At 38.8% G+C, this 57,127-nt stretch carries 59 protein-coding genes, 5 tRNA genes, 3 rRNA genes and 1 riboswitch (1 of these 68 cut by a window edge); of the genes, 39 read left to right on the plus strand and 28 right to left on the minus strand.

Annotation, left to right across the window (positions count from 1 at the left end):
- The 7 genes from DV417_RS00005 to murQ form a co-directional block, all read left to right on the plus strand.
- Positions 1–238 (plus strand): 23S ribosomal RNA (locus tag DV417_RS00005); the annotation flags it as partial.
- A 151-nt stretch (positions 239–389) separates the two neighbouring features.
- Positions 390–505, plus strand: a 5S ribosomal RNA gene (gene rrf, locus DV417_RS00010).
- 46 nt (positions 506–551) lie between these two features.
- A 5S ribosomal RNA gene (gene rrf, locus DV417_RS00015) occupies positions 552–667 on the plus strand.
- Positions 668–679: 12 nt separating this feature from the next.
- Positions 680–756, plus strand: a tRNA-Asp gene (locus DV417_RS00020).
- Between the two features lie 16 nt (positions 757–772).
- A tRNA-Trp gene (locus DV417_RS00025) sits at positions 773–848 on the plus strand.
- A 134-nt stretch (positions 849–982) separates the two neighbouring features.
- Positions 983–2,122 carry an anhydro-N-acetylmuramic acid kinase gene (locus DV417_RS00030; protein WP_192878514.1) on the plus strand — a complete coding sequence of 380 codons (1,140 nt, stop codon included), beginning with the start codon at positions 983–985 and terminating at the stop codon, positions 2,120–2,122.
- Between the two features lie 9 nt (positions 2,123–2,131).
- Complete coding sequence (gene murQ, locus DV417_RS00035) at positions 2,132–3,043, plus strand: N-acetylmuramic acid 6-phosphate etherase (RefSeq protein ID WP_065245602.1); 912 nt, start codon at positions 2,132–2,134, stop codon at positions 3,041–3,043.
- Positions 3,044–3,072: 29 nt separating this feature from the next.
- Here the strand turns inward: murQ and DV417_RS00040 are convergent, their stop codons facing one another.
- Positions 3,073–3,915: a divergent polysaccharide deacetylase family protein gene (locus DV417_RS00040; protein WP_118877868.1), complete on the minus strand. Its 843-nt coding sequence runs from the start codon at positions 3,913–3,915 to the stop codon at positions 3,073–3,075.
- Positions 3,915–5,147, minus strand: a complete 1,233-nt coding sequence (gene envC / locus DV417_RS00045; protein ID WP_118877869.1) for a murein hydrolase activator EnvC — start codon at positions 5,145–5,147, stop codon at positions 3,915–3,917. The genes DV417_RS00040 and envC overlap by 1 nt, the downstream gene beginning before the upstream one ends.
- Before the next feature lie 175 nt (positions 5,148–5,322).
- Between envC and DV417_RS00050 the strand changes: the two genes are divergently transcribed.
- Both DV417_RS00050 and DV417_RS00055 read left to right on the plus strand, forming a co-directional pair.
- Positions 5,323–6,006 (plus strand): 2,3-diphosphoglycerate-dependent phosphoglycerate mutase, encoded by a 684-nt coding sequence (locus DV417_RS00050; RefSeq protein ID WP_005625827.1) that lies wholly within the window; start codon positions 5,323–5,325, stop codon positions 6,004–6,006.
- A 77-nt stretch (positions 6,007–6,083) separates the two neighbouring features.
- Positions 6,084–6,686, plus strand: a complete 603-nt coding sequence (locus tag DV417_RS00055; RefSeq protein ID WP_118877870.1) for a hypothetical protein — start codon at positions 6,084–6,086, stop codon at positions 6,684–6,686.
- An 85-nt stretch (positions 6,687–6,771) separates the two neighbouring features.
- On the opposite strand, the gene rpmE is transcribed toward DV417_RS00055, so the two are convergent.
- Entirely contained in the window at positions 6,772–6,984 is a 213-nt protein-coding gene (gene rpmE, locus DV417_RS00060; RefSeq protein WP_005625828.1) for a 50S ribosomal protein L31, read from the minus strand.
- Between the two features lie 174 nt (positions 6,985–7,158).
- Between rpmE and mutY the strand changes: the two genes are divergently transcribed.
- From mutY to DV417_RS00085, 5 genes are all read left to right on the plus strand, one after another.
- A complete protein-coding gene (gene mutY / locus DV417_RS00065) occupies positions 7,159–8,295 on the plus strand; it encodes an A/G-specific adenine glycosylase (protein WP_118877871.1) in 1,137 nt (378 codons plus the stop codon).
- Positions 8,273–8,545, plus strand: a complete 273-nt coding sequence (locus DV417_RS00070) for an oxidative damage protection protein (protein ID WP_005625838.1) — start codon at positions 8,273–8,275, stop codon at positions 8,543–8,545. Before mutY ends, DV417_RS00070 begins: the two co-directional genes overlap by 23 nt.
- A gap of 14 nt (positions 8,546–8,559) precedes the next feature.
- Positions 8,560–9,636, plus strand: a complete 1,077-nt coding sequence (gene mltC, locus DV417_RS00075; protein WP_032826606.1) for a membrane-bound lytic murein transglycosylase MltC — start codon at positions 8,560–8,562, stop codon at positions 9,634–9,636.
- 235 nt (positions 9,637–9,871) lie between these two features.
- Positions 9,872–9,947, plus strand: a tRNA-Phe gene (locus DV417_RS00080).
- Between the two features lie 2 nt (positions 9,948–9,949).
- Positions 9,950–10,025, plus strand: a tRNA-Asn gene (locus DV417_RS00085).
- Between the two features lie 419 nt (positions 10,026–10,444).
- Here DV417_RS00085 and DV417_RS00090 read toward each other — a convergent pair.
- From DV417_RS00090 to DV417_RS00120, 7 genes are all read right to left on the minus strand, one after another.
- Positions 10,445–10,530: transfer RNA gene (locus DV417_RS00090), tRNA-Leu, on the minus strand.
- 27 nt (positions 10,531–10,557) lie between these two features.
- Positions 10,558–10,896: a preprotein translocase subunit SecG gene (gene secG / locus DV417_RS00095; protein WP_105896694.1), complete on the minus strand. Its 339-nt coding sequence runs from the start codon at positions 10,894–10,896 to the stop codon at positions 10,558–10,560.
- A 108-nt stretch (positions 10,897–11,004) separates the two neighbouring features.
- The gene (locus tag DV417_RS00100; protein WP_118877872.1) at positions 11,005–12,960 is read right to left on the minus strand and encodes a DNA topoisomerase III; all 1,956 of its coding nucleotides are present in this window, start codon (positions 12,958–12,960) and stop codon (positions 11,005–11,007) included.
- Between the two features lie 15 nt (positions 12,961–12,975).
- Positions 12,976–13,578 (minus strand): recombination mediator RecR, encoded by a 603-nt coding sequence (gene recR / locus DV417_RS00105; protein ID WP_118877873.1) that lies wholly within the window; start codon positions 13,576–13,578, stop codon positions 12,976–12,978.
- Positions 13,579–13,708: 130 nt separating this feature from the next.
- Positions 13,709–14,038 carry a YbaB/EbfC family nucleoid-associated protein gene (locus DV417_RS00110; protein WP_005629464.1) on the minus strand — a complete coding sequence of 110 codons (330 nt, stop codon included), beginning with the start codon at positions 14,036–14,038 and terminating at the stop codon, positions 13,709–13,711.
- Positions 14,039–14,206: 168 nt separating this feature from the next.
- The gene (locus DV417_RS00115) at positions 14,207–15,052 is read right to left on the minus strand and encodes a 23S rRNA (adenine(2030)-N(6))-methyltransferase RlmJ (protein ID WP_105896692.1); all 846 of its coding nucleotides are present in this window, start codon (positions 15,050–15,052) and stop codon (positions 14,207–14,209) included.
- A gap of 72 nt (positions 15,053–15,124) precedes the next feature.
- Positions 15,125–17,725 (minus strand): penicillin-binding protein 1A, encoded by a 2,601-nt coding sequence (locus DV417_RS00120; RefSeq protein WP_118877874.1) that lies wholly within the window; start codon positions 17,723–17,725, stop codon positions 15,125–15,127.
- A gap of 98 nt (positions 17,726–17,823) precedes the next feature.
- Between DV417_RS00120 and DV417_RS00125 the strand changes: the two genes are divergently transcribed.
- From DV417_RS00125 to glmS, 12 genes are all read left to right on the plus strand, one after another.
- Positions 17,824–18,621, plus strand: a complete 798-nt coding sequence (locus DV417_RS00125) for a type IV pilus biogenesis protein PilM (protein ID WP_118877875.1) — start codon at positions 17,824–17,826, stop codon at positions 18,619–18,621.
- The gene (locus DV417_RS00130; RefSeq protein WP_118877876.1) at positions 18,622–19,128 is read left to right on the plus strand and encodes a competence protein B; all 507 of its coding nucleotides are present in this window, start codon (positions 18,622–18,624) and stop codon (positions 19,126–19,128) included. It abuts the gene before it with no gap.
- Positions 19,125–19,646: a competence protein ComC gene (gene comC, locus DV417_RS00135; protein ID WP_118877877.1), complete on the plus strand. Its 522-nt coding sequence runs from the start codon at positions 19,125–19,127 to the stop codon at positions 19,644–19,646. Before DV417_RS00130 ends, comC begins: the two co-directional genes overlap by 4 nt.
- On the plus strand, positions 19,643–20,056 hold the full coding sequence (locus tag DV417_RS00140; RefSeq protein ID WP_118877878.1) for a competence protein: 414 nt from the start codon (positions 19,643–19,645) through the stop codon (positions 20,054–20,056). The genes comC and DV417_RS00140 overlap by 4 nt, the downstream gene beginning before the upstream one ends.
- 9 nt (positions 20,057–20,065) lie before the next feature.
- On the plus strand, positions 20,066–21,403 hold the full coding sequence (locus DV417_RS00145; protein WP_118877879.1) for a type IV pilus secretin PilQ family protein: 1,338 nt from the start codon (positions 20,066–20,068) through the stop codon (positions 21,401–21,403).
- 12 nt (positions 21,404–21,415) lie between these two features.
- Positions 21,416–22,102: a ComF family protein gene (locus tag DV417_RS00150; protein WP_192878530.1), complete on the plus strand. Its 687-nt coding sequence runs from the start codon at positions 21,416–21,418 to the stop codon at positions 22,100–22,102.
- 76 nt (positions 22,103–22,178) lie between these two features.
- Positions 22,179–22,775: a Fe-S biogenesis protein NfuA gene (gene nfuA / locus DV417_RS00155; protein WP_005634545.1), complete on the plus strand. Its 597-nt coding sequence runs from the start codon at positions 22,179–22,181 to the stop codon at positions 22,773–22,775.
- A gap of 67 nt (positions 22,776–22,842) precedes the next feature.
- The gene (gene nudC / locus DV417_RS00160; RefSeq protein ID WP_118877881.1) at positions 22,843–23,637 is read left to right on the plus strand and encodes an NAD(+) diphosphatase; all 795 of its coding nucleotides are present in this window, start codon (positions 22,843–22,845) and stop codon (positions 23,635–23,637) included.
- A 35-nt stretch (positions 23,638–23,672) separates the two neighbouring features.
- The gene (locus DV417_RS00165; RefSeq protein WP_118877882.1) at positions 23,673–24,263 is read left to right on the plus strand and encodes a YjaG family protein; all 591 of its coding nucleotides are present in this window, start codon (positions 23,673–23,675) and stop codon (positions 24,261–24,263) included.
- A 137-nt stretch (positions 24,264–24,400) separates the two neighbouring features.
- Positions 24,401–24,673 carry an HU family DNA-binding protein gene (locus DV417_RS00170; protein ID WP_005634530.1) on the plus strand — a complete coding sequence of 91 codons (273 nt, stop codon included), beginning with the start codon at positions 24,401–24,403 and terminating at the stop codon, positions 24,671–24,673.
- Positions 24,674–24,800: 127 nt separating this feature from the next.
- Positions 24,801–25,574, plus strand: coding sequence for a DeoR/GlpR family DNA-binding transcription regulator (locus DV417_RS00175; protein ID WP_118877883.1), 774 nt, complete (start codon positions 24,801–24,803; stop codon positions 25,572–25,574).
- Between the two features lie 55 nt (positions 25,575–25,629).
- Positions 25,630–27,462 (plus strand): glutamine--fructose-6-phosphate transaminase (isomerizing), encoded by a 1,833-nt coding sequence (gene glmS, locus DV417_RS00180; protein WP_118877884.1) that lies wholly within the window; start codon positions 25,630–25,632, stop codon positions 27,460–27,462.
- 118 nt (positions 27,463–27,580) lie between these two features.
- Here the strand turns inward: glmS and fis are convergent, their stop codons facing one another.
- From fis to menB, 11 genes are all read right to left on the minus strand, one after another.
- The gene (gene fis / locus DV417_RS00185; RefSeq protein ID WP_009500196.1) at positions 27,581–27,880 is read right to left on the minus strand and encodes a DNA-binding transcriptional regulator Fis; all 300 of its coding nucleotides are present in this window, start codon (positions 27,878–27,880) and stop codon (positions 27,581–27,583) included.
- A complete protein-coding gene (dusB, locus tag DV417_RS00190) occupies positions 27,874–28,854 on the minus strand; it encodes a tRNA dihydrouridine synthase DusB (RefSeq protein WP_118877885.1) in 981 nt (326 codons plus the stop codon). The genes fis and dusB overlap by 7 nt, the downstream gene beginning before the upstream one ends.
- Positions 28,855–29,000: 146 nt before the next feature.
- Positions 29,001–29,888 (minus strand): 50S ribosomal protein L11 methyltransferase, encoded by an 888-nt coding sequence (gene prmA, locus DV417_RS00195; protein ID WP_118877886.1) that lies wholly within the window; start codon positions 29,886–29,888, stop codon positions 29,001–29,003.
- 34 nt (positions 29,889–29,922) lie between these two features.
- Positions 29,923–30,795, minus strand: coding sequence for a DMT family transporter (locus tag DV417_RS00200; RefSeq protein WP_118877887.1), 873 nt, complete (start codon positions 30,793–30,795; stop codon positions 29,923–29,925).
- A gap of 138 nt (positions 30,796–30,933) precedes the next feature.
- Positions 30,934–32,370, minus strand: coding sequence for a sodium/pantothenate symporter (gene panF / locus DV417_RS00205; protein WP_118877888.1), 1,437 nt, complete (start codon positions 32,368–32,370; stop codon positions 30,934–30,936).
- Positions 32,367–32,624, minus strand: coding sequence for a YhdT family protein (locus DV417_RS00210; RefSeq protein ID WP_118877889.1), 258 nt, complete (start codon positions 32,622–32,624; stop codon positions 32,367–32,369). Before DV417_RS00210 ends, panF begins: the two co-directional genes overlap by 4 nt.
- A gap of 204 nt (positions 32,625–32,828) precedes the next feature.
- Positions 32,829–34,175 (minus strand): acetyl-CoA carboxylase biotin carboxylase subunit, encoded by a 1,347-nt coding sequence (gene accC / locus DV417_RS00215; RefSeq protein ID WP_118877890.1) that lies wholly within the window; start codon positions 34,173–34,175, stop codon positions 32,829–32,831.
- Between the two features lie 176 nt (positions 34,176–34,351).
- Complete coding sequence (gene accB / locus DV417_RS00220) at positions 34,352–34,813, minus strand: acetyl-CoA carboxylase biotin carboxyl carrier protein (protein WP_118877891.1); 462 nt, start codon at positions 34,811–34,813, stop codon at positions 34,352–34,354.
- A gap of 152 nt (positions 34,814–34,965) precedes the next feature.
- Positions 34,966–35,415, minus strand: a complete 450-nt coding sequence (gene aroQ, locus DV417_RS00225) for a type II 3-dehydroquinate dehydratase (RefSeq protein WP_118877892.1) — start codon at positions 35,413–35,415, stop codon at positions 34,966–34,968.
- Positions 35,416–35,471: 56 nt separating this feature from the next.
- The gene (menC, locus tag DV417_RS00230; RefSeq protein WP_192878515.1) at positions 35,472–36,461 is read right to left on the minus strand and encodes an o-succinylbenzoate synthase; all 990 of its coding nucleotides are present in this window, start codon (positions 36,459–36,461) and stop codon (positions 35,472–35,474) included.
- A 68-nt stretch (positions 36,462–36,529) separates the two neighbouring features.
- Positions 36,530–37,387, minus strand: a complete 858-nt coding sequence (gene menB, locus DV417_RS00235) for a 1,4-dihydroxy-2-naphthoyl-CoA synthase (RefSeq protein ID WP_005630980.1) — start codon at positions 37,385–37,387, stop codon at positions 36,530–36,532.
- 145 nt (positions 37,388–37,532) lie between these two features.
- Between menB and DV417_RS00245 the strand changes: the two genes are divergently transcribed.
- On the plus strand, positions 37,533–38,099 hold the full coding sequence (locus DV417_RS00245; protein WP_118809052.1) for a DUF5358 domain-containing protein: 567 nt from the start codon (positions 37,533–37,535) through the stop codon (positions 38,097–38,099).
- A gap of 71 nt (positions 38,100–38,170) precedes the next feature.
- On the opposite strand, the gene rpsT is transcribed toward DV417_RS00245, so the two are convergent.
- Positions 38,171–38,434, minus strand: a complete 264-nt coding sequence (gene rpsT / locus DV417_RS00250; protein ID WP_005548279.1) for a 30S ribosomal protein S20 — start codon at positions 38,432–38,434, stop codon at positions 38,171–38,173.
- Positions 38,435–38,700: 266 nt separating this feature from the next.
- On the opposite strand from rpsT, the gene murJ reads away from it, so the two are divergent.
- The 7 genes from murJ to DV417_RS00290 all read left to right on the plus strand — a co-directional run bounded on the left by murJ (position 38,701) and on the right by DV417_RS00290 (position 47,783).
- A complete protein-coding gene (gene murJ, locus DV417_RS00260; protein ID WP_118877894.1) occupies positions 38,701–40,275 on the plus strand; it encodes a murein biosynthesis integral membrane protein MurJ in 1,575 nt (524 codons plus the stop codon).
- A gap of 46 nt (positions 40,276–40,321) precedes the next feature.
- Entirely contained in the window at positions 40,322–41,245 is a 924-nt protein-coding gene (gene ribF / locus DV417_RS00265; protein WP_192878516.1) for a bifunctional riboflavin kinase/FAD synthetase, read from the plus strand.
- Positions 41,246–41,277: 32 nt separating this feature from the next.
- Entirely contained in the window at positions 41,278–44,103 is a 2,826-nt protein-coding gene (ileS, locus tag DV417_RS00270) for an isoleucine--tRNA ligase (protein ID WP_118877896.1), read from the plus strand.
- Positions 44,104–44,179: 76 nt separating this feature from the next.
- A complete protein-coding gene (locus tag DV417_RS00275; protein WP_118877897.1) occupies positions 44,180–45,739 on the plus strand; it encodes a phosphoethanolamine transferase in 1,560 nt (519 codons plus the stop codon).
- Positions 45,740–45,808: 69 nt separating this feature from the next.
- Positions 45,809–46,324, plus strand: coding sequence for a signal peptidase II (gene lspA, locus DV417_RS00280; protein ID WP_005641315.1), 516 nt, complete (start codon positions 45,809–45,811; stop codon positions 46,322–46,324).
- Positions 46,321–47,265 carry a 4-hydroxy-3-methylbut-2-enyl diphosphate reductase gene (gene ispH / locus DV417_RS00285; protein WP_118877898.1) on the plus strand — a complete coding sequence of 315 codons (945 nt, stop codon included), beginning with the start codon at positions 46,321–46,323 and terminating at the stop codon, positions 47,263–47,265. Before lspA ends, ispH begins: the two co-directional genes overlap by 4 nt.
- Positions 47,266–47,435: 170 nt before the next feature.
- Positions 47,436–47,783, plus strand: coding sequence for a ComEA family DNA-binding protein (locus DV417_RS00290; RefSeq protein WP_162790464.1), 348 nt, complete (start codon positions 47,436–47,438; stop codon positions 47,781–47,783).
- A 41-nt stretch (positions 47,784–47,824) separates the two neighbouring features.
- Here DV417_RS00290 and copM read toward each other — a convergent pair whose 3' ends face one another.
- On the minus strand, positions 47,825–48,196 hold the full coding sequence (gene copM, locus DV417_RS00295) for a CopM family metallochaperone (protein WP_118877899.1): 372 nt from the start codon (positions 48,194–48,196) through the stop codon (positions 47,825–47,827).
- Between the two features lie 107 nt (positions 48,197–48,303).
- On the opposite strand from copM, the gene DV417_RS00300 reads away from it, so the two are divergent.
- The 5 genes from DV417_RS00300 to bioB all read left to right on the plus strand — a co-directional run bounded on the left by DV417_RS00300 (position 48,304) and on the right by bioB (position 53,102).
- Positions 48,304–48,549 carry a hypothetical protein gene (locus DV417_RS00300; protein WP_009500179.1) on the plus strand — a complete coding sequence of 82 codons (246 nt, stop codon included), beginning with the start codon at positions 48,304–48,306 and terminating at the stop codon, positions 48,547–48,549.
- 38 nt (positions 48,550–48,587) lie between these two features.
- Positions 48,588–48,675: riboswitch (TPP riboswitch) on the plus strand.
- A 51-nt stretch (positions 48,676–48,726) separates the two neighbouring features.
- The gene (thiB, locus tag DV417_RS00305; protein ID WP_118877900.1) at positions 48,727–49,725 is read left to right on the plus strand and encodes a thiamine ABC transporter substrate binding subunit; all 999 of its coding nucleotides are present in this window, start codon (positions 48,727–48,729) and stop codon (positions 49,723–49,725) included.
- Positions 49,726–49,729: 4 nt separating this feature from the next.
- The gene (thiP, locus tag DV417_RS00310) at positions 49,730–51,346 is read left to right on the plus strand and encodes a thiamine/thiamine pyrophosphate ABC transporter permease (RefSeq protein ID WP_118877901.1); all 1,617 of its coding nucleotides are present in this window, start codon (positions 49,730–49,732) and stop codon (positions 51,344–51,346) included.
- Positions 51,330–51,977: a thiamine ABC transporter ATP-binding protein gene (thiQ, locus tag DV417_RS00315; protein ID WP_118877902.1), complete on the plus strand. Its 648-nt coding sequence runs from the start codon at positions 51,330–51,332 to the stop codon at positions 51,975–51,977. The genes thiP and thiQ overlap by 17 nt, the downstream gene beginning before the upstream one ends.
- 120 nt (positions 51,978–52,097) lie before the next feature.
- The gene (bioB, locus tag DV417_RS00320) at positions 52,098–53,102 is read left to right on the plus strand and encodes a biotin synthase BioB (RefSeq protein WP_118877903.1); all 1,005 of its coding nucleotides are present in this window, start codon (positions 52,098–52,100) and stop codon (positions 53,100–53,102) included.
- Between the two features lie 53 nt (positions 53,103–53,155).
- On the opposite strand, the gene DV417_RS00325 is transcribed toward bioB, so the two are convergent.
- The 5 genes from DV417_RS00325 to DV417_RS00345 form a co-directional block, all read right to left on the minus strand.
- Positions 53,156–53,833, minus strand: a complete 678-nt coding sequence (locus DV417_RS00325) for a DUF799 domain-containing protein (RefSeq protein WP_114908627.1) — start codon at positions 53,831–53,833, stop codon at positions 53,156–53,158.
- Positions 53,830–54,240 carry a DUF4810 domain-containing protein gene (locus DV417_RS00330; protein ID WP_065245643.1) on the minus strand — a complete coding sequence of 137 codons (411 nt, stop codon included), beginning with the start codon at positions 54,238–54,240 and terminating at the stop codon, positions 53,830–53,832. The genes DV417_RS00325 and DV417_RS00330 overlap by 4 nt, the downstream gene beginning before the upstream one ends.
- A gap of 10 nt (positions 54,241–54,250) precedes the next feature.
- Positions 54,251–54,919, minus strand: a complete 669-nt coding sequence (locus tag DV417_RS00335) for a CsgG/HfaB family protein (RefSeq protein ID WP_046939142.1) — start codon at positions 54,917–54,919, stop codon at positions 54,251–54,253.
- A gap of 62 nt (positions 54,920–54,981) precedes the next feature.
- Positions 54,982–56,979, minus strand: coding sequence for a transketolase (gene tkt / locus DV417_RS00340; protein ID WP_118877904.1), 1,998 nt, complete (start codon positions 56,977–56,979; stop codon positions 54,982–54,984).
- Positions 56,980–57,090: 111 nt separating this feature from the next.
- On the minus strand, positions 57,091–57,127 hold the final stretch of the coding sequence (locus DV417_RS00345) for a YtjB family periplasmic protein (RefSeq protein WP_118877905.1). Its footprint extends 602 nt past the window's final position; the window shows 37 of its 639 coding nt (coding positions 603–639); the start codon falls outside the window, past its right edge; it ends in the stop codon at positions 57,091–57,093.

Raw genomic sequence — 57,127 nt, forward strand, 5'->3', positions numbered from 1 at the left:
GGACCGGAGTGGACGCACCACTGGTGTTCCGGTTGTGTCGCCAGACGCATTGCCGGGTAGCTAAGTGCGGAAGAGATAAGTGCTGAAAGCATCTAAGCACGAAACTTGCCAAGAGATGAGTTCTCCCACACATCAAGTGTGTAAGGGTTGTTTAAGACTAAGACGTGGATAGGCAGGGTGTGTAAGTGATGTGAGTCATTGAGCTAACCTGTACTAATTGCCCGAGAGGCTTAACTATACAACGCTCAAGTGTTTTTGGAAAAGCGCGAAAGAGAAGACTAAACAAAGAAAAGTAGATATAGAAGACTCAATAAAAAGAAAATCAGATTCAGCTTGTGGCCAATGAAGAACATAGATAGAAGTAAGAATACAAGTTATCAAAGAATTATCCTGGCGGCGATAGTGCGGTGGAACCACCTGACACCATACCGAACTCAGAAGTGAAACGCTGTAATGCCAATGGTAGTGTGGGGTATCCCCATGTGAGAGTAGGGCACCGCCAGGTTTATTTTTTTAGTTTATTCATTGAGTAAATTAAAAAAATAAAAATTTTTGGCAGAGATAGTGCAATAGATCCACCTGATACCATACCGAACTCAGAAGTGAAATGTTGTAACGCTGATGGTAGTGTGGGGTATCCCCATGTGAGAGTAAGGCACTGCCAATTACCACATTTAGCGGAGTGGTAGTTCAGCTGGTTAGAATACCTGCCTGTCACGCAGGGGGTCGCGGGTTCGAGTCCCGTCCATTCCGCCAATTTATTCATACCAATAGGGGCGTAGTTCAATTGGTAGAGCACCGGTCTCCAAAACCGGGTGTTGGGAGTTCGAGCCTCTCCGCCCCTGCCATTAAAATATTCTTTTCAATTAATTATAAAATATCTTTATATTCATACCTTTTTCATATTATTTAATGATTCTTTTTATTTTTCTTTTTGAATTAGATATATAATTATCAAATTTTAAATATAAAAATAATTAGTATGAAACCTCAATATTATCTTGGCATGATGTCTGGAACTAGTCTAGATGGAGTGGATGTTGCTCTTGTTGATTTTTCTCTAGAGCCTCGACTTATTTTATCTAATTTTTTTCTTATGCCAGAAAATTTACGTCAGAAATTAACCAAACTCATTCAAGCTGGTGAAACAACTCTACAAAATTTAGGTGAGCTCGATCATGAGCTTGCTTTACTGTATTGTGATTGTGTACATGGCTTTCTACAAAAATATAATCTTATTCCAAGTCAAATTGAAGCTATTGGTTGTCATGGACAGACAGTATGGCATTCTCCTGCTTCTGCATTTCCTTTCACAATGCAACTAGGCGATATGAATTTATTGGCAGCTAAAACAGGAATATCGGTTATTGGTGATTTTCGTCGTAAAGATATGGCATTAGGCGGACAGGGGGCTCCTCTTGTACCCGCTTTCCATAAAGCTGTATTCTCAAATGCTAATTTTGCTACAGTGGTTTTAAATATTGGTGGGATTAGTAATGTTTCTATATTGTTTCCTAATCAACCTGTAATTGGCTTTGATACGGGGCCAGGTAATACATTATTAGATCAATGGATAGAAAAACACCAAGGTCTTCGCTATGACAAAAATGGTGAGTGGGCTTCAAAAGGCAACGTGAATCAAGTTCTGCTTAATGAATTATTAAATGAACCTTTTTTCTCTTTACCCACTCCAAAAAGTACAGGGAGAGAGTTATTTAATCTTGATTGGTTAATTGGCAAAGTAGAAAAAACATCTGAAAAACTTACCGCGCTTTGCTCTAAAATAACGTTATCCCCAGAAGATGTGCAAGCGACTCTTGTTGAATTAACGGTAACAAGCATTGTTAATACATTAAATCAATTCAAAACAGATTTACCAAAACGTTTACTAGTATGTGGCGGCGGTGCCAAGAATAGCTTAATTATGCGTGGATTGCATGATAATTTACTCGATTGGCAGGTCAGCACAACGACGGAGCAAGGTTTTGATATTGATTATGTAGAAGCCGCTGCTTTTGCTTGGTTAGCTTATTGTCGAATGAACAATTTGCCAGCAAACCTGCCTGGCGTAACTGGTGCAAAAAGAGCGGTTAGTTTGGGGGCTATTTTTCCTAAAGACTAAGGCCAAAATATGAATGACATTATATTAAAAAGTTTATCCACGTTAATTACAGAACAGAGAAATCCGAATTCAGTTGATATTGATTGTCAAAGTGCTTTAGATATTGTTCGATTAATGAATAAGGAAGATAAACAAGTTCCTTTAGCTATTGAAGCATGTTTGCCTGAGATTTCGTTAGCTGTAGATAAAATCGTTCATGCTTTTCAACAGGGTGGGCGTCTAGTATATATTGGGGCAGGGACGAGCGGTCGTCTCGGCGTATTAGATGCGTCAGAATGTCCCCCTACATTTGGTGTATCTTCGGAAATGGTCAAAGGTATTATTGCGGGGGGAGAACATGCTATCCGTCATCCCATTGAAGGTGCTGAGGATAATATTAAAGCTGTACTTGAGGATCTACAAAGCATAAATTTTTCAAAAAATGATGTATTAGTAGGAATCGCAGCAAGTGGCCGCACACCTTATGTTATTGCAGGTCTTCAGTTCGCTAAATCTCTTGGTGCTTTGACAATTTCTATTGCGAGTAATCCAAAATCTTCGATGGCTGAGATGGCCGATATTGCGATAGAGACTATTGTTGGCCCTGAAATATTGACAGGTTCTAGCCGCTTAAAATCTGGTACCGCACAAAAAATGGTACTAAATATGCTGACTACGGCAAGTATGATTTTATTGGGTAAATGTTACGAAAATTTGATGGTCGATGTACAAGCCAGTAATGAAAAGCTTAAAGCACGCGCTGTACGCATTGTGATGCAAGCAACGGATTGTGATAAAGTGCTCGCTGAGCAGATATTAATTGAAGCAGAGCAAAATTCCAAACTTGCAATTATGATGATTTTGAGTAATTTATCGAAATTAGAGGCGAAGGCATTATTAGAAAGACATCAAGGTAAATTAAGAAATGCACTTTCTAAATAAGACAAAAAACTGATTGTAAAATCAGGTTTTTATTTTGGAATTCCACGTAGTAATCCTACGGGTTCAAAAGGTTCCATTGAGGTTGGAGAAGGCATTTCTGTAAATAATAAAATAAATGGTTTAGGTGGAATTACTTTTTCATTACGCCATAAGTTGCCAATTCCGACAAGTTGGATATCTGCTGGTAAATTGTTAAGACCTGCTTGTAACACAGCTATTGTATTTGGACGAGGATGTCCTATCGCAATCGCTGTACCATGTTTCCTTGCATATTGAATAGCAGCTTGAAACTGATATTGAACGTCAGCTAGTTCGTTACTGTCATCTAAAAATATATGACGATCTAATGAACGAATCCCTTGTTCTTTTGCTATTTTTCCTGCTACAGATTTTCCTATTGTTCGACTATCTAAAAAGAACAAATGTTTTTCTTTAAGTGCTGTCATTAAATAAGTCATTAATTGGGGATCGACCGTAGCCGCACTACCCATGTGATTATTCATGCCAATGGCATAATTCACTATATTTTTGGCTGTATTTACCCGATCATTGACCTGTGTTGAAGACATTCCTAAATGTAGTCCTCCATCCTCTATTTTCACCGCACTCACCGGTTGCATCGGCATATGAATTAAAATGTCTCGACCTTGAGATTTTGCTTCTTGATTTCGAGCTCGAGCATGAGGCGCAGCAGGAATAATTGCTACGGAAATTTCTCGTGGCATTGCAAAAATAGCCGCATCTTCTTTGAGATGATAGCCTACATCATCAATAACAATAGCAAGTTTATTTTGCGCAAGGGAGATAGAAGTATAAAGTGCGGTAGAAAAAATGATGAAATTTTTCACCGCACTTTTTATGAGAAGTTTCATTAACGGATCCATCCAGCTGGATTTACTGGTGTGCCTTTTCGGCTAATTCCAAAATAGAGTGCAGAACGCGAAATTTCACCAGTATTACCGACTTGAGCAATAGTTTGTCCAGCAGAAACAAGTTGACCAACTTTTACCAATACGGCTTGATTGAAACCATATAAACTTAAGTCTGTTTCTCCATGTTTGACGATGACCATATAACCGTAGCCATTCAAATACCCAGCTAAAATTACACGTCCAGCCGCAATCGCTTTGACTGCAGTTCCAGCTGAGGCACCAATAACCATACCTTTCCAACGAACTTCACCTGCCTGAATCGTTCCAAAATTATGTAAAGTCGGTCCTGAAACTGGAGTTGAATATTGTTTTTTTGCAATCCCTAAACCACTTGTGCTGTTAAGTAATTGACGTTCTTGTGCTGTCGGTTGATAAGGTTTTGAAGTCCGTTTTTCTTCAGCTTTTTGTCGTTGTGAAAGCGCTTCTCGCTCTCTTTTTTCTTGTTCTAAAGCCGCTTTTTCTGCACGTTGAATTTCTTGACGGAGCGTTTGTTCATTAGCCTTTAGGCTATCCAATTTATTTTGATCTCTCGCCAAGTTTTTATTAAGTTCATTTAGTGTAGATTGGCGTTCTTGTTGTGATTTTTGTAATTCTTGTTGCTGTTTTTTTTGCGTTAAAAGTTGATCTCGATGATTTTTTTGCTGACCTAAAATTGATTCTTTTTGGGATACAATTTGAGCTTGCGTTGCTTTTAAATTATCAATTATTTCTATTCGAACTTGGTTTAAATGTTGATAGTACACTTTCATGCGTTCTGCTTTTTCCGCATTTTTAGAAAACATTCTTTCAATGACAGAAGGATTTAAACCTGAGCGATAAATCATATCCATTTGTTTCGCTAAGCGTGATTTTTGTTCAGATTCTTGTTTTTCCAATTGTTTGAGTTGTTTATCTGAATCAGAAATTTGCTTACGAATTTCTTTCAAGCTCATTTCTGTTTCATGTAACTCACCCACGACAGCATTAATTTTACTTTCATGGTTTTTCAAATTAGCTTGTAGCTTAGCTTGCTCGCGTTTTTGTTCAGCAATTTTAGATTCTTGTTGCTTAATTTGCTTTTGAATCTGGTTAAGATCGGAAGTATGGCTTATTGGGGAAAAAATCAACAAACCGCAGCTAAAAAGTGCGGTGAAAAATGGCGATATTTTTTTGTTTAATCCCGAAGACAGCATAATTTTTCCTAAATTCTTAAAATCGCACAAATCTTATCACATTTGTTAAAAGGCGAAAAAGTTTAGCCCCTATTTTTTGCTAAAGATCAGGAAAACTCGCCTTTTTGCTTTTAAACATACTCAATTTTTGCTATAAAGTGTTGGTTATCTTTTACTTAAATTTTAGGAGATTCTTATGGAATTAGTATTTATCCGTCACGGTTTTAGTGAATGGAATGCGAAAAACTTGTTCACTGGCTGGCGTGATGTAAATTTAACAGAACGCGGCGTAGAAGAAGCAAAAGCAGCGGGCAAAAAATTATTAGATGCTGGCTATGAGTTTGATATCGCATTTACATCTGTGCTAACTCGTGCAATCAAAACTTGTAACATCGTGTTAGAAGAATCCCATCAATTATGGATTCCTCAAGTGAAAAACTGGCGTTTAAATGAACGTCATTATGGTGCTTTACAAGGTTTAGATAAAAAAGCAACTGCGGAACAATACGGTGACGAACAAGTTCATATTTGGCGTCGTTCTTATGACATTTCTCCACCAGATCTAGATCCTCAAGATCCAAATTCTGCACACAATGACCGTCGTTACGCAAATATTCCGTCTGACGTTGTACCAAATGCAGAAAACTTAAAAATTACTTTAGAGCGTGCACTTCCATTCTGGGAAGATCAAATTGCACCAGCAATGCTTTCTGGTAAACGAGTTTTAGTTGTTGCTCACGGTAACTCACTCCGTGCATTAGCAAAACATATTATCGGTATTTCTGATGCTGAAATTATGGATTTTGAAATTCCAACAGGCCAACCTTTAGTATTAAAACTAGATGATAAATTAAATTATGTAGAACACTACTACCTTTAATTTATCGCTTTACTTTTTTAATTTAACATTCAAAGTGCGGTTAATTTTAACCGCACTTTATGTTTAAGGAGACATGAATGAGAAAATTGATAACGTTCATTTTGGTGGTGTTGCCATTTTTTACAACATCAGTTACTGCAGCACCAGTACATAAAAATCAAATAAATAAAAAAATTGTAGTAATCAAATCTTTAGATAAAAAACAACAAACTAAAAAAACGAAAGAAACTAAATCAGTTCTAACCAAGAAAACTAGTACTAAGAATAAAAAACGAGTTGAGAAATTGACAGACAAAAAGCCCAAAGTTTTGGTAAAGGAAATTAGTTCGAAACCTAAGGCATCTATTGAGAAAAAAACGACAACAGTTGTTTCAACAAAACATGAAAAAACAGCAAAGGAGAAATCAGTTTATAAGCCAGTGATTGTGCCACAGTGTAATGATTTTTCTGTGTCAAAAGTGCTATCTGATGCATTTAAGCAGCAAGGAGATTCAACCAAAACCAGCATGATGGTGAAACAAATTATTCAAGTAAGAGAAACGCAATTTTATCCACAAAAAGGCATTCGAGGCTGCCATGCTTTAGTGGTGACGGATGGAAAAAGTTATCAAACAGATTACAGCATTATTTTGAATGATAAAGGATTTTTCGTTCAGGTTGAGAATGCGATGAGTTTGTAAACTAGTTTGTTGAAATGAGCAAAATTTTATTTTCTTGATAAAACAAAACCCCGCAGATTGGCGGGGTTTTTTAAACAAGTCCAAATTATTTTGTGCTTGGAATTTTGAAACGGCTGTTGAAACGCTCAACACGACCACCAGTATCAACAACACGTTGTTTACCAGTGTAGAATGGGTGGCAGTTACCACATACATCAAGATTGATGTCTTTACCTAAAGTTGAACGAGTTTTGATCACATTACCACAAGAACAGGTTGCTGTGATTTCTTTATATTCAGGATGAATACCTTGTTTCATAGAAAACCTCAAAATGAAGCCACGCCGCTATAAGAACTTTCTCCCCACACCGCGTGAGTTAATAATACGCCATAATTGGCACCAAATAGATCGCGGATTATACTGAAAAAATACAGATAAACAAGCCTTATTTTCGTGTAAAATCATTCGGATTTTTAACCGCACTTTTCTTTTATGTTAGCAAAATCTTCAAGTAACGCACCTTTTGCACAATCAGTGCTGAAATGGTATGACAAATTTGGCCGCAAACATTTGCCGTGGCAACAAGATAAAACGCTTTATGGTGTGTGGCTTTCTGAGGTGATGTTGCAACAAACACAAGTCGCGACAGTCATTCCTTATTTTGAGCGATTTATTAAAACATTTCCAAATATCACCGCACTTGCCAATGCTTCGCAAGACGAAGTTTTGCATTTATGGTCTGGTTTAGGCTATTACGCTCGGGCGCGTAATTTGCATAAAGCGGCCCAAAAAGTGCGGGATGAATTTAATGGAAATTTTCCGATAGATTTTATGCATGTTTGGGCGTTACCAGGCGTGGGGCGCTCGACAGCTGGAGCTATTTTATCTTCTGTATTAAATCAGCCTTATCCGATTTTAGACGGTAATGTAAAACGAGTGTTAGCTCGTTATTTTGCCGTTGAGGGGTGGTCTGGTGAGAAAAAAGTAGAAAATCATTTGTGGACGTTGACGGAACAGGTTACCCCCACAGATCGTGTCGCGGATTTTAATCAAGCTATGATGGATATCGGTGCGATGGTATGTACGCGAACTAAACCAAAATGTGAGCTTTGCCCATTAAATTTGGAGTGCTTAGCTTATCAAAATCATACTTGGGAAAAGTTTCCTGCCAAAAAGCCTAAAAAAGATATGCCTGAAAAAGACACTTATTTGTTGATTTTATCTAAGAATGGCAAAGTGTGCTTGGAGCAGCGAGAAAACTCGGGATTATGGGGCGGATTGTTTTGTTTTCCACAATTTGAAGATAAAGCTTCGTTGCTTCATTTTTTAGCGCAAGAAAAAGTCAGCTATTATCAAGAATGGCCAGCTTTTCGTCATACCTTTAGCCATTTCCATTTAGATATCCATCCTATTTATGCAGAAATGGACGGTGGAATTAATATTGAGCAAGCTAATTTAGATTGGCGCAAAGTTGTGGAAAGTCCAAAAGAATATCAATCAAATCTATCAAGTGCGGTCAAATATTGGTATGATCCGAAAAATCCTGAACAGATCGGGCTGGCTCAGCCTGTGAAGAATCTTTTAATACAATTTGCAAGGAATTATTATGGCAAGAATGGTATTTTGTGAGTATCTCAAACAAGAAGCGGAAGGTTTAGATTTCCAACTTTATCCTGGAGAATTAGGTAAACGAATTTTTGATTCGGTGAGTAAGAAAGCTTGGGGTGAATGGATTAAGAAACAGACGATGTTAGTGAATGAGAAAAAACTCAATATGATGAATGCGGAACACCGTAAATTGTTAGAACAAGAAATGGTAAATTTTTTGTTTGAAGGTAAAGATGTTCATATTGAAGGTTACGTTCCTCCATCAAACTAATTGGCTGTTATACAATGAAAAAGTATTTAGTATTAGCGTTATTACCGCTTTTGTATGCTTGTAGCGATTCGTTGAATCGTGGGGGCATGAATTATGATGAATCCTTTGCAAAAGACACGCAAGGGTTAGATATCCTTACAGGGCAATTCTCGCATAATATTGACCGCATTTGGGGCGTCAATGAATTGTTAGTGGCTAGTCGAAAAGATTACGTGAAATATACAGATTCTTTTTATACGCGTAGCCACGTGAGTTTTGATGAAGGTAATATCGTTATTGAAACCCAGCAAGATCTTAATCGACTACACAATGCTATTGTCCATACCTTGTTAATGGGAGCTGATGCAAAAGGTATTGATTTATTTGCATCTGGCGATGTGCCGATTAGCTCTCGTCCATTCCTTTTAGGACAGGTTGTGGATCATCAAGGGCAACAAATTGCTAATCAAGTTATCGCAAGTAATTTCGCCACTTACTTGATTCAAAATAAATTACAAACTCGTCGATTACAAAACGGGCATACTGTGCAATTTGTTGCGATTCCAATGATTGCAAATCACGTAGAAGTGCGAGCACAGAAATATCTACCATTGGTTCGTAAAGCGGCAGAACGTTATGGCATTGATGAAAGTTTGATCTTAGGTATCATGCAAACAGAATCTAGTTTTAACCCATATGCGATTAGCTATGCAAATGCAATTGGATTAATGCAAGTCGTGCCTCATACAGCAGGCCGAGATGTGTTTGCAATGAAAGGAAAGGGCGGTCAACCATCAACGCGTTATTTATATGATCCTGCGAATAATATTGATGCTGGAGTATCTTATTTGTGGATTTTACAAAATCAATATTTAGATGGGATTACGAATCCAACCTCAAAACGTTTTGCAATGATTTCTGCTTATAATAGTGGTGCAGGTGCTGTATTGCGTGTTTTTGATAATGATAAGGATATGGCGATTTACAAAATTAACCAAATGTATCCAGAGCAAGTTTATCGCATTCTAACGACGGCTCACCCATCATCACAGGCTCGCAATTATTTGTTGAAAGTAGATAAAGCACAGAAAAAATTCCGTGTAAGACGATAATTGAATTTTTTCAGATAATCAAAAATGCTCGTTGGGAAATGCCATCGAGCATTTTTTATAATAAGTGCGGTTTATTTTGAAATAATTTTATTATTTCGTTGTTTTAATAAACATATTGATGATTAACTATTCAAACGCAACGTTTTTTTGTATTTTTTTAAATTTAGGTGTTGACCGAATCCCGAAAAAATAGTTTAATACGCTCCGTTGTCAGGCAGTAGCCAATAACGATAACGCCTCGATAGCTCAGTCGGTAGAGCAGGGGATTGAAAATCCCCGTGTCGGTGGTTCGATTCCGCCTCGAGGCACCATTTCCTCCTTAGTTCAGTCGGTAGAACGGTGGACTGTTAATCCATATGTCGCAGGTTCGAGTCCCGCAGGAGGAGCCAAATTCAGAAAAGCCGCGAAAGAAATTTAGCGGCTTTTTGCTATCTCCTGTTCTAGCACATAAATCATTTCCCCATCCTTTTTTCTTTATCTTCTTTCTTTTGTATTTACATTGATGAGCTGAATTAATAAAGAAAAACGTTCATATGGACCTTGTGTATATTTATAAAGATTATATCTAGTTATAAAAGGAGTAGTTTCTTACAGCTTGTAATAATGAAATAAAGCCTTTATAGGGCATTCAAGGAAAACTCTTTGCCATATCTAATAATCAGGTTTTATCTTCTATAGTTTGTTGTTTTTGATATTGAATCCTGGAGATCGTATTGTGATGGAATATGAGACGGGAAATAAGATAACTCCAATAATAGTAGATAAAACAAAACCCGCGATTAGTTTCGCGGGGCTTTGTTTAGTCAAATGGTGCTCTGGGCGAGACTTGAACTCGCACGACCTGTGGTCACTACCCCCTCAAGATAGCGTGTCTACCAATTCCACCACCAGAGCGTTAATTTTTTTTATGCTAATCCTATCTTATTGTGGGATGTCGCTATTTTTATTTTCTTTCGCTGGAGCTGCTTGTTGTTGAACTTGCTCTGCGGCTTGTGATAAATCGTCAAAAGCACCTTTTTGAACATTGCCTTTATGTGAATTCATGTTACCTAAAACAAGGGCAATAACAAAAAATACGGTTGCTAAAATCGCACTAGTACGTGTTAAAAAGTTACCTGCACCAGCAGAGCCAAACATTGTACCTGATGCGCCACCACCAAAAGATGCACCAGCGTTCGCTCCTTTACCTTGTTGAACGAGAATGAACCCGATCAAGGCAATCGCGACAACAACATAAATAAATAAAAGAACTTGATACATTTTTTCTCTCTAATTTGCAATTTTGCAAGAAAACTGGTCGTGAATGTTATAGAAAATTCAATTTTCTCGCAAGTGCTTTGCATAAAAAAAATATTAATTGGTTTAACTTTAATCAGTTTGACTGTTTGATTTACTCGATTTTTTTACCGCACTTTTAGGTTTGGTTCTATCGGATTTAATCATTTTAATGCGGCTTAATTGTCTTAATGCATTAAGATCTACAAAACGGACTAAATCAGGCAACATTTGATTCAAGTTATGCATAAATTGCTGATAGGTCGCTTGTTTTTGACTAATATCTGTGAGTTGCGATTCCCAATGGGCTGTCATATCTGGTTGGGTGGCAATATCTGGTAATGCCTGAATTAAAATTCTTCCAGTTTCTGTACTATGAATATTTCGCCCTTTTTTCGTTAAAAAACCGCGTTTAAAAAGTAACTCAATGATGCCAGCGCGAGTAGCCTCTGTGCCCAATCCATCCGTTTCTCGCAGAATTTTTTTGAGTTCTTTATCCTGTACAAATCGTGCAATCCCCGTCATTGCTGAAAGCAAGGTTGCATCGGTGAAAGGCTTTGGCGGCTGAGTTTTTTTACTTATGACTTCTCCGCGTTCACAATGCAAAATTTGTCCTTTCTTTACTATTGGTAATAAGGGTTCTTGATTTTCTGTGTCGTCTTCTTTGCCTAACAATTCTTTCCAGCCAGCCGTTTGTAAATTTCGCGCCTGGGCTATAAAAGTACCGCCGGCGATATTTAATGTGATTTTGCTTTTACGATATTCTGCGTCAGGAGAAAATTGCATTAAATATTGGCGAGCGATAAGACTGTAAATATTACGTTCTTCTTGTGTTAGATTTACTGGACGATTTTTGGCCGTTGGAATGATTGCATGGTGAGCTTCTACTTTTTTATCATTCCAACAGCGATTTCTTTGTTCAGTTGAAATGACATTTGGTAAGCGTTGGTAAGCTTCACAATGGGTTGAAATTGCATTTAGTACATTGTGTCGTTCGGCAAAATGCTCTTCGGGTAAATAGCGACAATCAGAACGCGGATAAGTAATCAAACGATGGGTTTCATATAGGCGTTGGCACGTATCTAATACGGCTTGAGCGGACATACCGAATCGTTTTGCTGCATCAATTTGTAACGCAGAAAGGGAATAAGGCAAGGGCGCCGTTTCTTTTTCACGAACGTCTTTGTATTCGGTTACTTCTGCAGGTTGATTTGTAATACGTTTTACAACGTTTTCAGCCAAGCTTTTAGAGAGCACTCTGCCGTCATCATCTTGGTAATCTTCACAAGCTTTGCTAGGTTGCCATAAGGCACTGAAAAGTGCGGTTGATTTTTCCTGAGTTTTTTCTTCTTTATTCTCTGGACTAATCCAAGCTAGTACTTCAAAGAAATCTTTCGGTTGGAAATGTTCAATTTCCAAATCTCGACGTACAATTAAACCCAGCACAGGGGTTTGTACTCGCCCAACCGAAAGCACGCCATCATAGCCAGTTTGTCTGCCACGAATGGTATAGGCTCTTGTCATATTAATGCCATAAAGCCAATCAGCACGGGCTCGTGCGAGTGCGGATGTGGCTAGAGGAATAAAGTTACGATTAGGTTGTAATTTTTTAACCGCTTTTTCTACCGCACTTGGATTTAGGTCGCTAATCAAGCAGCGTAAAATTTTATCGCGTTTTTCGGCAGATAAATTAGCATAACTGAATACTTCATCGACAAGTAATTGCCCTTCTCTATCAGGGTCTCCGGCATTAACAAGTGTATCGGCTTGATGGATTAGTTTTTCCACTACAGAAAGTTGTTTTTTTACTTCTTTTCGCGGTAAAAGTTGCCATTTTTCAGGAATGATAGGGAGATGTTCTAAACGCCATTGTTTGAATTTAGGATCATAGGCATCGGGTTCTGCTTGCTCGAGCAAATGCCCTACACACCAAGTTACCACATCATTATCGCCACATTTAATAAAACCATCCCCGCGTTGATGGGGTTTTGGGAGCACATCAGCAATAGCGCGAGCTAAGCTTGGTTTTTCGGCGATAAATAAACGCATAATGGTATGAGAAGATTAGTCGATTTGACGACGACCTAGAAAAGAGTGAGTAAGCGTTGTGCCGTCCACAGTTTCCAGTTCGCCTCCGACTGGAATGCCATGAGCGATACGGCTCACTTTGATATTGTGCTGGCGGCACATTTCAGCGATGTAGTTTGCTGTTGCATCGCCTTCCACTGTTGGATTTGTTGCGAGAATCACTTCGTGGAAAGATTCTTCCACTAAACGTTTTTGCAGTAAATCTAAACCAATTTCACGAGGACCAATACCATCAAGTGGCGATAAGTGTCCCATTAAGACAAAATAACGTCCTGAAAATTGTCCAGTTTGCTCAATAGCTTGAATATCTGCTGGCATTTCAACGACACAAAGCAAACCTGAATTTTGACGGCGAGGATTATTGCAAATATTGCAAATTTCCTCCTCAGTAAAATCCCGACACTGTGAACAATGACCAATTCTAGACATCGCTTCTGTGAGAGCTCGAGCTAAATTCATTCCACTGCTACGATTACGTTGTAAAAGATGATAAGCCATACGTTGCGCAGATTTAGGCCCTACGCCTGGAAGACAACGTAAGTTTTCAATAAGGTGTTCTAAAAGTGGGCTGCTTTGCATAATTTGAGATGAAATATAAGGCTACTTTCCGCTCCCTCTATTTACGGAGGAAGCTACCGAAGGCTTAGGGGCCCCCCTTCCGTCGCTTTGCGACACCTTCCCCCGCAAGCAGGGGAAGACAAGTGTTCGATTAAAAAGGAAACTTCATTCCTGGAGGTAATGGCATTCCAGCAGTAACCGATGCCATTTTTTCTTTTTGTAATTCTTCTGCACGACGCACCGCATCGTTAAAAGCAGCCGCGATTAAATCTTCTAACATTTCTTTATCGTCTTCCATTAAAGACGGATCAATGTCAATGCGACGGCAGTTATGTGCACCATTAATTGTGATTTTCACTAAACCCGCACCAGATTCACCCGTTACTTCTAGTTGCGCGATTTCTTCCTGCATTTTTTGCATTTTTTCTTGCATTTGTTGGGCTTGTTTCATTAAGCCGCCTAAACCGCCTTTTCCAAACATAATGTTATCCTTTATTAAGTCAAAAATTGCGTGCATTCTAGCGAAAAAATGGGCTTTTGGGAACAGTGGGGTTAATGATTTGGGGTATTTAAAATCTCAGAAAATTTCACCGCACTTTTGAAGTAAAGTGCGGTGAAATTTAGTGGTGTTTAGAATGGGAAGAGACGGTTATTCTGGAGTAATCCATTCGACAGTCCAGCTTCCTGTACCTTCTGGAACTAATGTTTTTGTGAGATAAGGCAAAATTTCTTTCATTTGGGTTTCTAATGTCCAAGGTGGATTAATTACCACCATACCGCTTGCCGTCATTCCTCGTTGATCGCTATCAGGACGAACTGCGAGTTCAATTTTTAGAATTTTTCTAATCCCTGTTGCCTCTAAACCCTTAAAAATACGTTTAGTTTGTTGGCGTAATACAACAGGATACCAAATCGCATAGGTGCCAGTGGCAAAACGTTTATAGCCTTCTTCAATAGCTTTGACGACAAGATCATAATCTTCTTTTAATTCATAAGGCGGATCAATTAGCACCAAGCCACGGCGTTCTTTTGGCGGTAGCGTTGCTTTGACTTGTTGAAAGCCATTGTCACATTTTACGCTGACATTTTTGTCGTCGCTAAAATTATTGCGAAGGATTGGATAATCGCTAGGATGAAGCTCAGTCAATAGTGCGCGATCTTGTGGGCGCAACAATTCCGCAGCAATTAATGGAGAACCCGCGTAATAACGTAGTTCTTTGCCACCATAATTAAGTTTTTTGATCATTTTTACATAACGAGCAACATCTTCGGGTAAGTCTGTTTGATCCCACAGACGTCCAATGCCTTCTTTATATTCTCCCGTTTTTTCTGATTCATTTGAGGATAAACGATAACGACCTACACCAGAGTGCGTATCTAAATAAAAAAAGCCTTTTTCTTTGAGTTTAAGATTTTCCAAAATGAGCATTAAAACAATATGTTTCAAAACATCGGCGTGATTGCCTGCGTGAAATGAGTGACGATAACTCAGCATAATATATCCTTTGTTTAATAACGAAGGCGAGCCAATTGACTCGCCTGATTATGCACTAAAGTGCGGTCATTTTTAGAAGAGTTCTTCTGGTTGTGCAGCAGGCGTTGGCGTATTGCCTTCATTATTTAAGCGTTGCTGTAATTCTGTGGGAACATAATAACCACGCTCTTGCATTTCCGAAAGATAGGTACGTGTCGGTTCAGTACCTACAATAAAGTATTCTTTGCGTCCACCAGCTGGAGAAAGCAATCCAGTCATAGTATCAATACTTTTTTCCATAATTTTCGGTGGTAATGGTAATTTACGTTCAGGTTTGTCGCTCAATGCAGTTTTCATATAAGCGACCCAAGCTGGCATCGCTGTTTTCGCACCCGCTTCTCCGCGCCCGAGTACACGTTTGTTGTCGTCAAATCCTACATAAGTTGTGGTTACTAAGTTTGCACCAAATCCTGCATACCAAGCCACTTTTGAACTATTTGTGGTACCTGTTTTACCGCCTATATCGCTACGTTTAATGGTTTGTGCGATACGCCAGCTAGTTCCTTTCCAGTCTAGACCTTGTTCGCCATAAATTGCCGTATTTAAGGCGCTGCGGATTAAAAATGCTAACTCGCCACTGATTACTCGAGGGGCATATTCTGTTTTCGACGATGCATTTTTTGCTGCTGCCATTAAATCAATTGCATCTTCCTTAAGTGAGGCCACATTTGACTGTAATTCTGGCAGTTCAGGTACAGTTTCAGGTTGTTGATCAACTTCTTCACCGTTTGTACTGTCATCTGATGGTTTTAAGGCATTTTCGCCTAAAGGAATATTCGCAAAGCCGTTGATTTTATCTTTCGTTTCACCATAAACCACAGGGATATCATTACACTCAATACAAGCAATTTTAGGGTTTGCAATAAATAGGTCTTTACTCGAGTTATCTTGAATTTTTTCAATGATATAAGGTTCAATGAGGAAACCGCCATTATCAAACACCGCATAAGCTCTAGCCATTTCTAATGGTGTGAATGAGGCTGCGCCAAGCGCTAAGGCTTCACTTGCAAAATATTGATCACGTTTAAAGCCAAAACGTTGTAAAAACTCTGCTGTGAAATTAATACCTGCGGTTTGGATAGCACGAATAGCAATCATATTTTTAGATTGACCTAATCCTACGCGTAAACGCATTGGACCATCATAACGATCAGGTGAGTTTTTTGGTTGCCACAGTTTTTGTCCTGGTTTTTGAATAGAAATTGGGCTGTCTTGTAATACACTAGAAAGTGTTAAGCCTTTTTCTAATGCCGCTGCGTAAATAAATGGTTTGATAGAAGATCCTACTTGAACTAAGGATTGTGTGGCTCGATTGAACTTGCTTTGTTCATAACTAAAGCCACCCACCACTGCTTCAATCGCGCCATTATCTGAATTAAGAGAAACTAATGCTGAATTTGCTGCGGGAATTTGTCCTAATTGCCATTCCCCATTAGCACGCTGACGAATCCAAATTTGCTCGCCGACTTTCACAGGATTGCTTTTACCAGTCCAACGCATTGCATTGGTTGATAAGGTCATTTTTTCTCCAGAGGCAAGCAATATATCAGCACCGCCTTTCGCAATTCCAATCACTGCCGCAGGAATAAATGGCTCTGAATCAGGCAGTTTGCGTAGAAAACCGACGATTCGATCATTGTCCCAAGCGGCTTCATTTTTTTGCCATAATGGCGCACCACCGCGATAACCGTGACGCATATCATAATCAATCAAGTTATTACGTACAGCTTTTTGTGCTTCAGCTTGGTCTTTTGAAAGTACAGTAGTGAACACCTTATAACCACTGGTGTAGGCATTTTCTTCACCAAAACGGCGAACCATTTCTTGGCGTACCATTTCAGTGACATAATCAGCACGAAATTCAAATTTTGCACCATGATAACTCGCGACGATTGGCTCTTTTAATGCTGCATCATATTCTTCTTTGCTGATGTATTTTTCATCTAACATTCGGCTTAGCACCACATTGCGGCGTTCTTCTGAACGTTTTAAAGAATAAAGTGGGTTCATGGTTGAAGGTGCTTTTGGTAAGCCTGCGATAATAGCCATTTCCGATAACGTCAATTCATTTAATGATTTACCGAAATAGGTTTGTGCAGCAGCCGCAACACCATAAGAACGATAGCCTAAAAAGATTTTATTTAAATAAAGCTCTAAGATTTCTTGTTTAGTGAGGGTATTTTCAATTTCTACGGCAAGCACGGCTTCACGTGCTTTACGAATAATAGTTTTTTCTGGAGTTAAGAAAAAGTTACGTGCTAATTGTTGGGTGATCGTACTTGCACCTTGTGATGCGCCACCATTATTCACTGCAACAAATAATGCGCGTGCAATGCCGATAGGATCGAGGCCATGGTGATCATAAAAGCGGCTATCTTCCGTCGCTAAAAATGCATCAATTAAGCGTTGTGGTACTTCAGCTAATTTTACTGGAATACGTCGTTGCTCACCCACTTCACCAATTAATTTACCATCGGCCGTATAAATCTGCATTGGCTGTTGTAATTCAACGGTTTTTAATGCTTCTACTGAGGGCAATTCTGATTTTAGGTGGAAATACAGCATTCCGCCTGCGACTAAACCTAAAATACATAAAGTTAATAGGGTGCTAAATATTAATTTTGCGATCCGCATCGTAAAATTCTCACTTCGTTAATGAATATTCTTGTCAAGAGACCTATGATTTTGCTGCTAAGTATAAAAGATTCAGCCTTTAAAGAATAGGAAAGAATATGCAATTCTCCAGGAAAAATCACCGCACTTTACAAATTGGTATTCACCGTAAGCAAGGTGATTTTGATTTTGTGTGGTTTGATGAATTTGAACAGCCACAATGTTATCAAGCCTCTATCAATGACAGTGATTTAAAAAATTGTTTTTTGCGACATTTAAAAACACAATCTCAAGGGAAAACCTTTTCTTTGCGGTTTGTGGCAAGTATTTCTGCTCACTTGACTTGGTCGAAAGTATTAATGTTACCGCAAATATTAAATGCGCAAGAATGTCATCAACAATGTAAATTTGTGATTGAGAAAGAGTTGCCTATTCCTTTGAATGAATTGTGGTTTGATTATATTTCTACTCCGTTAAAGCAAGGTTTTCGTTTAGAGATTACGGCAATTCGAGAGGCGAGTGCTCAAACTTATTTGCAAGATTTTCAGCCATTTAAAATTAGTGTGTTAGATGTTGTTCCTCATAGCATCTTGCGTGCATTTCAGTATTTGTTGAATACACAAGTGCGGTCAGAAAATGCTTTGTTTTTATTTCAAGAAGATGACTATTGTTTGGCGATTTGTGAAAGATCTCAGCAATCGCAAATTTTACAATCTCACGAAAATTTGACCGCACTTTATGAGCAATTTACCGAACGTTTTGAAGGGCAAATTGAACGAATTTTTGTTTATCAAATTCCTTCAAGTCATACGCCATTACCAGAAAACTGGCAGCGAGTAGAAACGGATTTACCTTTTATCGCACTTGGCAATGCTCTGTGGCAAAAAGATTTACATCAACAAAAAATGGGTAACTAAATGTCGATGAATTTATTGCCTTGGCGTACTAATCAACATCAAAAGAGTTTACGTCGTTTAGCTTTTTATATCGCTTTATTTATCTTGCTTGCTATCAATTTAATATTGGCTTTCAGTAATTTGATTGAACAACAGAAACAAAATTTGCAGGCACAGCAAAAGTCGTTTGAACAACTTAATCAACAGCTTCATAAAACTACCATGCAAATTGATCAGTTACGCAGTGCGGTGAAAGTTGGTGAAGTTTTGCAATCTCTCACGAATGGGCAAGTCCAAAATAGTTTACTGCGATTAAGTGAATTGCCTCTTCAGACAGGCGAATTAAACCGATTTAAACAAGATGCCCATAACTTAAGTTTGGAAGGTCGAGCGCAAGATCAAACGGAATTTGAGTCGGTACATCAATTTTTAAAGAAACATTTTCCCAATGTGAAATTAAGTCAGGTTCAGCCTGAACAACATACATTGTTTTTTCGCTTTAATGTGGAACAAGGGGAGGAAAAGTGAAAGCCTTTTTTAACGATCCTTTTACACCTTTTGGAAAATGGCTAAGCCAGCCTTTTTATGTTCATGGCTTAACCTTTTTATTGTTATTAAGTGCGGTGATTTTTCGCCCTATTTTAGATTATATCGAGGGGAACTCGCGTTTCCATGAAATCGAAAGTGAATTAGCAGGGAAAAGATCAGAATTGTTGCATCAACAGAAAATTTTAACTTCTTTACAGCAGCAATCGCAAAGCAGAAAACTTTCTCCAGAACTGGCGGCACAAATTATGCCGTTGAATAAACAAATTCAACGTTTAGCTGCGCGTAACGATTTATCTCAGAATTTACGTTGGGAAATGGGGCAACAGCCTATTTTGCATTTACAGCTTACTGGGCATTTTGAAAAAACGAAGACATTTTTAACCGCACTTTTAGCTAATACGTCACAGCTTTCTGTAAGCCAGTTGCAGTTTATTAAAGCCGAAGACAGCCCATTGCAAAGCGAGATAATTTTTCAGCTAGATAAGGAGGCAAAATGAAGTATTGGTTTTACCTGATTACATTATTTTTTATGAATTGCAGTTGGGGACAAGATCCTTTCGATAAAACACAGCGTAACAGTTCTCAGTTTGATAACGCACAAACAGTAATGGAGCAGACAGAAATAATTTCCTCAGATGTACCTAATAATCTATGCGGAGCGGATGAAAATCGCCAAGCGGCAGACATTCCTTTGAACGCTTTAAAATTGGTGGGCGTAGTGATTTCTAAAGATAAAGCTTTTGCGTTATTGCTGGATCAGGGTTTTCAAATTTACAGCATTTTAGAAGGTGTTGATGTGGCTCAAGAAGGATATGTTGTAACAAAAATCAATCAAAATAAAGTTCAATTTATGCGTAAGTCCGGTGCTCAATGTGATAGCACTGAGCAGAAAGAATTAAGTTTTTAAAGGAAGATTATGAAGAAATATTTTTTAAAGTGCGGTTGTTTTTTAGTGTGTTTTTGTTTGCCATTAATCGTTTTTGCTAATCCTAAAACAGATAACGAACGTTTTTTTATTCGTTTATCGCAAGCGCCTTTAGCCCAAACACTGGAGCAATTAGCTTTTCAACATGATGTCAATTTAGTGATGGATGAGACGCTAGAAGGCAATATTTCTTTGAAATTAGATAATATTGATATGCCACGTTTGCTACAAATAATTGCTAAAAGTAAGAAGCTTACTTTGAATAAAGATGAGGGTATTTACTATCTGAATGGAGGGCAATCTGGCAAAGGTCAAGTTGCAGGAAATCTTGCTACAAATGAACCGCACTTAGTGAGTCATACGGTAAAACTCCATTTTGCTAAAGCCTCTGAATTAATGAAATCCTTAACGACAGGAAGTGGCTCTTTGCTTTCTCCTGCTGGGAGTATTACCTTTGATGATCGTAGTAATTTACTGGTTATTCAGGATGAGCCTCGTTCTGTGCAAAATATCAAAAAACTAATTTCTGAAATGGATAAACCTATTGAGCAGATTGCTATTGAAGCACGTATTGTGACAATTACGGATGAGAGTTTGAAAGAACTTGGCGTTCGGTGGGGGATTTTTAATCCAACGGAAAATGCGGGGCGTGTAGCAGGTAGCCTCGCAGGCAATGGCTTTGAAAATATTGCGGATAATCTTAATGTAAATTTTGCGACAACGGCGACACCTGCTGGCTCAATAGCATTACAAGTCGCGAAAATTAATGGGCGATTGCTTGATTTAGAATTGAGCGCTTTGGAGCGTGAAAATAATGTAGAAATTATTGCAAGTCCCCGCTTACTCACTACGAATAAGAAAAGTGCGAGCATTAAACAGGGGACAGAAATTCCTTATGTTGTGAGCAATACTCGTAACGATACACAATCTGTGGAATTTCGTGAGGCAGTACTTGGTTTGGAAGTGACGCCACATATTTCTAAAGATAACAATATTTTGCTTGATTTATTAGTGAGCCAAAACTCACCAGGTTCTCGTGTCGCTTATGGACAAAATGAGGTGGTTTCTATTGATAAGCAAGAAATTAATACTCAGGTTTTTGCCAAAGATGGGGAAACCATTGTGCTTGGCGGCGTGTTCCACGATACGATCACAAAAAGCGAAGATAAAGTGCCATTACTTGGCGATATACCTGGTATTAAACGATTGTTTAGTAAAGAAAGCGAACGGCATCAAAAACGTGAGCTAGTGATTTTCGTAACTCCGCATATTTTAAAAGCTGGAGAAACGTTAGATGCTTTGAAACAAAAAAGTACGGGTAAAAAATAACTTTTTTAGATGATGAATTTTTTTAATTTTCGCTGTATCCACTGTCGTGGCAATCTTCATATCGCAAAAAATGGGCTATGTTCATGTTGCCAAAAACAAATTAAATCTTTTCCTTATTGCGGTCATTGTGGTGCGGAATTGCAATATTATGCGCTGCATTGTGGTAATTGTCTTAAACAAGAACCTAGTTGGGATAAGATAGTCATTATTGGGCATTATGTTGAGCCACTTTCGATATTGATTCACCGTTTTAAATTTCAAAATCAATTTTGGATTGACCGCACTTTGGCTCGGCTTTTATATCTTGCGGTGCGTGATGCTAAACGAACGCATCAACTTAAATTGCCAGAAGCAATCATTCCAGTGCCGTTATATCATTTTCGTCAGTGGCGAAGGGGTTATAATCAGGCTGATTTATTATCTCAGCAATTAAGTCGTTGGTTGGATATTCCTAATTTGAACAATATCGTAAAGCGCGTGAGACACACTCATACTCAACGTGGTTTGAGTGCAAAAGATCGTCGTCAGAATTTAAAAAATGCCTTTTCTCTTGCTGTTTCGAAAAATGAGTTTCCTTATCGTCGTGTCGCGCTGGTGGATGATGTAATTACTACAGGCTCTACACTCAATGAAACCTCAAAATTATTGAGAAAATTAGGAGTGGAGGAGATCCAAGTGTGGGGGCTGGCGCGAGCTTAATATAAAGCACTGGAAAAAAAAGCGCGATGAGCGTATTATTCCTGATACTTTCTCTCAAGTATTTAGGAACATAATTATGGAACAAGCAACCCAGCAAATCGCTATTTCTGATGCCGCACAAGCGCATTTTCGAAAACTTTTAGACACACAAGAAGAAGGAACGAATATTCGTATTTTCGTCGTTAATCCTGGCACCCCTAACGCGGAATGTGGCGTATCTTATTGCCCACCGAATGCCGTGGAAGAAAGTGATTTTGAAATGAAATACGACACTTTTTCTGCATTTATTGATGAGGTCAGCCTGCCTTTCTTAGAAGAAGCAGAAATTGATTATGTTACCGAAGAACTTGGTGCGCAGCTTACCTTAAAAGCGCCAAATGCCAAAATGCGTAAGGTGGCTGATGATGCGCCATTAATTGAACGTGTTGAATATGTGATTCAAACTCAAATTAATCCACAGCTTGCAAGTCATGGTGGACGCATAACCTTAATTGAAATTACTGAAGATGGTTACGCAATTTTACAATTCGGTGGTGGCTGTAATGGTTGCTCAATGGTGGATGTTACGTTAAAAGATGGCGTAGAAAAACAACTTATTAGCCTATTCCCGAATGAATTAAAAGGTGCAAAAGATGTAACCGAACATCAGCGTGGAGAGCACTCTTATTATTAGTGAGTTGTAAAAAGAAGATTTATAATAACCGCACTTTGAAAGTGCGGTTATTTTTATGGAGTAAAAAATGAAAACACTTCATCCAGATGATTTTGGTTATTGGTTGCTTACTCAAGGTTCGAATCTTTATTTGCTGAATAATGAATTGCCTTTTGGTTCAGCTACAAAGCTTGGAATCGAAGGATTGCAGGCAATGCAAATCGGTGAATGGAAAAATCATCCGTTGTGGCTTGTGGCTGAACAAGAAAGTGATGAACGAGAATATGTAAGTTTACGTGGATTACTTTCATTGCCAGAGGATGAATTCCATGTATTAAGCCGAGGTGTGGAAATTAATCATTTCCTGAAAACTCATAAATTTTGTGGAAAGTGCGGTCATAAAACACAACAAATTCAAGAAGAGCTCGCCGTGCAATGCTCTTACTGCGGGTATCGAACTTATCCTGTAATCTGTCCATCTATTATTGTAGCGGTTCGACGTGGCAAAGAAATATTGCTTGCTAATCACAAACGTCATTATCATCCGAATGGAGGAATGTATACCACTCTTGCAGGTTTTGTAGAGGTCGGTGAAACATTTGAACAAGCGGTACGGAGAGAGGTTTTTGAGGAAACAGGGATTTTGATAAAAAATATTCGTTATTTTGGTAGCCAGCCTTGGGCATTCCCGAATTCTCAAATGGTCGGTTTTCTTGCTGATTATGAGAGCGGTGAAATTACTTTGCAGGAAAGTGAAATTCATGATGCGCAGTGGTTTTCTTATGATCAACCCTTGCCAGAATTACCGCCAACAGGTACTATCGCTCGCAAATTAATTCATGCGACGCTTGAACTCTGTAAAGCGGAACATAAATGCGATTAATAAATACTCCAACCCTTACGAATTAAGGAAATAAGATGCGAAATCCGATTCATAAACGCTTAGAAAACTTAGAAAGTTGGCAACATCTTACTTTTATGGCTGCTTTATGTGAACGTATGGCTCCAAATTTTAAATTGTTCTGTCAAATGAACGAGCTTAGCGCTGAAGCCAAAACTTATCAAAATATTCTCAATTTGGTGTGGGAATATTTAACGGTTAAAGATGCCAAGATCAACTTTGAAAATCAGTTGGAGAAATTGGAAACCATTATTCCTGATGTGAATGATTATGAGAGTTTTGGTGTTGTGTCGGCGTTAGATGCTTGTCAGGCTTTAGCTGAAATTTTACATGCTATTATTGCGGGGGAAACATTAGAAAGAGCGGTGGAAATGAGTTTAATTTCTTTAGGTACGGTAACAAGTTTATTGGAAACTGAAACAGGGCGAGATTGGTCGGACAGCGAACTTAAAGAAAGTGAAGATATTCAAGCTGAACTTGATGTGCAATGGCAGATTTATCGTTTACTTAAAGAATGTGAAAAACGTGATATTGAATTAATTTTAGATTTAAAAAATGAGATCCGAGCCGAGGGAATATCTAATATTGGTATAGAATTTCATCAATAACGTGAGATTTGTCACAAATTTTAAAAATCTTGCTTTTAATTCATCGTAAGTTAGATTATCCTTTGCACAGCTTTTGTGGTTCGTCCGCAGGCATATTTTGAAGAGTCAAATTTTTATTTAACAGAAGGTACAAATTTATGAACAAAACAGATTTAATTGATGCAATTGCAAGCGCTGCAGAATTAAACAAAAAACAAGCTAAAGCTGCGTTAGAAGCGACTTTAGAAGCGATTACTGCAAGCCTCAAAAAAGGTGAACCTGTACAATTAATCGGTTTCGGTACATTCAAAGTAAATGCACGTGCTGCACGTACTGGTCGTAACCCACAAACTGGTGCTGAAATTAAAATTGCAGCATCTAAAGTACCAGCATTTGTATCTGGTAAAGCATTAAAAGATGCAATCAAATAATTAATATTTGAATGATTTTAAACCCTGCCAATGAGCAGGGTTTTTTGTTACCTAAAATTTACTTTACAAAACAATATTGTTTACATAAACTTTCGAACCGAAATTTATTGCATTTAAGGATAGCTTTATGAAAAAAAGTAGCCAGCCTCGTAATACTAAACAACGTCGCCATACTATTATGCAACTTTTGCAAGAACAAGGTGAAGTGAGTGTAGAACAGCTAGTGCAGCTTTTTGATATATCTGAAGTGACTATTCGTAAAGACTTAAGTGCGCTAGAAACAAATGGTTTTTTATTGCGTAAATACGGTGGCGCAATTTTAATGCCAAAAGAAATTATCGATGAAAGCGAAAATGATGAACTTACGAAACGAAAGTTTGTCATAGCGAAAGCCGCCGCCGAGCGTATTCGTGATCATAACCGTATTATCGTAGATAGCGGTAGTACTACGGCAGCTCTGATTAAGCAACTTAATTTAAAACAAGGCTTAGTTGTAATGACGAACTCACTTTCGGTGGCAACAGAATTGAGAGCATTAGAAAATGAGCCAACGTTGCTGATGACTGGTGGAACTTGGGATACTCGTTCGGAATCGTTTCAAGGAAAAGTAGCTGAACAGGTGCTACGTTCTTACGATTTTGACCAACTTTTTATTGGTGCCGATGGCGTTGATTTATCGCGAGGTTCTACGACTTTTAATGAACTTGTAGGATTAAGCCAGGTGATGGCGGAAGTTTCTCGCGAAGTTGTTGTGATGGTGGAATCTCAGAAAATTGGTCGGAAAATGCCAAATTTAGAATTAACTTGGCAACAAATTGATGTGCTTATTACTGATACAGGATTGTCAGAACAAGATAAAAAAGCCATTTTAGCTCATGGCGTAGAAGTAATTTGCGTATAAAGTGCGGTTAAAAAAGTAGACGTATTTTTTATTTAATTAACAATAAGGAAAGCTTATGTGTGGTATTGTCGGCGCGGTAGCGCAACGTGATGTAGCGGAAATCTTAATTAATGGTTTACATCGTTTGGAATATCGTGGTTATGATTCTGCAGGCGTTGCAGTGGTAAATGAACATCATGAATTACAACGCGTGCGTTGCTTAGGTAAAGTTAAAGCATTAGATGAGGCTGTATCGGAGAAACCATTGATTGGTGGTACAGGGATTGCGCATACGCGTTGGGCGACTCATGGTGAACCTTCAGAAACCAATGCTCATCCACATGCGTCAGGCACTTTTGCCGTAGTACATAATGGTATTATTGAAAATCATGAGGAACTTCGAGAATTATTAAAATCTCGTGGTTATGTATTTTTATCGCAAACCGATACTGAAGTGATTGCTCACCTCGTTGAGTGGGAAATGCGTAGCACGGATTCACTTTTAGACGCTGTGAAAAAAGCAGTAAAACAACTTACTGGCGCATATGGTATGGTGGTAATGGACAGCCGTCATCCTGAACATTTAGTTGCTGCTCGTTCTGGTAGTCCGCTAGTGATTGGCTTAGGTATTGGTGAAAATTTCTTAGCTTCAGATCAACTTGCACTTTTAAGTGTTACCCGCCGTTTTATCTTTTTAGAAGAAGGGGATATTGCAGAAATTACACGTCGTACAGTTGATATTTATGATACTTACGGCAATAAAGTTGAGCGTGAAATTCACGAATCTAATCTCGAAAATGACGCGGCAGAGAAAGGTAAATTCCGTCATTTTATGCAGAAAGAAATTTACGAACAGCCAACCGCACTTATCAATACAATGGAAGGGCGTATCAATCATGAAAATGTGATTGTAGATTCAATCGGTAATGGCGCAAAAGACATTTTAGAAAAAGTTGAGCATATTCAAATTGTTGCTTGTGGAACATCTTATAATGCAGGTATGGTGGCGCGTTATTGGTTTGAATCTTTGGCTGGAGTGAGCTGTGATGTGGAAATTGCATCAGAGTTTCGTTATCGCAAATTTGTTACCCGTCCAAATAGCTTATTGATTACACTTTCTCAATCTGGCGAAACAGCCGATACTTTAGCCGCACTTCGTTTAGCGAAAGAAAAGGGCTACATGGCGGCATTAACAATTTGTAATGTTGCTGGCTCTTCGCTAGTACGCGAATCAGATCTTGCATTTATGACGCGTGCCGGTGTTGAAGTTGGGGTGGCATCAACAAAAGCATTTACGACACAGCTCGCTGCGTTATTAATGTTGGTGACGGCACTTGGTAAAGTTAAAGGTCATATTTCTGCAGAAAAAGAGCGTGAGATTATCAAAGCAATGCAATCTTTACCTGCTGAAATTGAAAAAGCTTTAGCTTTTGATACAGACATTGAAGCATTGGCTGAGGATTTTGCTGAAAAACATCATGCACTTTTCTTAGGTCGTGGTGCATTTTATCCAATTGCAGTAGAGGCTTCTTTGAAATTGAAGGAGATTTCTTATATTCACGCTGAAGCGTATGCGGCGGGAGAATTGAAACATGGTCCATTAGCGTTGATTGATGCCGATATGCCGGTAATTGTTGTGGCGCCAAATAATGAATTATTAGAGAAAGTAAAATCGAACATTGAAGAGGTTCGTGCTCGTGGTGGCCAATTATATGTATTTGCCGATAAAGAAGCGGGCTTTACACCAAGTGAAGGAATGAAAATCATCACGATGCCGAAAGTCAATGATATCGTTGCACCGATTTTTTATACCATTCCAATGCAGTTGCTTTCTTATCATGTGGCTTTAATTAAAGGTACTGACGTAGATCAACCTCGTAACTTAGCGAAGTCTGTCACCGTAGAATAAAGTGCGGTTGATTTTAAGATAAATTTAAAGCACAGGTTATAGCTTGTGCTTTATCTGATTGAATGAAAAGGGCGAACATTAAAATGTTCGCCTTTTTCTGATCTAAAAAACGTATAACTTAGCCCATACCGTATTTTTTTAGTTTTTTACGTAATGTACCACGGTTGATACCAAGCATATTGGCTGCTCGAGTTTGATTGCCGCGAGTATATTGCATAATCATATCTAACATCGGGTGTTCAACTTCCGCTAATACTAATTCGTAAAGATCATTCACATCTTGACCATCTAATTGCGCTAAATAATTACGCAATGCTTGTTTTACTGAATCGCGTAATGGTTTGTTGGTCACTTGTGATTGCGCATTTAATACTGACACCGTTAAGGCTTCAGCAGGATTACGTTGTTGTTCTAACATTTTTCTTTATCCAAAATTAAATTGAAAAAATCTTCCAATACAATAAGTTGCTCTTTCGGATCACTAATTGCATTAAAAGTCTGTTTAAAAACGGAATCAGGTTGAATTCCCTGTAAATACCAAGCTACGTGTTTACGCGCAATGCGATAGCCTTTTTGTTCGCCATAGAATTGATGTAATTCTTGAATGTGGCTCAAAATTTGACCGCACTTTTCGTTTAAACTTGGCATTTGGCTTATCGAGTCATGCTCAATTAGGTTTTCCACAGTTTGAAATAGCCAAGGATTACCTAAGGCAGCACGACCGATCATAATGGCATCCGCTCCGGTATAATCGAGAACGAATTTTGCTTTCCGAGCAGAATCAATATCACCATTGGCTATAACCGGTATGGCAATCGCTTTTTTAACGGCTTTGATGTTGTCATATTCCGCTTCGCCTTCAAAAAGACAAGCTCGTGTACGACCATGCACCGTTAATGCTTGTATGCCACATTGTTCTGCAATTTTGCCGATTTGAACGCAGTTTCGATTAGATTTATCCCAGCCTGTACGAATTTTTAAGGTCACCGGCACATTGACGGCTGCCACTACTTCTCGCAAGATTTTTTCCACCAAATCTGGAAATTGCAACAATGCAGAGCCTGCGAGTTTGCGATTTACTTTTTTGGCGGGGCATCCCATATTAATGTCAATGATTTGTGCGCCATATTCCACGTTGATAGCAGCGGCTTGAGCCATCTCGAGTGGATCACTACCGGCAATTTGCACGGCATTGAGACCTAAATCTTCACTATGTGCCAAACGCAATTTGGATTTTTCGGTATGCCAAACTTGCGGATTTGTGGACATCATTTCTGAAAATGTGAGTCCAGCACCATAATATGCACAAAGACGACGGAAAGGCTGGTCGGTAATTCCTGCCATTGGTGCAAGTAAAACACGATTTCTTAATTGGTATGAACCGATTCGCATTTTACGTTACCTTCCTAGCAAGCCTAAATCTAATTAGTGTCGAACTGGTCGACGACCGACAAGGCTGGCTATAATACGCATTTTGCCTTACTTTGCAAAGTGAAATTTGTTTAAAAAATACACTTTTTTTGATTGACAAAAAGAAATTAAAGCGTTTTTAGCTTACCCGTAATTCGACACCATTCTTCTCTGACCGCGACTGGCTTTAACGCAAATGTTTGCGTATAGGCATCGCATACCGATTGAGCTTGAGTTTCTAAAATGCCCGATAAACCAAGATCGCCATTCGGTTTAACAAGTTGGCTAATGATTGGGTAAAGTTCTTTGAGAGGGCCAGCAAGAATATTTGCCACCACGACATCAGCTTTTAAATCAGAGGGTTTTTCATCAGATAAGAACAGTTGTAGGCGATCTGCAACGCCATTTTGCTCGGCATTATTGCGACTGGCTAGAATTGCTTGTGGATCGATATCAATTCCTACCGCACTTTTCGCACCAAGTTTTAATGCGGCAATGGCTAAAATGCCTGAACCACAGCCAAAATCAATGACGGTTTTATCTTTTAAATCTAGGCCATCTAGCCATTCTAAACATAGTGCTGTTGTAGGATGCGTGCCTGTCCCAAATGCTAAACCTGGGTCAAGCATAACATTGACGGCATTTTCATCAGGCACATCACGCCAACTTGGACAAATCCATAAACGCTTACCAAATTGCATTGGGTGGAAGTTATCCATCCACTCGCGCTCCCAGTCTTTATCTTCTATTTGTTCAATTTTGTATGCCGTATTGCTATCTAAGTGTTTTGCTTCTTTTAATAAGCGGACGATTTCTGCCATATCTGTTTCTGCATCAAATAGCGCAATAACATCGGTGTTGCCCCATAAACGAGTTTCACCAGGCAAAGGCTCAAAAATCGGGGTATCTTGACTATCCATAAAAGTCACAGAAACGGAGCCGATTTCTTCTAAAAAATCACTCATGTGTTCTGCTTTTTCATTGGTACTATTTAGGCGAATTTGAATCCAAGCCATTTGTTTTTTCCTTTATTTCATAAAATGGGGCGTATTATACCGATTTTTTCAAAATTTTCGGCAGTAAAGTCGAACCAAGTGTAGCGAGCATGATGATTGTTATACCAAGTGCGGCTGAAAATGACAGCGTTTCGCCAAGTAATGATACGGCAAATAAGATGCCGAATAGCGGCTCAAGTGCGACTAAAATACCGGAGATATTGGCATCCACACTATTAAGGCCTTTATTCCATAACCAATAGGCAAGCCAGCTACAGCCAATAGCAAGATATAATAATCCTGCAATACTTGTGGAATTTAATGATATTTGCCAGTTTTCTGTGAGTAATACCGTAAATGGCAACGTTGTGATGGTCCCAAGTACAATGCTGACGGAGGTATAGGCTTGCGTTGAGATTTTGGCTACAACTCGCTGTGTCCAACGTAACACGGCAGCGAAAATGATCCCAGCACTTAGTACTAATAAACAGCCGAATAAACTGATGTTATCAATGCCTTCATTATTTTTTCCACCATTGATTAAAATCGCCACGCCAATAAATGCCATTGCTCCGAATAGCCAGTGAAACCATTTTGCTTTATCTTTAAAGAAAAAATGCCCGACAAATACAACGAGTAGAGGTTCTAGCCCAATCATGGTGACTGCGCTGGATGCGGATGTATATTTTAGCCCGATGAATTGCAATAAAAATACAGCGGTATAGTTAAAGAATGCCAACCACCAAAGCTGTTTACGCATTGGTTTATCAATTTTTTTCCAACGACGTAAAAAGAGTGGCATGACAATAATCATTGCAATAATTAACCGCACTTGCACAACAAGCACAGGATCCATCATCGAATAAGTGAGCTTACCGACGATTAATGAACTGCTCCAAATAAGTAGCGCAAGAATTTGATAGAGCATTGATGTATCCCTGTGAATTGTTCTAATTCTATGTTTTAGCGTAGAAATTGCTGAAAGTGAGAAAATTAAAATATCACCTTCCTCTCATTTAGAAGAAGGTGACAGCATATTGATTGACGCTTAAGGTTCGGTAACTTTTTATTGAGTTTTTTCAATACGACGTTCGCCCAATTTATTACCAACTAAAAATGCAATTAATCCAAATACTAATGACGGTACGATTTGATGGAAATTAAATAATTTTATGCCAAGTTGAGTGAGCAAGATATAACTTCCCAAGCCGATAATCATTGAGCTTAAGGCACCATAAGCATTCGCTTTATCCCAGTAAATACCCAGCACAATCACCCATAAAAATGCGGCTTCCAGTCCACCAAAGGCAAATAGGTTTAACCAAATAATCATATCTGGTGGATTGAGTGCGGCAAAGATTAAAAGTGCGGTCAAAATCAGCGTAATAATAGATGAAAAATAACTTACTTTTTTCTCATTTTTTGCGGCTTCTGGTTTCGTAGAAAGGTATAAATCTTTTACAAAAATAGAAGAAGATTGAATAAGTTGCGCATCAATTGTGGACATAATTGCTGACATTGGTGCGGCTAAGAAAATACCGGCAATAATAGGTGGTAATACTTTTAGCATTAAAGTTGGAATCACTTGATCTGACACGGTTAAATTTGGAATAACTGCACGACCAAGTGCACCAGCTAAGTGCATCCCGAACATAATGATGGAAAGTACAATTGTTCCTATCAGCATGCCTCTATGTAAGGCTTTGCTGTCTTTAAATGCCATGCATCGAACAGCAGTATGTGGAAGACCGACGACCCCGAAACAGACGAGCGCCCAGAAGGAAGCCATAAATTGAAAATCTAACATTCCATTTGGCCCGTAAGGCGTGACTAACGCAGGATCGATTTCTGTTAATTTATTAACCGCACTTTCTACACCGCCGAGCGCATAAATGGTTCCTACAAGGAGAATAATAGTACCTAAAATCATGACGGTACCTTGAATGGTATCCGTGAGTACGACGGCACGGAATCCCCCGATAAATGTATAGATACCTACCGTTAAAGCAAATAAGAGCAATGCTTGAGTATAAGAAATGCCGATGGTTGTTTCTAATAAACGCGCACCACCAATAAATTGCACAGTCATGGCTGCAAAAAATGCGAGAAGAAGGGCAAGGCTTGATAGCCAGACTAAATATTTGTTTTTATAGCGATAAAGGAAAAGATCGTTAATCGTTAACGCATTGGTTTCTCTTGATAATAGTGCGAATTTTTTACCTAATGCGCCTAATGCAAGCCACACTGCTGGGACTTGAATCATCGCCAGTAATACCCAACCTAATCCGTATTTATAAGCTGCGCCAGGCCCTCCGACAAAAGAACTTGCACTGGCATAAGTTGACGCTGTTGTCATTGCGAGCACAAAACCCGTCATCGAGCGGTTACCTACATAATATTCCGTTAGGAAATCGCCTTTTGTACGTTTTACATAAGCGAAAATCGCAGCACCAAATATAAATGCAAGATAAATGATTAAAGGGAGAATAATACCTAAATTCATTTTTGATTCTCCTCATCTTTGATTTCAAGAGAGATATCTTGATAAATAATTTTGATAATCCAATGGCCAATTACAATAAATAGAATAGGCAAATAAATACAAGAGAGCTCGAACCAGAGAGGGAAACCAATCGGCCCTTGAGTTTCTTTAGGTAAATAAGCACATAAGCACCAACCTATCACATATAAAATAGATAGGCTTAATGCCCAACTAGCTTCCTTGGCAGCTTGTTGATAACGTTGTTTTAATGTCATGTTTCTTCCTTAACATTTTTATAAGTGAAAGTATATTTTTGAATGGTATAAAGGGCGTATGTTTCATACGCCCCTTATGTTTGCTAATCTTACAACTTTTCTGAATAATTCAAAATGTTTTGCTGATTCTAGTGTTTATTATCATTAAATAAGTTTTAGGAACATGCGAAAATGGCTAACATCTGTTAGCCATTTAAATTTTAATTATTCATGCATGCCTAATTTTTTCTCCAAATAGTGGATGTTTGTTCCGCCTTTTTGGAAATTTTCATCTTCAAGAATTAATTCATGAAGTGGGATATTGGTTTTAATACCATCAATAATTGTTTCCGATAATGCATTTTGCATACGACGGATTGCAACTTCACGCGTATCGCCATAAGTGATAAGTTTTGCGATCATAGAGTCGTAATGTGGGGGCACCGTATAGCCGCCATAAACATGAGAATCCCAACGAACGCCCAAGCCACCTGGTGAATGTAAGTGATTTACTTTACCTGGAGATGGTAAGAATGTTTTTGGATCTTCTGCGTTAATACGGCATTCCATTGCATGGCCTTTAACTTTGATATCCTCTTGGTTAAAGGAAATTGGTAAGCCTGCCGCAATACGCAATTGCTCTTTCACTAAATCTACACCTGTAATCATTTCAGTTACTGGGTGTTCCACTTGAATACGAGTATTCATTTCAATGAAATAGAATTCGCCATTTTCATATAAGAATTCAAACGTACCTGCTCCACGATAGCCGATTTCTACGCAAGCTTTTGCACAGCGTGAGCCGATATCGCGGCGAACTTCTTCAGTGATACCTGGAGCTGGCGCTTCTTCCACAACTTTTTGGTGACGACGTTGCATTGAGCAGTCACGTTCAGCCAAATAAACTGCGTTGCCATGCGTGTCTGCTAATACTTGAATTTCCACGTGACGTGGATTTTCTAAGTATTTTTCCATATAGACCATATCATTATTGAATGCAGCTTTCGCTTCAGCTTTGGTCATCGCAATAGATTCTTCTAATGTGTCTTCGTTACGAACAACACGCATTCCTCGGCCACCACCACCGCCTGATGCTTTGATGATGATTGGATAGCCAATACGTTTGGCGATTTCTTTATTTTTAGCAATATCATTACCTACAGGGCCATCCGAACCCGGTACACAAGGCACGCCTGCTTTTTTCATTGCTTTAATAGCTGAAACTTTATCGCCCATTAAACGGATGACATCTGCTGTTGGGCCGATGAAAGTGAAACCTGAACGTTCAACTTGTTCAGCAAAGTCAGCATTTTCAGATAAGAAACCGTATCCTGGATGAATTGCATCCGCACCTGTGACTTCGGCTGCAGCAATGATAGCTGGAATATTTAAATAACTTTTTGCGGAAGGTGCTGGACCGATACAAACGGTTTCATCAGCGAGTAAAACGTGTTTTAAATCACGATCAGCGGTGGAGTGAACCGCCACAGTTTTAATACCTAATTCTTTACAAGCACGTAAAATGCGTAGTGCAATTTCACCGCGGTTAGCAATCACAACTTTTTCTAACATAAAAGAGTCCGTTTAGTCAGATAGACGTGAATTTTTATGTAGGTTCTTGAAATCTTGTTCTCCCTATAAAATTTGGTGTGAACAGATTTCAATTTATATCGCCTACGATAAATTCGCTCTAATTGTTTGTATATGAAATAGGCGGACTAAAGTCCGCCCGACAAAAATATTGGAAATTATTCAATAACGATTAATGGTTCGTCGAATTCAACAGCATCACCATCGTTGATAAGAATTGCTTTTACTACACCAGCTTTGTCTGCTTCAATGCGGTTCATCATTTTCATTGCTTCAACGATACAAAGCGCGTCGCCAACTTTCACAGACTGACCCACTTCAACGAATGCTTTTGCTTCTGGGCTTGGACTGCGATAGAACGTTCCTACCATTGGAGAACGTACAAGATGGCCTGATAATTCATCAGATGCAGCTGGTGTTGCCGCTGCTGGCGCTTGAGCTGGCATAGCAGCTGGAGCCTGTGCTACTACTGGCGCTGCAGCGTATTGAACTGCTGCTGGAGCAATTGCTGGCGCTGCACGGCTAATACGTACTGTACCTTCTTCTTCTTGCACTTCTAATTCAGTAATGCCAGATTCTTCTACTAATTCGATTAATTTTTTGATTTTACGAATGTCCATACGTTCTTCCTAAAAAGATTGAAATTTTAACCGCACTTTTAAACGAAAAAGTGCGGTTATGAATAAACTTATTTTTGTGTTGCAAAGATTACCTTAATTTTTGCAAATTTGCGATAAAATTCTGTGAATTTCGCCAAAAATGCTCGATTTTCTTATTTTTTAGCAAGGTAATCGATAGCAAATAAAAAGGCAAACTCGTAACCTTTTGCGCCCAAACCGCAAATAACGCCTTCAGCCACATCGCTAAAATAAGAATGATGACGAAATGGTTCACGTTTATGCACGTTGGATAAATGAATTTCCACAAAAGGAATTGAGACAGCTAAAAGCGCATCGCGCAATGCTACACTGGTATGAGTGTAAGCCGCAGGATTAATTAAAATAAAATCGACTTGTTGAAAACTTTCGTGGATCTTATTAATTAATTTTTCTTCACTATTGGCTTGAAAACATTCCACTTTTACATTGAATTGAGTGGCTAATGTTTGTATTTTCTCTTCAATGGATGTAAGAGAAATACTGCCATAATGTTTTGGCTCGCGAGCCCCTAACATATTTAAGTTCGGGCCATTTAACAGCAAAATTCTGTGTGTTTGCGACATTTTTAATCCTTTTTGTGTGGCGCATTATACTGGTTTTTCGATTTTTGGTGGTCGAATCAGATAATTTTAGTGATAAATTCAGATTCTAAATCCACAATAGGTAAATCAGAGCCCTGCCAAGCGCGTATCACTTGATATTCCATCAAATCTAAAGTGTCTAAGCCTGGCGTTACATTCGGGGTGTATTGTTGTGCAATTCGCGCGAGCTGAGAGAGGCCTAAACTGCTTTCGATACTTGAACTAATAACCGCTTTTAGACCTAACGAATGTGCTTGGTTAATGAGTTCAGCACAACGTTGAATTGAACCAATTAAAGTGGGTTTGATTACGACAGCCGATAAGTGCGGTTCTTTTTCCAGGCAAAAATTAGGCTCTCGCAGGGATTCATCCCATGCAATCGCGATGTCGGTTTGAACTGCAAATTCACGGCTGAGTGCTTGTGTTTTACAAGGTTCTTCTAAAAATTGAATACGTTTTCTATGTTCCGGTTTGACTTTAGCGGCAAATTGTAACGCTTTTTCTAACGACCAATGGCGGTTTGCATCTAGTCGTAATTGTAAATCAGGAATGGCTTCTAAAAACATATCGGCAATTAATCCATCGCGATTGGCTTCGTATATGCCCACTTTCATCTTTGCCACTTTTTCGCCTTCTATGCTCGCAAGTTTGGCGTACAGCTCATCTGGATCGCCATAACAAAGTGGTGCTGTATGGTAATTGCCCTCAGCTTGTAAATAACCTTTCATTTCATCCATTGCGCAACTGATACCAAAAGCAACGGAGGGATAGGTGCCATCTAATGGTACACGAGGTGCATCACAGCTTGCATTGCACCATGTTGTTAGCCATTCAATTGCTTGTTCTTGAGCTTGGTCTAGGGTTTCTTCGCTAAAACCAGGTAGCGGGGCGATTTCTCCCCAGCCGTCTCTGCTGCAACTCACTCTTACGATTAAGCCTTCACGGCGTTTTAAAAAACGATCACGCAGAATAAGTTGGCTATCAACGGGGATGGAATAACGGTAAAGATTAAATGATTTTTCAGCCATGCTTGCTCCCAATACAAAAGTACGGCCAAAATTCACGAAGATTTTTAACCGCGCTTTAGAACGATAAATTAAGGATTGCGACGGAATTTGCTGAAGTCTGGAGCACGTTTTTCATTAAACGCATTGCGACCTTCTTGACCTTCTTCAGTCATGTAGAACAACATTGTCGCGTTACCCGCTAATTCTTGAAGACCTGCTTGGCCATCACAGTCAGCATTTAATGCCGCTTTCAAACAACGAATTGCGATTGGGCTATTGCGTAACATCTCACGACACCAACGCACGGTTTCTTTTTCAAGATCAGCATAAGGCACAACAGTATTGACTAAGCCCATGTCTAATGCTTCTTGTGCATTATATTGACGGCATAAGAACCAAATTTCACGTGCTTTTTTCTGACCCACTAAACGAGCCATATAACTTGCTCCCCAACCACCATCGAATGAACCGACTTTTGGCCCTGTTTGACCGAAAATAGCATTTTCAGCAGCAATCGTTAAGTCACAAAGCATATGTAATACATGACCGCCACCAATTGCATAACCTGCCACCATTGCCACAACAGGTTTTGGACAAGAGCGAATATCGCGTTGGAAATCTAATACATTTAAGTGATGTACGCCGCTGTCATCTTTGTAACCGCCGTAATCGCCACGCACTTTTTGGTCACCACCAGAACAGAATGCTTTTTCGCCTTCGCCAGTTAATACGATGACACCAATGTTTTCATCGAAACGTGCATCAGAAAATGCAGTGATCATTTCTTTCACTGTTTGTGGGCGGAACGCATTACGAACTTCAGGACGGTTAATCGTGATTTTAGCAATACCATCAGTGGATTTATGATAACGAATATCGCTATAGCCTTCACTGTGATCGACCCATTCAACAGGCGCATATAACACATCATCTTTTGGATTTTGCATGAGAATTCCTTTTAATTAACGTAAAAAAGTGCGGTCATTATAGCGGAAGTTTTTCGGATCAGGAAAACTAAATTCATTTGCTGCTTTATCTGTTGTGAAGATATTGCTAGAATTTTGCGCATTCTCACTTTTATAAGGATCAAATGTGAAATTAATTGCAACCTTAGGTGTGGCAGTATTGCTGTCTGGCTGCTCAATGTTTGGTAGCTCACAATCCGCAATCCCAGGTGAATTTGCGGGTGCGGATTACCAACTTTCCGATCAAGATGCAAAACAATGGGCGATTGCAAGTAAGCAAGCAGAACAATGCGTTTACCCAAATTTAACTCGAATTTTGCAACAGCATTTTTCTAAAGAAGATAGCTATATTCACTCACAATATGTCTTTTTCTATCCATTGGAAAAAATTATTGGTGAGCAATATGTAAAGATTATTCAAGGTGATGAAAAATCGATGAATTATGCAAGCTATCAGTTTAAAAAATTCCGTACCGAAGTAGGTAATGTTGAGCCTTTAACTGAACAGGCGTGTTTAAAATTACGTAATGAAGCACGCGATGATTTGGCTGTCGTGAAAGGTCAATATAAAAATGGCATGGTGGAAGTGCAGAAAAATGAAGATGGCACACCGAAAAATCCTGATGGTATCGCGACGAATGAAAATAAATTCTTCTTTGATATTATTAAATGGGGATCGATGTTGTTACTTTAGTCTAAAATTCGATAAAATAAAAAACCGCACTTTAAAGTGCGGTTTTATTTTTTATTCTTTCTAGCTAAAAATTACGCTAATTTTTTGATTTGTGCAGCTAATTTAGATTTGTGGTTTGCTGCTTTGTTAGCGTGGATTAAGCCTTTAGAAGCCATACGGTCAACAACTTTTTGCATTTCAACGAATGCTGCTTCAGCTGCTGCTTTTTCACCTGCTGCTACTTGAGCATATACTTTTTTGATGTAAGTACGCATCATAGAGCGTTGGCTTGCGTTGTGTTGGCGGCGTTTTTCAGATTGAACCGCGCGTTTTTTTGCTGACTTGATATTAGCCAAGGTCAAACTCCTAAAATTTCTGTTGATTGATAGACAAAATAAAGGGCGTCAATATGCCGATTTTTTATACTTTTGTCAATGGAAAATTTGTGTTGATTTCGGTGAGACACAACCGAAAGTAAGTATCGTTATTTTTACAAGCTCTTTCAATATGGGCTCACACAAACGATGTGCGGCGGATTTTATCAGTTTTTTTTCACGGAATATAGCGTAAAAACAAAATTTCTATACAATTAGGCAAAAATTTTAGGGTAGAGAATAATATTTTGAGTAAACGACTTTTAAAATCTAGCATTGTTGTTAGTTCTATGACTTTATTATCAAGAGTGTTAGGTCTTGTGCGTGATGTAGTTATCGCTCATCTCATTGGGGCAGGCGCGGCGGCGGATGTTTTTTTATTTGCTAATCGTATCCCAAATTTTCTTCGTCGTTTATTTGCTGAAGGGGCCTTTTCACAGGCTTTTGTCCCTGTTCTCGCAGAATATCAAAAATCTGGTGATATTAATAAAACCCGTGAATTTATTGGAAAAGTTTCTGGTACCCTTGGGGGATTGGTCAGTATTGTTACGATCCTCGCGATGGTTGGTTCACCTGTCGTTGCTGCTTTATTTGGGATGGGCTGGTTTACCGATTGGATGAATGACGGCCCTGATGCACACAAATTTGAACAAGCTTCTCTTTTACTTAAAATAACTTTTCCTTATTTATGGTTTGTCACTTTTGTCGCGCTTTCTGGAGCAGTACTTAACACGATTGGAAAATTCGGCGTGATGTCTTTTTCACCGGTGTTATTAAATATAGCGATGATTGCCACCGCACTTTTCCTTGCGCCACAAATGGATAACCCAGATCTTGCATTGGCTATCGGGATTTTTCTTGGCGGATTATTACAGTTCTTATTCCAAATTCCATTTATGAAACAAGCCGGTTTACTGGTGAAACCCAAATGGGCTTGGCGGGATGAAGGCGTAACTAAAATTCGTAAATTAATGATCCCTGCGTTATTTGGTGTATCGGTAAGTCAAATTAATCTTTTGCTGGATACAGTGATTGCAAGCTTTTTAATGACAGGTTCAATTAGCTGGTTGTATTATTCCGACCGCTTACTGGAATTTCCTCTCGGTTTATTTGGTATTGCTATTTCTACCGTAATTTTGCCAACACTTGCTCACCACCATGTTAATCGTGAAGGCGATTCAGCTAAAAGTGCGGTTGATTTTCGTAATACAATGGATTGGGGCGTACGAATGATTTTATTACTTGGCGTTCCCGCAGCCATTGGTATTGCTGTATTGGCTCAACCGATGTTACTTACGCTCTTTATGCGTGGAAATTTCATGTTAAATGATGTTCATGCCGCCTCTTATTCTTTATGGGCCTTTAATGCGGGTTTACTTAGCTTTATGTTGATTAAAATCCTCGCTAATGGCTATTACGCCCGCCAAGATACCAAAACGCCAGTAAAAATTGGCATTATTGCCATGGTGAGTAATATGGGCTTTAACTTATTGGCGATTCCTTTCAGTTATGTGGGTTTAGCTATTGCTTCAGCAATGTCGGCAACCCTTAACGCCTACTTACTCTATCGTGGCTTAGCCAAAGCGGATGTCTATCATTTCTCACGTAAAAGTGCGGTCTTTTTTGTCAAAGTTTTATTGGCAGCAATCGCAATGGGTGCAGCAGTTTGGTATTACGTGCCTGAAATCAATCAATGGGCGAAAATGGATTTCTTTATGCGTGTTTATTGGCTTGTTTGGTTGATTGTATTAGCCGCAATAGTTTATGGCACAACGTTGATTTTATTAGGCGTTCGAAAGCACCATTTGCTGACAAAAAACTAACTTCTCGCTATAATGCCGAAATTCTCTTATTTTCATGGATAAGGACATGCAATTAATTAGTGGGCTTCATAATGCAAATCGTGTTTTACAAGGTTGTGCGCTAACGATTGGCAACTTTGATGGTGTACATTTAGGGCATCAAGCAGTCCTCCGCCATTTGCGCCAAAAAGCTGACGAATTAAATTTACCCATGGCGGTATTGTTATTTGAATCACAGCCGCGTGAATATTTTATGGGGAAAAATGCACCGGCACGCTTAATGCGTTTGCGTGACAAAATCTATTATCTAGAAAAGGCTAAGGTTGATGTCGTAATTGTGGCGAAATTTGACCGCACTTTTGCTGAGCAACCAGCCGATGTTTTTATTGAGCAAACGCTTGTTAATCATCTACATGTGAAATTTTTAAGTATTGGCGATGATTTCAAGTTCGGTTCAAAACGCCAAGGTAATTTTGCAATGTTGCAAGCAGCTGGTCAGCGTTTCGGTTTTGTTGTTGAAGATAACCGTAGCTTTTGTCTAGATGAACAGCGAATTAGTAGTACGGCAATTCGCGAAGCGTTAGCGAATGATGACTTACAACTTGCAGAAAATTTACTCGGTAAACCTTATCGTATTTTCGGGCGAGTAATCCATGGTAATAAATTAGGTAGAACAATAGGATTTCCAACGGCAAATATTCGTTTGCATAGACAAGTCAATCCAATCAAAGGTGTTTATGCCGTAAAAGTGCGGTTAAAATCGGATGAAATTTTTAACGGCGTGGCAAATATGGGAAAACGCCCAACTATAAATGGATTAATGCAATTATTAGAAGTTCATTTGTTTGATTTTTCTCAGAATATTTATGGCCAAATAGTGGAAGTCGAATTCTGCCACAAGATTAGAAACGAGATTAAATTTCCGTCTTTTGATGATTTGAAAGAGCAAATTGAGAAAGACGTAGAAACTGCGAAAGCGTTTTTTAAATAGTTAATTTTAAAATGTAAAAATTGGAAAATAAAATGACAGTCGATTACAAAAACACTCTTAACCTACCGGAAACCAGCTTTCCAATGCGCGGTGATTTAGCTAAGCGCGAACCTGATATGTTGAAAAATTGGTACGAGGAAAATCTTTACAAAAAAATTCGTGAAGCGAGCAAAGGCAAAAAATCTTTTATTCTGCATGATGGCCCTCCGTATGCGAACGGTAACATTCATATTGGTCACGCAGTAAACAAAATTCTGAAAGATATTATTATTAAATCCAAAACGGCATTAGGTTTTGATTCGCCTTATATTCCAGGCTGGGACTGTCATGGTTTGCCAATTGAATTAAAAGTAGAAGGCTTGGTGGGTAAACCAAACGAGAAAGTGACTGCCGCTGAATTCCGCCAAAAATGCCGTGAATACGCCGCGGAACAAGTAGAGGGTCAGAAAAAAGATTTTATCCGTTTAGGCGTGTTGGGCGATTGGGATAATCCTTATTTAACGATGAACTTCGATACCGAAGCGAATATTATCCGCACTTTAGGTAAAGTGATTGAAAACGGTCATTTATATAAAGGTTCAAAACCAGTGCACTGGTGTTTGGATTGTGGCTCTTCTTTAGCAGAAGCAGAGGTGGAATATGAAGACAAAGTTTCTCCATCTATCTATGTGCGTTTTCCTGCAGTAAGTGCGGTTGAAATCGAAGAGAAATTTAACGCAGTAGGCAAAGGCCATGGCAAATTATCTGCAGTCATTTGGACTACCACACCTTGGACAATGCCATCTAACCGTGCGATTGCGGTAAATGCAGACTTAGAATACAACTTGGTACAACTTGGCGATGAGCGTGTGATTTTAGCTGCTGAATTAGTGGAGTCTGTGGCGAAAGCCGTGGGCGTAGAACAAGTTGAAGTTTTAGGTTCAGTAAAAGGTCAAGCACTTGAGTTAGTACGCTTTAACCATCCGTTCTATGATTTCACCGTGCCGGTAATTTTAGGCGATCACGTGACTACCGATGGCGGTACAGGTTTAGTACACACTGCACCAGATCATGGTTTAGACGACTTTGTTGTGGGTAAACAATATGATTTACCGATGGCGGGTCTTGTATCTAATGATGGTAAATTTATTTCAACGACTGAATTCTTTGCAGGAAAAGGCGTATTTGAAGCCAATCCATTGGTTGTTGAAAAATTACAAGAAGTGGGCAACTTATTAAAAGTTGAGAAAATCAAACACAGCTACCCACACTGCTGGCGCCACAAAACGCCAATTATTTTCCGTGCAACACCACAATGGTTTATCGGTATGGAAACTCAAGGTTTACGCCAACAAGCATTAGGCGAAATCAAACAAGTTCGCTGGATTCCAGATTGGGGTCAAGCACGTATCGAAAAAATGGTTGAAAACCGCCCAGACTGGTGTATTTCCCGTCAACGTACTTGGGGCGTGCCGATGACGTTATTCGTGCATAAAGAAACCGAAGAACTTCATCCGCGTACCTTAGAGTTACTTGAAGAAGTAGCAAAACGTGTAGAAAAAGCTGGCATTCAAGCATGGTGGGATTTAGACGAAAAAGAATTATTAGGGGCGGATGCTGAAACCTATCGAAAAGTGCCGGATACCCTTGACGTATGGTTTGACTCAGGATCAACCTATTCTTCAGTTGTCGCAAATCGCCCAGAATTTAATGGTCAAGATATTGATATGTATTTAGAAGGTTCTGACCAACACCGTGGTTGGTTTATGTCTTCTTTAATGCTTTCTACGGCGACAGACAGTAAAGCGCCATATAAACAAGTATTAACCCATGGTTTCACCGTGGATGGTCAAGGCCGTAAGATGTCAAAATCTATCGGTAACATTGTGACCCCACAAGAAGTAATGGATAAATTCGGTGGTGATATTTTACGTTTATGGGTCGCTTCTACCGACTATACTGGTGAAATGACCGTTTCTGATGAGATCTTAAAACGTGCAGCGGATAGCTATCGTCGTATTCGTAACACCGCTCGTTTCTTATTAGCAAACTTGAATGGTTTTGATCCAAAACGTGATTTAGTCAAACCAGAAGAAATGATTAGCCTAGATCGTTGGGCGGTGGCTTGTGCATTAGATGCACAAAAAGAAATCAAAGATGCATACGATAACTATCAATTCCACACTGTGGTACAACGTTTAATGCGTTTTTGTTCTGTGGAAATGGGCTCATTCTACCTTGATATTATCAAAGACCGTCAATATACAACTAAAGCGGATAGCCTTGCGCGTCGTAGTTGTCAAACTGCGTTATGGCATATTGCTGAAGCATTAGTTCGTTGGATGGCTCCGATCTTATCTTTCACCGCCGATGAAATTTGGCAACACTTACCACAAATCGAAAGTGGTCGTGCAGAATTCATATTTACTGAAGAATTCTATCAAGGCTTATTTGGTTTAGGCGAGAATGAAAAATTAGATGATGCTTACTGGCAACAACTCATTAAAGTTCGTTCAGAAGTGAACCGCGTATTAGAAGTCGCGCGTAACGATAAAGTGATTGGTGGCGGTTTAGAAGCAGAAGTGACCGTTTATGCAAATGACGAATATCGTGCATTGTTAGAACAATTAGGCAATGAATTACGTTTCGTGTTAATTACCTCAAAAGCTGAAGTGAAAGCATTAGCAGACAAACCTGAAGATGTGGCTGCGGGTGAGTTAGAAGGTATTGCAGTGAATGTAGCTCGTTCTAACGGTGAAAAATGTCCGCGCTGCTGGCATTATTCTGACAAAATCGGCGTGAACCCTGAACATCCAACACTTTGTCCACGTTGTGTAGAAAATGTGGCGGGTAATGGTGAAGTACGCCATTTTGCATAATTAAATTTGTTGTAAAACAGAAAAGTGCGGTTGATTTTAACCGCACTTTTTTACTTTTGTACAAAAGGAAGTAGAGATGATGTTAGGAAAAGAAATGATTCGCTCAAAAACAATGTGGTTTTATCTCTTATTGCTTGTTTTCTCCATTTTTACCAATATGGGGTTGGGTAATGTATTAAGTGAGAATATTCCCGTTTCAGATTACGCAATTTTATTTGTTATCACGGCGATTTCTTTTTATTTCACCCCTTGGATTGGGCGAATATTAATCACTGTATTATTCCTCAGCGCGATATTTTATTGTTCTGCTGGTTTTTTCTATGGTATTCCATCTTTAGGTATTATCGCTTCTGTTTATGAAACGAATATTAATGAAACTTTGGAATACTATACAACCATTCCTTTTTGGATATTTTTATTTCAAGCTACTTATCTCATTCTGTTTGTTGTTTTAATGAAATTAAGTTTTCATGCTAAACGACAAGCATTTAAATGGCTGAATACGGGTGTTATCGGCATATTATTAGTTTTTTCTTACAATCAATTTTCTGATTGGAACTATGCATATAAATTCCGTTTTTATCCGGTTCTTTTCTACTCAGAATTTGATCGTATGAATGACCTGTATTTAGAACAACGAGATTTTCTAAACCAATCTGTTAATGCGCCTTCTCAATGGGATATTCAATCTTTTACGCCAAAATATAAAAATTATATTTTAATTATTGGTGAAAGCATGCGAAAAGATTATATGTCGTTATATGGTTTTCCATTGAAAACAACACCATTTTTAGAGCGTGTGAAAGGCACAGTTTTTGAAAATTATTATTCTGCAGCACCGAATACGCAACCGTCTTTACAACGCACCTTATATCGAGCAGATAAAGGGGAAACGGTTTATACGGATAATATTATTTCTTTAGCCAAAAAAGCGGGCGTGAAAACCTATTGGATTTCTAATCAAGGAAAAATTGGTGAATTTGATACGATGGCCTCTCGTATTGGTCAAAGTGCGGATGAAACGATTTTTATGAAGCCGTTAGGTTATAACTCTAAAAAAGTTTATGACGATGAAATGTTGCCTGTATTAGATAAAGCCTTAAAAGAAAATATTACGAATCCAAAATTAATTGTAATTCATTTAATGGGCTCTCATCCTGCATTTTGTGAACGTCTTCCTTACGAGGTTAAAAATTATTTTATTAATCAATCTATGTCTTGTTATTTAGAATCGATTAAATATACGGATCAGTTTTTAGAAAAATTAAATTCACAATTGGTATCGCAAAATGAACCCTATTCGGTGATTTATTTTTCTGATCACGGGCTTGCTCATTATGAGGATTCTAAAGGCTTATCATTGCATCCAAATAATCTTTATAAACAAGATTATGAAATTCCTTTCGTTATGTTTTCGAGTGATAGCCAAAAGGTAGAAAAAATAAAAACGCCACAATCTGCATTTAATTTTGTTTATGGTTTTGCTGATTGGATGGGAATTAAGGAAAAACATTTACAAGGCGTGGATTTCTTCTATCCTGAAAAACAGGAAATTAAGGTATTTGATTGGAAGAAAGTGGTGAATGTCAAAGAGTTGGCTGATGATCCAGCAAAATTACCCGAAGCTGTGCAGTAAATGAGATCGTGCTTTATCATTTATCGGCTTATGCTAGAATTAGCGCAATTTTTTTAAAAGGGAAATATTATGTCCAAAAAATCAGGGCTTTCATTTTTATGGTTAAGTGCGGTCGCTTTTGTGGTTGATTTGCTCACTAAATATATTGTGGTGCAAAAATTTGATTTGTATGAAAGTGTTAATGTGTTGCCTGTTTTCAATCTCACCTATGTTCGCAATTATGGCGCTGCATTTAGTTTCTTAGCGGATCATAGTGGCTGGCAACAATATTTCTTTATTTTGTTAGCATTAGTTATTTCAGGCATGTTGGTTTATTTTTTAGCAAAAAATAATGCTGAACAAAAAATCCAAAATTCTGCTTATGCACTCATTATTGGAGGGGCGCTAGCGAATATGGTGGATCGCGCTTATAACGGTTTTGTCGTAGATTTCTTTGATTTCTACTGGGATATTTACCATTATCCAGTGTTTAATATCGCTGATATTGCCATTTGTATTGGCGCAGGGTTATTAGCATTGGATGCTTTTAAGAACGAAAAGAAAAAAGTACAAGATAAACAAGTAGAAAAGTGCGGTCAGAAATGAAGATAATTTTAGCGAATCCACGAGGATTTTGTGCCGGTGTAGATCGTGCCATTAGTATTGTTGAACTAGCCTTAGAAATTCATGGCGCACCGATTTATGTTCGTCATGAAGTGGTGCATAACCGATTTGTTGTGAACGGATTGCGTGATCGTGGTGCAATCTTTGTGGAAGAATTAAGCGAAGTACCTGATGGCGCTATCGTTATTTTTTCTGCGCATGGTGTATCTCAAGCCGTTCGGCAAGAAGCGAAAGACCGCAATCTCAAAGTATTTGATGCTACTTGTCCTTTGGTAACTAAAGTGCATATGCAGGTTGCGCGTGCAAGTCGAAAGGGAACAAAAGCGATTTTGATTGGGCATAAAGGGCATCCTGAAGTTGAAGGCACAATGGGGCAGTATAGCAACGAAGATGGCGGTATTTTCCTGATTGAAAAAGTAGAAGATATTGCGCGTTTGCCAATGCAAGAAAATGATGATTTAACCTTTATGACGCAAACAACTTTGTCGCTAGATGATACGGCTGAAACTATTGCTGCATTAAAGGAAAAATATCCTGCTATTCAAGGGCCACATAAAAACGATATTTGTTATGCAACAACCAATCGTCAAGAAGCGGTGCGAGAATTGGCAAAATTATCTGATTTAGTGTTGGTAGTGGGTTCTAAAAACTCATCAAATTCAAATCGTTTAGCTGAATTAGCGTCTCGAATGGGGGTTAAATCACAGCTTCTTGATGACCCTTCCGATATTCAAGCTGATTGGTTTAATGATGTGAAAACCATTGGGATTACAGCCGGCGCGTCCGCACCCGAAGAATTAGTTCAATCGATTATTTCCTGCTTAAAAGAGTTTGGTGCGAATACCATAGAAGAACTACAAGGTTTAGAAGAAAATATGTTCTTTGAGGTTCCAAAAGAGCTGAGAATAAAAGAAGTTAACTAATCTTAAGGGCTTGTCGTAAATGATAAGCCCTTTGTTTTTTCATGCAAATTAAGAATTTTTGTGATCTGAATCGCAGAAGTGCGGTAAGAATCTTGAGCGTTTTCTTGAAAGCATAAAAAATGACTGTGTTGATATGCTCGTCAACATGTTCATATTAAAAGGAAACCTCTATGAAATTAATGAAAACATTATTTACTTCGATGGTATTGTGTGGTGCGCTTGTTGCTTCTTCGTCTTTTGCTGAGGAAAAAGCAACAGAACAAACCGCTCAACCTGTTGTAGCAACTCAAACTGAGGCTCAAGTAGCATCAGCTACTGTGAATGATAAATTGAATATCAATACGGCAACTGCGAGTGAAATTCAAAAAGCCTTAACTGGAATTGGTGCGAAAAAAGCAGAAGCGATTGTGCAATATCGTGAAAAACACGGTAATTTCACGAGTGCTGAACAACTATTAGAAGTGCAAGGGATTGGTAAAGCAACACTTGAAAGAAACCGTGATCGAATCACTTTTTAATTTTAAAACTGCTTATGGATGCCCTGTTTTACAGGGCTTTTTTATTTTTTATTGTGCACTTTAAGCCATTTTTTCATTTGTTCAATTTCCGCTTGTTGTGCGTTAATAATATCCTCAGCAAGCTTACGCATTTCAGGATTTTTTCCGTATTTTAATTCAACTTCTGCCATTTTTACTGCGCCAATATGGTGTGGCAACATACCTGCTGCAAAAGCAACATCAGGATCTTTATATTGCGCAGCTGCCATCATGTCTTGATTCATTTGATTCATACCTTGCATAAATTCTTGTTGCATTGCTGAATCTGTCGACATTGGCATATTCATGTGTGCTTGATGCGGTTGTTCATTAGCTTGGGCATAAATTGAAACTGCAGCAGCGCTAAGTGTGATAAAAGTCATAAGTTTTTTCATGTTTTTCTCCTATGTGATAACTGAATGAGTACAAATCATAAACCTTGACCTAAGGTTAAAGTCAATATTTATTCCGAAAATTTTTGGTGAGATATTAAAATAAGACAATGTTTGATATGAGGAACAGAATTACGAAGCAAAGATTTGTACTTGCCACGGGCAATAAAGGCAAAGTAAAAGAAATGGCAGATGTGTTAGCTGATTTCGGTTTTGAAGTCATTGCTCAGACAGATTTAGGCATTGAAAGCCGAATCGAATCACTTTTTAATTTTAAAACCGCTTATGGATGCCCTGTTTTACAGGGCTTTTTTATTTTTTCAGAAAGAAAATGTAGAAAGTTTATTTCTTTTTAAAAATCCGTTGGCAAGCCTAATAAATTTTAATACACTAAAAAGCCTAGTCGGGGTGCAATACGCTGAGATCATACCCGTGAACCTGAAACAGTTAATACTGACGTAGGAAACTAGGAATATACCTTATCTCCTTTTCGTCATTATTGCTGCCTTTTAATCATAAATAAGGATGTAATAATGAAACTTCTTAAATTAACCTTAATTTCTACCGCACTTTTTTCCACCGCGGCATTAGCCCAATCACAGCAAAGTGTTAACGTATATAGCTATGATTCTTTCACGTCTGAGTGGGGAGCAGGTCCAAAAGTAAAACAAGATTTTGAAAAAGCACATCCGCAATGCACTATTAATTTTACGCCTTTTGAAAGTGGTGGTGTGTTGCTCAACCGTGTTCGTTTGGAAGGAAAGAAAACCAAAGCGGATATTGTATTAGGTTTAGATAACTTTGTTTTAGAACAAGCTGAAAAAACAGGTATTTTTACGCCAAATAAAGTAGATTTAACTCAACTTGATCTGCCAACAAAATGGACGAATAAAACATTCTTGCCTTTCGATTTCGGTAACTATGCTTTTGTGTACGATAAAACTAAATTACAAAACCCGCCGAAAAGTTTGAAAGAATTGGTTGAACGCCAAGATATCCGTGTAATTTATCAAGATCCTCGCACCAGCAGTGTGGGTCGTGGTTTATTGGTTTGGATGAATGCAATTTATCCTGCGGACAAAATTCAATCTGCTTGGAAAGAGTTGGATAAGCATACGGTAACAGTGGGTAAAGGTTGGTCGGATACTTACGGTGCATTCTTAAAAGGCGAAGCGGATTTAGTGTTAAGTTACAGCACATCACCACTTTATCACCAACTTTTTGAGAAAAAAGATAATTATGCAGCGACAGATTTTGCGGAAGGGCATATCACTCAAGTGGAATTAGCGGCTCGAGTCGCAAACCATCCAAATCAATGTGCGGATGATTTTATGGCATTTTTAATTTCACCTACGGCACAAAAACATATTGTGACAACCAATATTATGTTGCCAGTCATTCAAGGTGAAATTGAACCGCACTTCGATGCGCTTAAAGCTCAACAAAAAACTCAAACTCCAATCAATCCAATGGTGAATGCGGAACAATTAAAAAATTGGATTAGCACTTGGCAAACCACATTAACAAAATAGTTTGATGTTGTCGTTATTTCATCACCCACAACTCCGCCCTCGTCATTATGTGGGCGGCGTTATTGTCATTAGTTTCATTATTCTTTTTTATGGTAGCGCATTAAGTTCGATCTTTGCATTGGGCGATGAATTGCAATGGAAAACTTGGTTCACGGATGATTACCTACAGCATCTGATTCTTTTCAGTTTTGGACAAGCCTTACTTTCTACCGTTTTATCTATTTTTTTTGGTCTGCTCCTTGCCAGAGCATTGTTTTATCAACCATTCTCAGGAAAAAAGTGGCTATTAAAATTAATGTCGCTGACCTTTGTTTTACCTGTTTTAGTGGCAATTTTTGGTTTGATCGGCATTTATGGTTCAAGCGGTTGGTTAGCTAAGTTTGCTAACCTTTTTGGAATGCCGTGGCAGGGACATATTTACGGGCTCTCGGGTATTTTAATTGCCCATCTTTTTTTCAATATCCCGCTGGCAGCGCAGCTTTTCTTACAAAGTTTGCAAAGTATTCCTTATCAGCAACGTCAGCTTGCGGCGCAACTCAATTTACAAGGTTGGCAATTCGTTAAATTGGTGGAATGGCCTGTTTTTCGTCAGCAATGTTTGCCCACATTTAGCTTGATTTTTATGCTTTGCTTCACCAGTTTTACAGTTGTTCTTACGCTAGGCGGTGGGCCTCAATATACAACATTAGAAACCGCAATCTACCAAGCGATTTTATTTGAATTTGATCTGCCAAAAGCAGCACTTTTTGCCATGTTGCAATTTGTATTTTGCTTAGTTTTATTCAGCTTAACATCGCGTTTTTCACCTTCTAATCAAAATGGCTTGAGTAATCGCAATCCTTGGTTTGAAAAACCTAAAAGTGCGGTCAAAATTTTCCATATTTTTGTCTTACTGGTTTTTGTATTTTTCCTTTTTTCGCCTGTATTGAACATTCTTATTAGCGCATTGAATTCACCAAGTTTACTCACAGTTTGGTATAATTCTCAGCTCTGGCGTGCGTTAGGCTATTCTCTTTCTATCGCGCCATTATCCGCATTGATTGCATTAATGATGGCAATTGCCTTGCTACTTTTATCACGCCGTTTAGAATGGTTGCATTATCAGAAAATTGCTCAATTTATTATTAATGCTGGAATGGTTATTTTGGCAATCCCGATTTTAGTACTCGCAATGGGGTTATTTTTATTATTACAAGAGCGAGATTTTTCGAATATCGATTTGTTTGCCATGGTTGTATTTTGCAATGCATTAAGTGCAATGCCTTTTGTTTTACGTATTTTGAGCGCACCTTTTCATAACAATATGCGTTATTACGAAAATCTGTGTAATAGTCTGGGAATTGTGGGATGGAAACGTTTTTATCTGATTGAGTGGCAAACTTTACGTGCACCATTGCGCTATGCTTTTGCTTTAGCCTTGGCGCTATCTTTAGGGGATTTTACGGCTATTGCGTTGTTCGGCAATCAAGAGTTTACTTCTCTGCCGCACTTGTTATATCAGCAACTAGGGAATTATCGTAATCAAGATGCAGCTGTAACCGCAGGGATTTTATTATTGCTTTGTGGCATATTGTTTGCCTTTATTCATACACATAGGGATGCTGATGATTTATCTAAATAATGTGATTTTGAACGATAAAACCTTACCGATGTGCTTTAATTTGAGCGTAAATGCTGGCGAACGTGTCGCAATTATTGGCGAGAGTGGGGCAGGGAAAAGTACGTTATTAAATTTAATCGCTGGATTTGAATTTCCTCATCAAGGAGAAATTTGGTTAAACGATAAAAATCATACTCGTAGTACACCTTACGAACGTCCAGTTTCTATGCTATTTCAAGAAAATAATTTATTTCCTCATTTAACCGTACAGCAAAATCTTGCGTTGGGTTTAAAACCCTCTTTAAAATTAACCGCACTTGAACAGGAAAAAATTGAACAGGTCGCTTGTTCTGTAGGATTGGGCGATTATTTACAACGTTTACCGAATTCTCTTTCGGGGGGACAAAAACAACGAGTGGCTTTGGCGCGTTGTTTATTGCGAGATAAACCCATCTTGTTATTAGATGAGCCTTTTTCGGCATTAGATCAGAAACTTCGTGTAGAAATGCTTGCTTTAATTGCCAAACTTTGTGATGAGAAACATCTGACGTTGTTACTTGTTACTCACCAACCATCGGAATTAGTTAGTACGATAGATCGAGTATTGCTGGTGGAAAATGGTCAGATAAGTCAATTGCAAAAAGAGACGTAAAATTATATAGATTTTATAACTGATGAATTGATTCAATGGCTATCGATACCTGCCTATAAACTGAATAAAGATAAGATACAAAAATTCGGTGATTATTCACCGCACTTTCAAAGGAAAAATATGTTAACTGAAAAACTACAAATTAACTCTATTACACCACACCCAAGCGTTGAATATTGGTCTGTTTGCAAAGTTGAGGCGTTATTTGAAACGCCATTTTTGGAATTGGTTTATCGCGCTGCGCAAATTCATCGCAAGCATTTTAATCCTCGAGCGATTCAGTTATCCACGTTAATGTCTATCAAAACAGGTGGATGCCCAGAAGATTGTGGTTATTGTCCTCAATCAGCCCGTTATCATACTGGTGTGCAAAATCAGCAGTTATTAGATGTTGATGAGATCGTCGCGAAAGCAAAAATTGCGAAAGCGCGTGGAGCAGGGCGTTTTTGTATGGGCGCAGCTTGGCGAGGCCCTAAGCCAAAAGATATTGAGAAAGTCACAGAAATTATTAAGGCAGTGAAATCGCTCGGTTTAGAAACTTGCGGTACTTTTGGTTTATTGCAAGATGGTATGGCAGAAGATTTAAAAGAAGCTGGATTAGATTATTACAATCATAATCTTGATACAGCGCCAGAACATTATGCAGAAGTGATTGGTACTCGTCGTTTCGATGATCGCCTTAGCACGTTAGGAAAAGTACGCAAAGCTGGATTAAAAGTGTGTTGTGGTGGCATTGTGGGGATGAATGAAACTCGCAAAGAACGGGCAGGGTTAATCGCGAGCCTTGCAAATCTCGATCCGCAACCTGAGTCAGTGCCGATTAATCAACTTGTTAAGGTTGAAGGTACACCGTTAGCCGATGCGGAAGAATTAGATTGGACTGAATTTGTGCGAACGATTGCTGTTGCACGTATTACCATGCCAAAAAGTTATGTTCGCCTTTCTGCAGGCCGTAGTGGTATGAGTGAAGAAATGCAAGCGATGTGCTTTATGGCTGGTGCAAATTCTATTTTCTATGGCGATAAATTACTTGTCACAGGTAACCCAGAAGAAGATGGCGATCAGTTATTAATGGCAAAATTAGATTTAGAGCCAGAAAATGCGGAAAATAAAAAAGCTTCTTGAGTATCAAGAAGCTAATTATTTAAGGGGCTGACGTAGATTAGCCCCTAACTTTTTTATTTTTGTTGAGGCTGTAATTGTGGATCTTGTCCATACAATGGATGTCTCGGACCATAAAGCAAACAACCATTGCAAGGTCCATTAAGCATATTTCCTGTCGCCCACGCAGCAACTTTGTACCCTTTATCAGATACATTGTTCGCAATTTGTTTTACTACAGCAGTAATTAGCATTGCGATGGCATTACCGTTGTTATTGCGATCTGCATCGTCTGCGTAGCCTGTACCTTCCCATAAGATTTTACCACTACGTAAATCAACAAGTTTACCACTTACTCTTACTTTAGTAACACTATCAAATACTTGGTAATTCACACCGTAATCATCTACATTAATGTAAAGAACTGCATCAGCACCAAAAATATCACGTAATTTTTGGGGATTTACATTATGGATTTCTTGAGCCTGTGTTAAACCATTGTGTTTAAAAGTTTCATACACAAGCGCAGGAGGGAAAACATAATACCCATCTTCCGCCAATGGAGAAATTGTATGTGCCAATACAGCGGGAGAACCTTTAACATCATTCGTTGTATCCGTAGGAAGTAATACCAAGATAGAACGCGGTTTACTTTCTTGATAGTTCGTATAGTCATAAGGCGTTGGCTTCATTGTTGAACAAGCAGAAAGCAAAAGTGTACAAGCCATTACTAAATAGAGAGAGATTTTTTTCATTTTTTCGCTCCTTTTTTCACTTTTTTACTTCCAGTGCTTTCTGTATTCGTATCCACTTTTTTTCCTTTATTTAACAAGAAGTTAATATATTGAGTTGATTCAGGAAATAAAGTCATTTCTTTCTGATAGGCTTCTGCCATTTTGCCAGCATTGCCTAATTGACCATATAAAAGACCAATCTGCGCATACAGACCAGGCGGTACTTTTTTACCGCTATCAAGCTGAGCGATTTCTTCTAATTTCTGAAGCTGTTCTTGTGGATCGCCGTCTTGAGTTAGATATTGGTATACGGAAGCTGGATAGCTATCTCCATTCCAAGTATACAATGTATTTGGTTTACTGCCTGATGAACAGGCAGTCACCACAGCAACAGCTGATAAACAAATAAAAAGTTTTAGTTTATTCATAATAAAATCCTTAATTTGAAGGCTTCCATTGACCTGATTCAACACCAGAAACAAGGTTATTTACGGCTTCACGAATGGCTAAATCTAATACTTTACCATTAAGAGTTGAATCATAACCTGCGGTGCCACCAAAACCTAACACTTCACGGTTTGAAAGATTATATTCACCAGCACCTTGAACAGAATAAACCACTTCTGAAGTTTGAGTATTCACCACATTCAATGTTACTTTTGCATAAGCCACTTGTTGTTTGCCGCGACCTAAAATACCAAATAATTGCTGATCGCCTACTGTTTTACGACCAAATTCAGTCACATCTCCAGTCACCACATAATTCGCACCTTTTAATTTTTGTTTTTGACCTTTGATTTTTGCTTCTGTCGCCGATTCTGACATATTGGTGCGATCCAACACACTAAAACGACCTGATTGTTGTAAGTGAGACACTAAAATGGTTTTGGCTTGATTACCTAATTGATCCACGCCGTCAGAGAATACGCCATTGTTATAGCTTGAACGATTATCAAATTTACCCACAGAAATAGGGGCTTTCACACCGTTATACGCGGTGTTATAGCTCGTTACTTTTTGAACTTCAACAGTACGAGAACCCTCGGTTGCACAACCAGATAAAGCTAAAACGCTGACGGATAATAAGATTGGATAGAGTTTCTTCATTATAGAATCCTTATAATATAAAGTGATAAAAAAGCTCCTTGAGTTACCAAGGAGCTTCCATTTTAAAGAATTTCTTTCGCTTTTGCGACTATATTTTCAACAGTAAAGCCGAACAATTTGAATAATTGATCCGCCGGTGCAGACTCACCGAAGCTATTCATACCAACAACACGACCGTTGAATCCAACGTATTTATACCAGAAGTCAGAAATCCCCGCTTCAATTGCAACGCGTTTGGTAACTGCTGCTGGTAATACGCTTTCACGGTATGCTTCATCTTGTTTATCGAAACGGTTAGTACTTGGCATAGAGACGACACGTACTTTTTTACCTTCAGCACTCAATACATCTGCTGCTTTCACTGCTAATTCCACTTCAGAACCTGTCGCGATGAAAATTAATTCTGGTGTACCTTCGCAGTCTTTTAATACATAAGCACCGCGTTTAACCGCGTCTAATTGTGCTGAAGTGCGGTCCATTTGTGCAAGATTTTGACGAGTAAAGATAAGTGCGCTTGGACCATCTTGACGTTCAACCGCTTGTTGCCATGCGATAGCTGATTCCACTTGGTCACATGGACGCCATGTTTCAAGGTTTGGAATTAAGCGTAGTGAAGCCGTTTGTTCTACTGGTTGGTGTGTTGGACCGTCTTCACCTAAACCAATGGAGTCATGAGTATAAACGAATAATGAGCGTTGTTTCATTAATGCCGCCATACGTACTGCATTGTGAGCATATTCGTAGAACATTAAGAAGGTTGCGCCGTAAGGAATGAAACCGCCATGTAAAGCAATACCATTCATAATCGCTGACATACCGAACTCACGCACACCGTAGTTGATGTAGTTACCACCTACGTTTTCATGCGCACGAATTGGTTTAGAACCACTCCATAATGTTAAGTTAGAGCTTGCTAAATCTGCAGAACCACCTAAGAATTCAGGTAACACATGAGCATATGCTTCGATTGCATTTTGTGATGCTTTACGGCTTGCAATACTCGCTGGATTTGCTTGTAATTTTTCAATGAACGCTTTGGATTCAGTTGCCCAATTTGCTGGTAATTCACCGTTTACACGACGTGTAAACTCTGCGGCAAGTTCAGGATATGCTTTTGCATAAGCGGCAAATTTTTCTTCCCAAGATTTTTCTGCTGCGACGCCTTTTTCTTTCGCTGACCATTCCGCATAGTACTCAGCTGGAATTTCAAATGGCGCATATTCCCAGTCAAGCGCTTTACGAGTTAACGCGATTTCTTCATCGCCTAATGGTGCGCCGTGACAATCATGTGATGCAGATTTGTTTGGCGAGCCAAAACCAATGATCGTTTTACAAATAATTAAAGTCGGTTTTTCTTTTTCTGATTGTGCAAGTACAACAGCCTGACGAATTTGTTCAGCATCGTGGCCATCCACATTACGGATTACTTGCCAGCCATAAGCTTCAAAGCGTGCTGCAGTATCATCGCTGAACCAACCATCAACATGACCATCAATCGAAATATTGTTGTCATCGTAGAATGCGATTAATTTCCCAAGGCCTAAGGTTCCCGCTAAAGAGCAGGCTTCGTGAGAAATCCCTTCCATTAAACAGCCGTCACCTAAGAAGACGTAAGTGTGGTGATCAACGATTTCATGACCTTCACGGTTAAATTGGCCCGCTAAGGTTTTCTCAGCAATCGCCATACCCACCGCATTAGTGATACCTTGGCCTAATGGCCCCGTTGTGGTTTCAACACCTGGCGCATAACCATATTCTGGGTGGCCAGGAGTTTTAGAATGTAATTGACGGAATTGTTTTAAATCTTCGATAGAAAGATCATAGCCAGTTAAATGTAAAAGACTATAAATCAACATAGAACCATGGCCGTTAGAAAGTACAAAACGATCTCGGTCTGCCCATTTAGGATTGGTCGGATTGTGTTTTAAAAAGTCGCGCCATAATACTTCAGCAATATCCGCCATCCCCATTGGTGCACCAGGGTGACCAGATTTAGCTTTTTGCACAGCATCCATTGATAAGAAACGAATTGCATTGGCTAATTGTCTACGAGTTGCCATTTTGTTCTCCTGTTATAATTCGCTTTGAAAAAATAATCTTGCGCATTCTACCTTATTTCTGAAGGAAATTTAGCAAAAATCCGCACTCAATTTAATAGTTTGTGACAATAATCAAATTCTACGGCGACGCTGGTGAAAACGCGTGCTA

The organism is Haemophilus haemolyticus, assembly GCF_003490935.1.
Classification (GTDB): Bacteria; Pseudomonadota; Gammaproteobacteria; order Enterobacterales; family Pasteurellaceae; genus Haemophilus; species Haemophilus haemolyticus_M.

Excerpts from the sequence above, each read along its gene's own strand:
- DV417_RS00030 (WP_192878514.1), top strand. The coding sequence starts at position 983 with ATGAAACCTCAATATTATCTTGGCATGATGTCTGGAACTAGTCTAGAT.
- murQ (WP_065245602.1), top strand. The coding sequence starts at position 2,132 with ATGAATGACATTATATTAAAAAGTTTATCCACGTTAATTACAGAACAG.
- DV417_RS00040 (WP_118877868.1), bottom strand. The coding sequence starts at position 3,915 with ATGAAACTTCTCATAAAAAGTGCGGTGAAAAATTTCATCATTTTTTCT.
- envC (WP_118877869.1), bottom strand. The coding sequence starts at position 5,147 with ATGCTGTCTTCGGGATTAAACAAAAAAATATCGCCATTTTTCACCGCA.
- DV417_RS00050 (WP_005625827.1), top strand. The coding sequence starts at position 5,323 with ATGGAATTAGTATTTATCCGTCACGGTTTTAGTGAATGGAATGCGAAA.
- DV417_RS00055 (WP_118877870.1), top strand. The coding sequence starts at position 6,084 with ATGAGAAAATTGATAACGTTCATTTTGGTGGTGTTGCCATTTTTTACA.
- rpmE (WP_005625828.1), bottom strand. The coding sequence starts at position 6,984 with ATGAAACAAGGTATTCATCCTGAATATAAAGAAATCACAGCAACCTGT.
- mutY (WP_118877871.1), top strand. The coding sequence starts at position 7,159 with ATGTTAGCAAAATCTTCAAGTAACGCACCTTTTGCACAATCAGTGCTG.
- DV417_RS00070 (WP_005625838.1), top strand. The coding sequence starts at position 8,273 with ATGGCAAGAATGGTATTTTGTGAGTATCTCAAACAAGAAGCGGAAGGT.
- mltC (WP_032826606.1), top strand. The coding sequence starts at position 8,560 with ATGAAAAAGTATTTAGTATTAGCGTTATTACCGCTTTTGTATGCTTGT.
- secG (WP_105896694.1), bottom strand. The coding sequence starts at position 10,896 with ATGTATCAAGTTCTTTTATTTATTTATGTTGTTGTCGCGATTGCCTTG.
- DV417_RS00100 (WP_118877872.1), bottom strand. The coding sequence starts at position 12,960 with ATGCGTTTATTTATCGCCGAAAAACCAAGCTTAGCTCGCGCTATTGCT.
- recR (WP_118877873.1), bottom strand. The coding sequence starts at position 13,578 with ATGCAAAGCAGCCCACTTTTAGAACACCTTATTGAAAACTTACGTTGT.
- DV417_RS00110 (WP_005629464.1), bottom strand. The coding sequence starts at position 14,038 with ATGTTTGGAAAAGGCGGTTTAGGCGGCTTAATGAAACAAGCCCAACAA.
- DV417_RS00115 (WP_105896692.1), bottom strand. The coding sequence starts at position 15,052 with ATGCTGAGTTATCGTCACTCATTTCACGCAGGCAATCACGCCGATGTT.
- DV417_RS00120 (WP_118877874.1), bottom strand. The coding sequence starts at position 17,725 with ATGCGGATCGCAAAATTAATATTTAGCACCCTATTAACTTTATGTATT.
- DV417_RS00125 (WP_118877875.1), top strand. The coding sequence starts at position 17,824 with ATGCAATTCTCCAGGAAAAATCACCGCACTTTACAAATTGGTATTCAC.
- DV417_RS00130 (WP_118877876.1), top strand. The coding sequence starts at position 18,622 with ATGTCGATGAATTTATTGCCTTGGCGTACTAATCAACATCAAAAGAGT.
- DV417_RS00140 (WP_118877878.1), top strand. The coding sequence starts at position 19,643 with ATGAAGTATTGGTTTTACCTGATTACATTATTTTTTATGAATTGCAGT.
- DV417_RS00145 (WP_118877879.1), top strand. The coding sequence starts at position 20,066 with ATGAAGAAATATTTTTTAAAGTGCGGTTGTTTTTTAGTGTGTTTTTGT.
- DV417_RS00150 (WP_192878530.1), top strand. The coding sequence starts at position 21,416 with ATGAATTTTTTTAATTTTCGCTGTATCCACTGTCGTGGCAATCTTCAT.
- nfuA (WP_005634545.1), top strand. The coding sequence starts at position 22,179 with ATGGAACAAGCAACCCAGCAAATCGCTATTTCTGATGCCGCACAAGCG.
- nudC (WP_118877881.1), top strand. The coding sequence starts at position 22,843 with ATGAAAACACTTCATCCAGATGATTTTGGTTATTGGTTGCTTACTCAA.
- DV417_RS00165 (WP_118877882.1), top strand. The coding sequence starts at position 23,673 with ATGCGAAATCCGATTCATAAACGCTTAGAAAACTTAGAAAGTTGGCAA.
- DV417_RS00170 (WP_005634530.1), top strand. The coding sequence starts at position 24,401 with ATGAACAAAACAGATTTAATTGATGCAATTGCAAGCGCTGCAGAATTA.
- DV417_RS00175 (WP_118877883.1), top strand. The coding sequence starts at position 24,801 with ATGAAAAAAAGTAGCCAGCCTCGTAATACTAAACAACGTCGCCATACT.
- glmS (WP_118877884.1), top strand. The coding sequence starts at position 25,630 with ATGTGTGGTATTGTCGGCGCGGTAGCGCAACGTGATGTAGCGGAAATC.
- fis (WP_009500196.1), bottom strand. The coding sequence starts at position 27,880 with ATGTTAGAACAACAACGTAATCCTGCTGAAGCCTTAACGGTGTCAGTA.
- dusB (WP_118877885.1), bottom strand. The coding sequence starts at position 28,854 with ATGCGAATCGGTTCATACCAATTAAGAAATCGTGTTTTACTTGCACCA.
- prmA (WP_118877886.1), bottom strand. The coding sequence starts at position 29,888 with ATGGCTTGGATTCAAATTCGCCTAAATAGTACCAATGAAAAAGCAGAA.
- DV417_RS00200 (WP_118877887.1), bottom strand. The coding sequence starts at position 30,795 with ATGCTCTATCAAATTCTTGCGCTACTTATTTGGAGCAGTTCATTAATC.
- panF (WP_118877888.1), bottom strand. The coding sequence starts at position 32,370 with ATGAATTTAGGTATTATTCTCCCTTTAATCATTTATCTTGCATTTATA.
- DV417_RS00210 (WP_118877889.1), bottom strand. The coding sequence starts at position 32,624 with ATGACATTAAAACAACGTTATCAACAAGCTGCCAAGGAAGCTAGTTGG.
- accC (WP_118877890.1), bottom strand. The coding sequence starts at position 34,175 with ATGTTAGAAAAAGTTGTGATTGCTAACCGCGGTGAAATTGCACTACGC.
- accB (WP_118877891.1), bottom strand. The coding sequence starts at position 34,813 with ATGGACATTCGTAAAATCAAAAAATTAATCGAATTAGTAGAAGAATCT.
- aroQ (WP_118877892.1), bottom strand. The coding sequence starts at position 35,415 with ATGTCGCAAACACACAGAATTTTGCTGTTAAATGGCCCGAACTTAAAT.
- menC (WP_192878515.1), bottom strand. The coding sequence starts at position 36,461 with ATGGCTGAAAAATCATTTAATCTTTACCGTTATTCCATCCCCGTTGAT.
- menB (WP_005630980.1), bottom strand. The coding sequence starts at position 37,387 with ATGCAAAATCCAAAAGATGATGTGTTATATGCGCCTGTTGAATGGGTC.
- ribF (WP_192878516.1), top strand. The coding sequence starts at position 40,322 with ATGCAATTAATTAGTGGGCTTCATAATGCAAATCGTGTTTTACAAGGT.
- ileS (WP_118877896.1), top strand. The coding sequence starts at position 41,278 with ATGACAGTCGATTACAAAAACACTCTTAACCTACCGGAAACCAGCTTT.
- DV417_RS00275 (WP_118877897.1), top strand. The coding sequence starts at position 44,180 with ATGATGTTAGGAAAAGAAATGATTCGCTCAAAAACAATGTGGTTTTAT.
- lspA (WP_005641315.1), top strand. The coding sequence starts at position 45,809 with ATGTCCAAAAAATCAGGGCTTTCATTTTTATGGTTAAGTGCGGTCGCT.
- ispH (WP_118877898.1), top strand. The coding sequence starts at position 46,321 with ATGAAGATAATTTTAGCGAATCCACGAGGATTTTGTGCCGGTGTAGAT.
- DV417_RS00290 (WP_162790464.1), top strand. The coding sequence starts at position 47,436 with ATGAAATTAATGAAAACATTATTTACTTCGATGGTATTGTGTGGTGCG.
- copM (WP_118877899.1), bottom strand. The coding sequence starts at position 48,196 with ATGAAAAAACTTATGACTTTTATCACACTTAGCGCTGCTGCAGTTTCA.
- DV417_RS00300 (WP_009500179.1), top strand. The coding sequence starts at position 48,304 with ATGTTTGATATGAGGAACAGAATTACGAAGCAAAGATTTGTACTTGCC.
- thiB (WP_118877900.1), top strand. The coding sequence starts at position 48,727 with ATGAAACTTCTTAAATTAACCTTAATTTCTACCGCACTTTTTTCCACC.
- thiP (WP_118877901.1), top strand. The coding sequence starts at position 49,730 with ATGTTGTCGTTATTTCATCACCCACAACTCCGCCCTCGTCATTATGTG.
- thiQ (WP_118877902.1), top strand. The coding sequence starts at position 51,330 with ATGATTTATCTAAATAATGTGATTTTGAACGATAAAACCTTACCGATG.
- bioB (WP_118877903.1), top strand. The coding sequence starts at position 52,098 with ATGTTAACTGAAAAACTACAAATTAACTCTATTACACCACACCCAAGC.
- DV417_RS00325 (WP_114908627.1), bottom strand. The coding sequence starts at position 53,833 with ATGAAAAAAATCTCTCTCTATTTAGTAATGGCTTGTACACTTTTGCTT.
- DV417_RS00330 (WP_065245643.1), bottom strand. The coding sequence starts at position 54,240 with ATGAATAAACTAAAACTTTTTATTTGTTTATCAGCTGTTGCTGTGGTG.
- DV417_RS00335 (WP_046939142.1), bottom strand. The coding sequence starts at position 54,919 with ATGAAGAAACTCTATCCAATCTTATTATCCGTCAGCGTTTTAGCTTTA.
- tkt (WP_118877904.1), bottom strand. The coding sequence starts at position 56,979 with ATGGCAACTCGTAGACAATTAGCCAATGCAATTCGTTTCTTATCAATG.